General features: G+C 60.6%; 46 protein-coding genes, 2 tRNA genes and 1 riboswitch (2 of these 49 cut by a window edge). Of the genes, 17 read left to right on the top strand and 31 right to left on the bottom strand.

Annotated elements, in window-relative coordinates; translation table 11 throughout:
• The 5 genes from A6A03_RS00950 to A6A03_RS00930 all read left to right on the top strand — a co-directional run.
• Positions 1-133, top strand: partial view of a DUF6992 family protein gene (locus A6A03_RS00950; RefSeq protein ID WP_245668745.1) — the end only. The gene continues 335 nt to the left of window position 1, outside the view; only the last 133 of its 468 coding nucleotides appear in the window; its start codon lies beyond the left edge, outside the window; its stop codon occupies positions 131-133.
• Positions 130-1,197 carry a class I SAM-dependent methyltransferase gene (locus A6A03_RS00945; protein ID WP_066782696.1) on the top strand — a complete coding sequence of 356 codons (1,068 nt, stop codon included), beginning with the start codon at positions 130-132 and terminating at the stop codon, positions 1,195-1,197. The genes A6A03_RS00950 and A6A03_RS00945 overlap by 4 nt, the downstream gene beginning before the upstream one ends.
• 446 nt (positions 1,198-1,643) lie before the next feature.
• The gene (locus A6A03_RS00940) at positions 1,644-2,816 is read left to right on the top strand and encodes a GNAT family N-acetyltransferase (RefSeq protein ID WP_066782680.1); all 1,173 of its coding nucleotides are present in this window, start codon (positions 1,644-1,646) and stop codon (positions 2,814-2,816) included.
• A gap of 736 nt (positions 2,817-3,552) precedes the next feature.
• Positions 3,553-3,637: riboswitch (cyclic di-GMP riboswitch) on the top strand.
• A gap of 360 nt (positions 3,638-3,997) precedes the next feature.
• Complete coding sequence (locus A6A03_RS00935; RefSeq protein WP_066782678.1) at positions 3,998-6,043, top strand: S8 family serine peptidase; 2,046 nt, start codon at positions 3,998-4,000, stop codon at positions 6,041-6,043.
• Between the two features lie 246 nt (positions 6,044-6,289).
• The gene (locus A6A03_RS00930; RefSeq protein ID WP_483772861.1) at positions 6,290-7,441 is read left to right on the top strand and encodes a glycosyltransferase family 4 protein; all 1,152 of its coding nucleotides are present in this window, start codon (positions 6,290-6,292) and stop codon (positions 7,439-7,441) included.
• A 140-nt stretch (positions 7,442-7,581) separates the two neighbouring features.
• Here A6A03_RS00930 and lgt read toward each other — a convergent pair whose 3' ends face one another.
• The 3 genes from lgt to A6A03_RS00915 all read right to left on the bottom strand — a co-directional run bounded on the left by lgt (position 7,582) and on the right by A6A03_RS00915 (position 10,658).
• Positions 7,582-8,469 (bottom strand): prolipoprotein diacylglyceryl transferase, encoded by an 888-nt coding sequence (gene lgt, locus A6A03_RS00925; protein WP_066782674.1) that lies wholly within the window; start codon positions 8,467-8,469, stop codon positions 7,582-7,584.
• 72 nt (positions 8,470-8,541) lie between these two features.
• Positions 8,542-9,306: a phosphoribosylformylglycinamidine synthase I gene (purQ, locus tag A6A03_RS00920; RefSeq protein WP_066782672.1), complete on the bottom strand. Its 765-nt coding sequence runs from the start codon at positions 9,304-9,306 to the stop codon at positions 8,542-8,544.
• Positions 9,297-10,658, bottom strand: a complete 1,362-nt coding sequence (locus A6A03_RS00915) for a protein kinase domain-containing protein (RefSeq protein WP_066782670.1) — start codon at positions 10,656-10,658, stop codon at positions 9,297-9,299. Before A6A03_RS00915 ends, purQ begins: the two co-directional genes overlap by 10 nt.
• 135 nt (positions 10,659-10,793) lie before the next feature.
• Between A6A03_RS00915 and A6A03_RS00910 the strand changes: the two genes are divergently transcribed.
• The 4 genes from A6A03_RS00910 to cysS all read left to right on the top strand — a co-directional run bounded on the left by A6A03_RS00910 (position 10,794) and on the right by cysS (position 13,602).
• Positions 10,794-10,881, top strand: a tRNA-Leu gene (locus A6A03_RS00910).
• Positions 10,882-10,894: 13 nt separating this feature from the next.
• Positions 10,895-10,971: transfer RNA gene (locus A6A03_RS00905), tRNA-Pro, on the top strand.
• A gap of 837 nt (positions 10,972-11,808) precedes the next feature.
• Complete coding sequence (locus tag A6A03_RS00900; RefSeq protein WP_066782668.1) at positions 11,809-12,252, top strand: SH3 domain-containing protein; 444 nt, start codon at positions 11,809-11,811, stop codon at positions 12,250-12,252.
• Between the two features lie 147 nt (positions 12,253-12,399).
• Positions 12,400-13,602, top strand: a complete 1,203-nt coding sequence (gene cysS, locus A6A03_RS00895; protein ID WP_066782667.1) for a cysteine--tRNA ligase — start codon at positions 12,400-12,402, stop codon at positions 13,600-13,602.
• Between the two features lie 576 nt (positions 13,603-14,178).
• Here cysS and ftsZ read toward each other — a convergent pair.
• From ftsZ to mraZ, 17 genes are all read right to left on the bottom strand, one after another.
• A complete protein-coding gene (gene ftsZ, locus A6A03_RS00890) occupies positions 14,179-15,363 on the bottom strand; it encodes a cell division protein FtsZ (RefSeq protein WP_066782663.1) in 1,185 nt (394 codons plus the stop codon).
• 22 nt (positions 15,364-15,385) lie between these two features.
• A complete protein-coding gene (ftsA, locus tag A6A03_RS00885) occupies positions 15,386-16,633 on the bottom strand; it encodes a cell division protein FtsA (RefSeq protein WP_066782661.1) in 1,248 nt (415 codons plus the stop codon).
• A 30-nt stretch (positions 16,634-16,663) separates the two neighbouring features.
• On the bottom strand, positions 16,664-17,482 hold the full coding sequence (locus A6A03_RS00880) for a cell division protein FtsQ/DivIB (RefSeq protein WP_066782659.1): 819 nt from the start codon (positions 17,480-17,482) through the stop codon (positions 16,664-16,666).
• A gap of 45 nt (positions 17,483-17,527) precedes the next feature.
• Entirely contained in the window at positions 17,528-18,604 is a 1,077-nt protein-coding gene (locus tag A6A03_RS00875; protein ID WP_066782657.1) for a D-alanine--D-alanine ligase family protein, read from the bottom strand.
• A 498-nt stretch (positions 18,605-19,102) separates the two neighbouring features.
• On the bottom strand, positions 19,103-19,996 hold the full coding sequence (murB, locus tag A6A03_RS00870; protein WP_066782655.1) for a UDP-N-acetylmuramate dehydrogenase: 894 nt from the start codon (positions 19,994-19,996) through the stop codon (positions 19,103-19,105).
• Positions 19,989-21,422 carry a UDP-N-acetylmuramate--L-alanine ligase gene (gene murC / locus A6A03_RS00865; protein ID WP_076798193.1) on the bottom strand — a complete coding sequence of 478 codons (1,434 nt, stop codon included), beginning with the start codon at positions 21,420-21,422 and terminating at the stop codon, positions 19,989-19,991. The genes murB and murC overlap by 8 nt, the downstream gene beginning before the upstream one ends.
• Entirely contained in the window at positions 21,419-22,063 is a 645-nt protein-coding gene (locus tag A6A03_RS00860; RefSeq protein WP_066782654.1) for a hypothetical protein, read from the bottom strand. The genes murC and A6A03_RS00860 overlap by 4 nt, the downstream gene beginning before the upstream one ends.
• Positions 22,060-23,160, bottom strand: a complete 1,101-nt coding sequence (locus A6A03_RS00855; RefSeq protein WP_245668744.1) for a UDP-N-acetylglucosamine--N-acetylmuramyl-(pentapeptide) pyrophosphoryl-undecaprenol N-acetylglucosamine transferase — start codon at positions 23,158-23,160, stop codon at positions 22,060-22,062. The genes A6A03_RS00860 and A6A03_RS00855 overlap by 4 nt, the downstream gene beginning before the upstream one ends.
• Positions 23,123-24,394: a putative lipid II flippase FtsW gene (gene ftsW / locus A6A03_RS20785; RefSeq protein WP_066782652.1), complete on the bottom strand. Its 1,272-nt coding sequence runs from the start codon at positions 24,392-24,394 to the stop codon at positions 23,123-23,125. The genes A6A03_RS00855 and ftsW overlap by 38 nt, the downstream gene beginning before the upstream one ends.
• Positions 24,395-24,627: 233 nt before the next feature.
• Complete coding sequence (locus tag A6A03_RS00845) at positions 24,628-25,443, bottom strand: rhomboid family intramembrane serine protease (protein WP_066782650.1); 816 nt, start codon at positions 25,441-25,443, stop codon at positions 24,628-24,630.
• Positions 25,424-26,842 (bottom strand): UDP-N-acetylmuramoyl-L-alanine--D-glutamate ligase, encoded by a 1,419-nt coding sequence (gene murD / locus A6A03_RS00840; protein ID WP_066782648.1) that lies wholly within the window; start codon positions 26,840-26,842, stop codon positions 25,424-25,426. The genes A6A03_RS00845 and murD overlap by 20 nt, the downstream gene beginning before the upstream one ends.
• Positions 26,842-27,945 (bottom strand): phospho-N-acetylmuramoyl-pentapeptide-transferase, encoded by a 1,104-nt coding sequence (gene mraY, locus A6A03_RS00835; RefSeq protein WP_076798191.1) that lies wholly within the window; start codon positions 27,943-27,945, stop codon positions 26,842-26,844. Before mraY ends, murD begins: the two co-directional genes overlap by 1 nt.
• 30 nt (positions 27,946-27,975) lie before the next feature.
• On the bottom strand, positions 27,976-29,439 hold the full coding sequence (locus A6A03_RS00830; protein ID WP_066782647.1) for a UDP-N-acetylmuramoyl-tripeptide--D-alanyl-D-alanine ligase: 1,464 nt from the start codon (positions 29,437-29,439) through the stop codon (positions 27,976-27,978).
• A 135-nt stretch (positions 29,440-29,574) separates the two neighbouring features.
• Positions 29,575-31,383 carry a peptidoglycan D,D-transpeptidase FtsI family protein gene (locus A6A03_RS00825; protein WP_066782645.1) on the bottom strand — a complete coding sequence of 603 codons (1,809 nt, stop codon included), beginning with the start codon at positions 31,381-31,383 and terminating at the stop codon, positions 29,575-29,577.
• A gap of 7 nt (positions 31,384-31,390) precedes the next feature.
• A complete protein-coding gene (locus tag A6A03_RS00820) occupies positions 31,391-31,759 on the bottom strand; it encodes a hypothetical protein (RefSeq protein WP_066782644.1) in 369 nt (122 codons plus the stop codon).
• A 26-nt stretch (positions 31,760-31,785) separates the two neighbouring features.
• Positions 31,786-32,691, bottom strand: coding sequence for a 16S rRNA (cytosine(1402)-N(4))-methyltransferase RsmH (gene rsmH, locus A6A03_RS00815; protein WP_066782642.1), 906 nt, complete (start codon positions 32,689-32,691; stop codon positions 31,786-31,788).
• Positions 32,691-33,122: a division/cell wall cluster transcriptional repressor MraZ gene (mraZ, locus tag A6A03_RS00810; RefSeq protein WP_066782690.1), complete on the bottom strand. Its 432-nt coding sequence runs from the start codon at positions 33,120-33,122 to the stop codon at positions 32,691-32,693. The genes rsmH and mraZ overlap by 1 nt, the downstream gene beginning before the upstream one ends.
• Positions 33,123-33,339: 217 nt before the next feature.
• On the opposite strand from mraZ, the gene moaC reads away from it, so the two are divergent.
• The 3 genes from moaC to A6A03_RS00795 all read left to right on the top strand — a co-directional run bounded on the left by moaC (position 33,340) and on the right by A6A03_RS00795 (position 34,769).
• Entirely contained in the window at positions 33,340-33,837 is a 498-nt protein-coding gene (moaC, locus tag A6A03_RS00805; protein ID WP_066782640.1) for a cyclic pyranopterin monophosphate synthase MoaC, read from the top strand.
• A 61-nt stretch (positions 33,838-33,898) separates the two neighbouring features.
• Positions 33,899-34,210 (top strand): hypothetical protein, encoded by a 312-nt coding sequence (locus A6A03_RS00800; protein ID WP_066782638.1) that lies wholly within the window; start codon positions 33,899-33,901, stop codon positions 34,208-34,210.
• Between the two features lie 238 nt (positions 34,211-34,448).
• A complete protein-coding gene (locus A6A03_RS00795; protein WP_066782636.1) occupies positions 34,449-34,769 on the top strand; it encodes a hypothetical protein in 321 nt (106 codons plus the stop codon).
• A gap of 1,049 nt (positions 34,770-35,818) precedes the next feature.
• Here A6A03_RS00795 and A6A03_RS00790 read toward each other — a convergent pair.
• The 5 genes from A6A03_RS00790 to A6A03_RS00770 all read right to left on the bottom strand — a co-directional run bounded on the left by A6A03_RS00790 (position 35,819) and on the right by A6A03_RS00770 (position 40,877).
• Positions 35,819-36,079, bottom strand: coding sequence for a hypothetical protein (locus tag A6A03_RS00790; RefSeq protein ID WP_066782634.1), 261 nt, complete (start codon positions 36,077-36,079; stop codon positions 35,819-35,821).
• Positions 36,080-36,205: 126 nt separating this feature from the next.
• A complete protein-coding gene (locus A6A03_RS00785; protein WP_066782632.1) occupies positions 36,206-36,928 on the bottom strand; it encodes an XdhC family protein in 723 nt (240 codons plus the stop codon).
• A gap of 340 nt (positions 36,929-37,268) precedes the next feature.
• Positions 37,269-37,580 (bottom strand): XdhC family protein, encoded by a 312-nt coding sequence (locus A6A03_RS00780; RefSeq protein ID WP_066782631.1) that lies wholly within the window; start codon positions 37,578-37,580, stop codon positions 37,269-37,271.
• Positions 37,581-37,601: 21 nt separating this feature from the next.
• Positions 37,602-39,749: a TRAP transporter permease gene (locus tag A6A03_RS00775; protein WP_066782630.1), complete on the bottom strand. Its 2,148-nt coding sequence runs from the start codon at positions 39,747-39,749 to the stop codon at positions 37,602-37,604.
• An 87-nt stretch (positions 39,750-39,836) separates the two neighbouring features.
• Positions 39,837-40,877, bottom strand: coding sequence for a TAXI family TRAP transporter solute-binding subunit (locus tag A6A03_RS00770; RefSeq protein WP_066782628.1), 1,041 nt, complete (start codon positions 40,875-40,877; stop codon positions 39,837-39,839).
• A gap of 116 nt (positions 40,878-40,993) precedes the next feature.
• Between A6A03_RS00770 and A6A03_RS00765 the strand changes: the two genes are divergently transcribed.
• On the top strand, positions 40,994-41,875 hold the full coding sequence (locus tag A6A03_RS00765; RefSeq protein WP_066782626.1) for an alpha/beta fold hydrolase: 882 nt from the start codon (positions 40,994-40,996) through the stop codon (positions 41,873-41,875).
• Positions 41,876-42,564: 689 nt separating this feature from the next.
• On the opposite strand, the gene A6A03_RS00760 is transcribed toward A6A03_RS00765, so the two are convergent.
• The 3 genes from A6A03_RS00760 to A6A03_RS00750 all read right to left on the bottom strand — a co-directional run bounded on the left by A6A03_RS00760 (position 42,565) and on the right by A6A03_RS00750 (position 45,580).
• The gene (locus tag A6A03_RS00760; RefSeq protein ID WP_066782624.1) at positions 42,565-43,287 is read right to left on the bottom strand and encodes a hypothetical protein; all 723 of its coding nucleotides are present in this window, start codon (positions 43,285-43,287) and stop codon (positions 42,565-42,567) included.
• Positions 43,284-44,492 (bottom strand): vWA domain-containing protein, encoded by a 1,209-nt coding sequence (locus A6A03_RS00755; RefSeq protein ID WP_066782622.1) that lies wholly within the window; start codon positions 44,490-44,492, stop codon positions 43,284-43,286. Before A6A03_RS00755 ends, A6A03_RS00760 begins: the two co-directional genes overlap by 4 nt.
• A 215-nt stretch (positions 44,493-44,707) precedes the next feature.
• On the bottom strand, positions 44,708-45,580 hold the full coding sequence (locus A6A03_RS00750; protein ID WP_066782620.1) for a DMT family transporter: 873 nt from the start codon (positions 45,578-45,580) through the stop codon (positions 44,708-44,710).
• Positions 45,581-45,791: 211 nt separating this feature from the next.
• Here A6A03_RS00750 and A6A03_RS00745 point away from each other — a divergent pair, with 211 nt between their 5' ends.
• From A6A03_RS00745 to A6A03_RS00730, 4 genes are all read left to right on the top strand, one after another.
• Positions 45,792-49,223: an AfsR/SARP family transcriptional regulator gene (locus A6A03_RS00745; RefSeq protein ID WP_066782618.1), complete on the top strand. Its 3,432-nt coding sequence runs from the start codon at positions 45,792-45,794 to the stop codon at positions 49,221-49,223.
• A gap of 78 nt (positions 49,224-49,301) precedes the next feature.
• Positions 49,302-49,724 carry a MarR family winged helix-turn-helix transcriptional regulator gene (locus A6A03_RS00740; protein ID WP_066782616.1) on the top strand — a complete coding sequence of 141 codons (423 nt, stop codon included), beginning with the start codon at positions 49,302-49,304 and terminating at the stop codon, positions 49,722-49,724.
• 434 nt (positions 49,725-50,158) lie between these two features.
• Positions 50,159-50,578, top strand: coding sequence for a DUF6069 family protein (locus tag A6A03_RS00735; RefSeq protein WP_066782613.1), 420 nt, complete (start codon positions 50,159-50,161; stop codon positions 50,576-50,578).
• 58 nt (positions 50,579-50,636) lie between these two features.
• Positions 50,637-51,788: an ATP-binding protein gene (locus A6A03_RS00730; protein ID WP_066782611.1), complete on the top strand. Its 1,152-nt coding sequence runs from the start codon at positions 50,637-50,639 to the stop codon at positions 51,786-51,788.
• A gap of 9 nt (positions 51,789-51,797) precedes the next feature.
• On the opposite strand, the gene A6A03_RS00725 is transcribed toward A6A03_RS00730, so the two are convergent.
• The 3 genes from A6A03_RS00725 to A6A03_RS20225 all read right to left on the bottom strand — a co-directional run.
• Positions 51,798-53,327, bottom strand: a complete 1,530-nt coding sequence (locus A6A03_RS00725; protein WP_066782607.1) for an FAD-binding domain-containing protein — start codon at positions 53,325-53,327, stop codon at positions 51,798-51,800.
• Between the two features lie 1,270 nt (positions 53,328-54,597).
• Positions 54,598-55,626, bottom strand: a complete 1,029-nt coding sequence (locus A6A03_RS00720) for an endonuclease/exonuclease/phosphatase family protein (RefSeq protein WP_066782605.1) — start codon at positions 55,624-55,626, stop codon at positions 54,598-54,600.
• A gap of 81 nt (positions 55,627-55,707) precedes the next feature.
• Positions 55,708-57,671 carry the 3' portion of a hypothetical protein gene (locus tag A6A03_RS20225; RefSeq protein ID WP_156525232.1) on the bottom strand. The gene runs 1,771 nt beyond the window's last position, so only the last 1,964 of its 3,735 coding nucleotides appear in the window; its start codon lies off the right edge, out of view — the gene reads right to left on this strand; its stop codon occupies positions 55,708-55,710.

Here is a 57,671-nt window from a genome sequence, read left to right as displayed (position 1 = left end):
GCGCGCGGCAGGCGATCGCGCCGACCGGCGCGGCATGGGAGCCGGCATCCTCGTCCAAGGTCTCTTTCTCTTGCTCTTTGATAGTATCCTCGCCGCTGAAATCAACCGGCGTTGGATCCCGCCATCGCCATGATCAACCAACGCATCTTTCCACTGTTGCAATGCCCGACCTGCCGGGTACGTCCGCTCATTGTCGAAGCCGGCGGCGTGCGTTGCCCGCGCTGCCAGACGCTCTACCCCTTCGGCGATGGCTATCTCGACCTGATGCCGCGCGGGGCCGAGTTTGATTACGTTTCTAAGTACGTCACCGACGAAGAGCAGTTGGCCGCCGAGCTTGACTACCGCGAACTTGCGCCGCCGCTGTTAGCCGCCGGCGTGCGCGACCGCACCTTGCGCCGCTTGATGCGCTGGCGCAAGAGCGATGTGGTGCTTGATAACGGCTGCGGTACCGCCAAGCATGCCGTCTGGAACGCGAAGTATGTCGGGTTGATGGTAGGTTCCGACCCGGCGACGCTCTTTGCCGATGAAGCGGTACGCACGGTGACGCTGGCCAAGGCCGATTCGCGCATGTTGCCCTTCGTTGATGGCAGCTTTGATAAGGTCTTCGCAATCGACATCCTCGAACACTTTCCGCTGCCGGTGATCGATGCCTATCTGGCCGAAACGGCCCGCGTGCTGCGCCCCGGCGGGCGCATGCTGGCCTTCTCGAACACCCGCGAACGCTCGCCGATCCAACCGGTGATCGACATTAGCCGCCATATTGGCCGCCTGTTCGTCAAAGCCGGCGTCTACGACTTCGAGCGCGAAAAGCTGCGCAAGTCCGATCACATCAAAGCGCTAGAGACGTGGGAAGACGTGCTGGCCGCCTTTGAGCGGGCCGGTCTGCGCCCGGTAAAGGTCGTCTTCTGGAACAGCCTATTTACGACCTTTGTGGAACATGTGCTCATGAAACTCGGCGAAGCGATCATCGGGCGGGTACGCGGGCGCAAGGCGGCCACCAATCTCCCGGCAAGAGTAAGCGCCGGCACAGCTCGCGAGATCCGCGCGCGCCAGCGCATGCGCGGCTATCTGCGCAAAAAAGGGCCGGTCTACTATGCCCTGATGGCCGTGACGCTGCTGATGGAGCTTGACCTCTGGCTGTTCGGCTGGATGCGCTGCGGCAGCTACTTCATTCTGGTCGAAAAGCCGCGGGGATGAGGTTAACCGCTGAGGTCTTGGAAGAATAGCCACAAAAAGACGCAAAAGACACAACAATTTTTTGTGTGTCTTGTGTCTCTTCGTGGCTATTCATCTCTCCTTCCCCAGCGGGGCCGATGACCAAGGCGCTAGGGGTGTAGGAGCATAGCCACAAAAAGACGCAAAAGACACAACAATTTTTTGTGTGTCTTGTGTCTCTTCGTGGCTATTCATCTCCCCTTCCCCAGCGGGGCCGATGACCAAGGCGCTAGGGGTGTAGGAGCATAGCCACAAAAAGACGCAAAAGACACAAGAATCTTTTTGTGTATCTTGCGTCTCTTCGTGGCTATCCGGCTCTCCTCAACTCCGATAGAGGTGGAGCTGAAAACAAAAAGCCCCAAAAGACATACAATACTTTTCGTGCCTTTTGCGTCTCTTCGCGGCTATTCAAACCATGGAGCGATCTGATGATCAGCTACCGGCAACTCACCCCAACCGATTTCGAGCAATTCTGGGCGCTTGACAGCTACGCCTTCGCCCGCCAGTACCACCGTGGCCGCTACACGCCAGACGTCATCGCCCAACTGCGCGGGTTGTTTGTCAATGGCGAGCACGTGGCCCAATTGCAAATCATGCCGTTTCAGATGCAGGCAGGCAACGGTGAATTGCCGGTTGGCGCGATCGGCAGCGTCGCGACATGGCCGCAGCACCGCCGGCGCGGCTATGCCGAGCAGCTCTTGCGCCACGCCTGCAATGAATTGCGCGAGCAAGGCGCGGTGCTGGCTCTCCTCCACCCCTTCCGCCATGACTTCTACCACCGGCTGGGTTGGGCGCTGGCCGGCGAACGGCGCTTGGTGCAGCCGGCCCCATTCCATCTGCGCGCCTTTCAGCCCGCCCCCGGCGCGTATATCCCCGCCGGCCTCACCCACATCGCCGAACTCGACGCCATCTATCGCGGCGCGTTGCGCGGACGCTACGGCCCGCTCGTGCGCCCGCCCGAATGGTGGCAGGTAGATGTCTTGCAAACGTGGGGCGGCGAACCCTACCACGCCTTCATCTGGCGCGACGAGCAAGGCAAGGGACGTTCGTACCTGATCTACCGCCTTGAACGCAGCGACAACGGCGACCGGCTAGTCTGCCGTGATATTGTCGCCCTCGACCCGTTGGCCCGCGCCCAACTCTTCGTCTTCATCGCCCGCCACGCCGATCAAATCATCGCCGCCGAGATTCCCACCCCGATTGACGCCCCGCTCAATGCGCTGCTGCCCGCGCCGGCGCCAACCACGGTGGTGCCGCTCTTTATGCAGCGCGTGCTCGATGTGAAACACCTGCTCAGTCTTTACCCCTTCGCCCCGGCTACTGGCCAGCTCACGATACAGATCGCCGACGATTGGATGCCAGATAACGCCGGACGCTACCAGCTCGCGTGGCACGATGGCCGCACCACCGTCACCCGCCTTGGCCCCGGCGAAGCGGATCTAGCCAGCACCAGCGCCACCCTCAGCCAACTCCTCAGCCGCTACCTCCGTCCACGCACTGCTGCCGCCTTCGGCGTGCTCAGCGTCAGCGACCGGCGCGCGCTGGCCCTGCTCGAACAGGCGCTGGCCGGCTTACCGCCATTCTGCGGCGATTATTGGTAATGCTATAAGCTAACAGCTTCGCCCATTTCTAGACGAGATCTAGTTACCACCACAGATCAATTTACATCTGAAATCTGAGCAAAAATTCTTTGTACTTTCATTATCGTTTCAGGATTCATTGGCACATATCGCTTCAGCCTGCTGTGGATCGGTGGCATTGGCGATCTTTTATGAATGGACATGGCAGCCCGAGCGGTGGATGTTTGCCAAGTTGTACCCTGAATATAATTAAAGACTGGCCCTCGATGATCGCTGAGGGTATCGCTTGGCAGGCTTGCCAACGTGGGTCACAATGACACAGTTCGTTCAGGTCTGAATGCTTGATGTTAGATTCAGAACACCTGCCCTGCGTACCATACCGGTTTATCACCGCAGTTGCTGCACTTGCCGGAACATGGCAACTTTCTACCGCTGTTTATTCCCCACACCTTACCCCTATTGCCCCGCCGCCTCGACATTGTGCAGGATCATTCGCAGGCATCATTTCATATTTTATACCAATTTTTAATTATTACAGTTTCGTCATCTTGCAACATAACAATACTGCAAACCTAACATCATTGACAATAACATCATGAATGTGCTAATGTACCAATGTAATCCATAACATAATTTTCTAATACGATTAAGTTCTTTAAAAATCGTATAAAACATCTCTCGCCTGCTTACTTGCTCAGAAGTAAGCTGTGAGCAAAACATAGTAAAATTTTCCGCTCACATAGGTAAGAGACGTCTTGAGATGAAATGGCAAACCCATCGTAAGGTGGGGACGCAAAGCCACAGGTCCAGTGATGCGTACACTGGACGGCTGGGATACCAAGCTCAAGCACGCACCTCCCCTTGTTGTCAGGAGAGGTATGTCGCTTTGCCCCAGCTTTGTCTACGCTGGGGTTTTCTGTTTTCTCGCGTCACCGCAGCGCTGCGGTGCATCACGTAGCCCGGCATACCACAGCTCGATGCACTTTCTGAAGGTGCCTAGCTAAGGAGGCAACCAAGAGCATCATCCAAACCTAAACCAAACTCGGCAGTCTTGAAAGGCTAACCCTATCAGCCACCAATTACTCTCGCGGCACTCGGTCTACGCCACTGCAACGGTTACGACGAGAACTTCCAGAACCCACCTCTCTCTTATTCTGGGTATGCCGCAGCAGTTTGACGGTACATCGTAGGAGCTCTCATCTATGCAAGCAACGCTCATCCAACCCTCTCGTCACAACGCTGCGATCCGCATCGGCTACCTCATCGCAGTGTTCGCCCTCCTCATCGCACTAACCCCGCGTTTGACGCTTTCATTCAATGCGGTAGCGGAAACGCGCCTGCATCCGGCCCTCGTGAATCTCGCCGCCGAACAGCCCGATCTGCCGATTCGGGTGATCGTGCAGCGCAACGCCGCTAATGCCGATCTTGAATTGTTCATTACGCAGCTCGGCGGGCAGATCGTGCGCGATTTGCACATCATCAACGCGCTGGTTGTGGAACTACCGGCGGCCAAGACCCTTGAACTGGCCAAGGCTAACGGCGTGGCTTGGATCTCGCCCGACGCGCCGGTCTGGTCGAGTTCGAGCCAACCGCACACGTTTGTGACGTGGGCCAACGCCACGACATTGAGCACTGCGGCCAACAGTGTCGACTCGCTGCTCGGGCCCAACGGCACGTTTGCCACTATTGGCCGGCAGAATGTAACCTTCTCGGACTTCAGCGCCGAGCATACCCCCGGTCACATCATTATTCGGGTTGAGGTTTTACTGCACGCGTTCGTCCCAGCCCGGCTTGGCTCCGGCAATGATCCGAAGCTCAGCATTGGCGTCGGCAACGGCACGACCAAAGCCATTACGCTGAGCCATAAGCAGTTCAATCAATTCACCGACGCTAACAACACCGGCCCGCTCGTGATCGATATTACGAAAGAGCGTGTCTGGAATTGGAGCGACTTTGATAACAATCTGCGCCTGATCCTTGATCAGAGCGGATTTAATTCATCGAGCGCAATTAATTACGATGCTATCGGCTTGCGTATTACCAGTGCGGCTGGCAGCAGCAATACCAGTGATAGCGGCGGTGACACCTCAGCGCTCGCAACCATCGATCCTAGCCAGCAGCAGAATGTATACAACGATGCTATCCGCGCAACGCAACTCTGGAACAGCAGCGCCCGCCTGCAAGGTCGTGGCGTCAGCGTCGCCGTGGTTGATAGCGGCGTGTTGAAGACCAAGGATCTAGGCAAGCGCGTGCGGGTTAACGTGAATTTTAACGCCGGCTTCCACAATGGCGCTGACCGCTACGGGCACGGCACGTTTGTCGCCGGTCTCATTGCCGGCAACGGCAACCAGTCGAATGGCAGGTATATCGGCGTGGCGCCGCGGGCCGACATCATTAACGTGCGGGTCAGTGACGATAACGGCATGTCAACCGAAGGTGATGTTGTCGCGGCCCTCCAGTGGATCAACACCAACCGGGCACGCTATAACATCCGCGTAGTCAACCTGTCGCTGAACGCCAGTATGCCGCAGTCGTATCACACGAGCGCACTGGCCGCCGCCTGCGAAATTCTGTGGTTTAACGGCATTGTGGTTGTGGTTTCGGCGGGCAATAATGGCACGGCTACCCTCTACCCGCCAGCCAACGATCCGTTCGTGATTACCGTTGGCGCGGCTGATGATCGGGGCACTGCCTCCATTCAAGATGACGTGGTTGCTTCATTCTCAGCCTACGGCGTCACCGAAGCGGGCACGGCCAAACCGGAATTGGTTGCTCCGGGACGCAATATCGTTGGCTTGCTGCCCGAAAACGATCTCCTCACGATCAGCCGCGATCGACCCAACAACCGGATCAACCGCCACTACTTCCGGATGTCCGGCACCTCGATGGCAGCTCCTATTGTCAGCGGCGCCATTGCGCTCTTACTCCAAGACGAACCAAACTTGACCCCGGATCAGGTCAAGTTCCGGCTGATGGCGACGGCGAACCGCAACTGGCCCGGCTACTCGCCTGAAACGGCTGGTGCGGGGTATCTGGATGCCTTCGCCGCGGTGAACGGTACGACAACTGAGAGTGCGAATACCGGCCTGCCCGCAAGCCAAATCCTTGTCGCCAGCGGTGCAACCCAGACGTGGGGCTCGGTCAACTGGGGCTCGGTCAACTGGGGCTCGGTCAACTGGGGTTCAGTCAACTGGGGCTCGGTCAACTGGGGTTCGGTCAACTGGGGCTCAGATTACTGGGAGGAATAACGATGGGTTCGCACACTCACGCAGCTATCACGCCGGTAGATACAAGCGTTAACTGGTCGGTCAACTGGTCGGTCAACTGGTCGGTTAACTGGTCGGTTAACTGGTCGGTTAACTGGTAATCGCTCCACGGTTGCCAGATAAGCAGAAACCGGCGGGTAAGCGGTGCAGATACGATGCTGGTCGCTTACTCGCCGGTTCTGATGTTTGCGCCATCGCTTATCAATCTCAATGATGGTCATGGACTGAATGCCATTGACACGCTCGCCAATCTGTGCCAAGATCGAGCGGTTGCGTGAAGGTTGGCCGCTGGTATGGAGTTTCATCGCTATGCTGCGCCCGCTCTATATCTCGCCGCTCGGTCGTGGCGGCGTCGATTTTGGCATTCAGAATATCACTCGCGCTGTGCAGCGCGCCGGTTTAGCGCCGCAATTGCTGCGCTTGCCAGAGTTGTACAACTTTTTACCCGTGCTCATTCCCAAGACGTTGCCCGCCGATGTGGCCCGCCGCTTCGATATTGTGCAGGGTCGCTCACGGGTCGCGTTCAGCCTGCGCGGGTATGGCCTGCCGGTGGTGACGACGGTACACCATCTCACCACCGACCCGGCCTTGCAACCCTATAGCTCGTTGGCCCAACGCCTCTTCTACCGGCTGGTCGAGTCGCGCTACGATGGCCTGTCGATCGCCTATGCCGACGCAGTGGTCTGCGTCAGCCGCTACACCCAGCGCATGGTGGAGATGACCTACGGACGTCGCGACACGGTGCTGATCTACGACGGCATTGATACTGATGTGTTCGTGCCGCCGCCGGGGATGGCCCGCCGCGACGATGGCCTGCCGCCGAGCAATGGCCGCATCCGCCTGCTCTTTGTCGGCAATCGCACCCGCCGTAAAGGGTTCGATCTGCTGCCCCGGATTATGGATCGGCTGCCAGATGACTACGTGCTCTACTATACCGGCGGTTTTCAAGGGCGCGACGCCGGCCCGCCCCATCCGCGCATGATCCCGATCGGTTCGCCTGACCGGGCCGGCTTGGTGGCGGCCTACCAAAGCTGCGACATCTTGCTCTTTCCCTCGCGGCTGGAAGGGTTTGGGATTGCCCCCGCTGAAGCGTTGGCCTGTGGCCGTCCGGTGGTGACGACCAACGTCGCCGCGTTGCCCGAAGTGGTTGACGACGGCCAGAATGGCTTTTTGGTCGCTCGCGACGATGTGGCTGGCTACGCCGAAAAAGTGCGCGTCCTCGGTGAAGACGCGGCGCTGCGCCGCCGTTTCGGCGAGCATGGGAGAGAGAAGGTTGTCGCCAATTTCGGCTACGGCCCGCTCGGCGAGGGGTTCAAGCGCCTGTACACCCGCTTGCTGAATCGTGAAGGCGCACAGGGAGCAGAGACGCAGAGGGGGTGAACGCAGAGACGCAGAGGAACGCAAAGGACGCGAAGGTTGGTGATGGGGGAGGCACAAGTACGCTTCGACCCCCAATCTCAAAATACCTCTGCGCCCTCTGCGTTCTTCGCGTCTTTGCGTTTTATGATCTCTGCGCCTTGCTATCGCGGCTCAGCCGCCATCGTGCCGGCAAATGGCCGCCGGTGGTTGAGGAAGAGCAAGATCGCGCACAGCACAATCGCGAGCACGCTCACCAACTGCGCCACCCGGATGCTGCCCTCGCACGAACCACCGACCCCGCTCGCGCACAAGCTATCGATCCGTAACCCTTCAATCCAAAACCGTCCGCTCGAATAGATAATCCCGTACAAAAACAGTAGATCACCCGGATTAAGCCGGCGCCGTTCGGGTGGCGCTAGCCGGCCAAACCGGTGGTCAAGCCAGAGAAGCACACCGACCCCGGCCAGATTCCACACCGACTCGTAGAGGAAGGTCGGGTGAAAGAGCGTGGTAATGGGATAGGTGGCGAGATCGTTATAGGGCGGTACCCGGTATTCAGGATCGATCCGCAACCCGAAGGGCAAATCAGTCGGGCGGCCATAGGCCTCTTGGTTAAAGAAGTTGCCCCATCGCCCGATGCTCTGCGCCAGCAAGAAACCGGGCACACAGACATCGAGCCAATCCCAATAGGGCAGTTTCGCGTAGCGCGTATAGATCACGGTCGAGAGCAGCGCACCGATAATCGCGCCGTGGATCGCGATCCCGCCGGTGGTGAGGTTGAACGCGCTCAGCGGGTTAGGCGCAAACCGTTCCCATTCAAAGGCAACGTAATAGATCCGCGCGCCGGCAATGCCGAGGATCAACCCTAACATCAACTGGTTCCAGACGTGATCGGGATGATAGCCGCGCGCGACGGCCCGCCGCGACGCCAGCAGGGCCGCAATCAATGCGCCGGTCATAATAATCGCGCCGTACCAGCGCACTACGATCGGGAAGCCAAACAAGGTAAAGCTAATCAAAAATGGATCGTCAGGCGGATAGAGAACCATACTTTCTCCAACATTACACGTCATCGTAGGGGCATAGCATGCTATGCCCGTAGGCATAGCGTCGCAATGCCCCTACAACGACGCTGCATAGCGCACCGCGTTGCGGAAGATTTGCAAACCGTCACCTTCGCGTCGGGAGGGTTCGCGCGTCCAGCGGGGATGCTGGTGCGGCAACACCGCATTTTCCGGGTGCGGCATGAGGCCCAACACATTGCCCTGCGCATTACACAAACCGGCGATGTTGTGCGGCGAGCCGTTGGGATTGGCTGGATAACCCTCACCCACATAGCGCAGCGCCACCAAGCCAGCAGCTTCCAATTCGTCTAACGTTGCCTGATCACGCACCGCGATCCGGCCCTCGCCGTGAGCAACCGGCACTTCGATCGGGTGTTCAATGCCACGGGTAAACAAGCAGCGGCTATTGCTTACCGCTTCCAACTGCACCCAGCGGCATTCAAACTGGCACGACTCATTCGTCGTGAGCGTGACCCGTGGCGGTTGGCGGGTTGGGCCGGGCAACAAACCGGCTTTGACCAACACCTGAAACCCGTTGCAAATCCCGATCACTGGGCGGCCATCAGCCACAAATCGCTCCAGCTCTTCGCCAAGGCGATGAATCAGATCAACCGCCAACAACCGTCCAGCGCCAAGATGATCGCCATACGAAAAGCCGCCGGGGATCACCAACAGCGCATAATCGGCCAACTTCACCGAACCTTCGGCAACCCGATTGACATGCACCCGTTCCGGGCGTGCACCGGCCAACTCACAGGCCAGCGCCGCGTCGGCATCGCGATTGATGCCGGGAGCGCGCAAAATGAGAGCTTTCAGTTCCACCGAAACTCCATCTCCACCTCACCGATCTGGATCAGATCACCCGATTTCAACCGTTGCGGCACATTCGGCGGGATCAACACCCCGTTAATCCGGGTGCCGTTGGTGCTCTTCTGATCGGTGAGGGTATAGTGATCGCCGCGCCGCTCGATAATGGCGTGCAGACGCGATGCGATCCCGCGGTCATGTTCAGCCAAATCCAATTCAGGGAAGTGAGCGCGGCGCGGATCGCGCCGGCCAATCCGCACCGGCGAGTGGTCGAGCACCATCTCCCAGTGGCGGTAAGGCGAACGGACAATCAAGCGAGCCGGCGGCACGACCGGCGCAGGCGCAGCAACCGGCCCGCCGTGCTGTAAGGCGGTACCGCAACCGGCGCAAAACCGGGCCTGCGGTTTGTTGACCCTCCCGCACTTTTCACACACCACCCCAGCCGCTGGCGCCGGCGCGACCGGCGGCGGGGCAGCCACCGGCGGTTTGACCGGCGGCGCCGGCGCCATCCGCACCGTCGGATCGACATACGGCGTCTTGAGCCGCTGATGCAGTGCCTGCTCAAGCTCGGCGCAACTGGCAAACCGCTGCTCGCGTTCAAGGCTCATCGCCCGAATAATGATCGCCTCGGTTTCCGGGGCCACCGAGCGGTTCATTCGTATGATCTCGCCGCGGCGCGGCGGCTGCAACGGGATCGGCGGCATCGCTGTCAGCAAGTGCAGCATGGTCGCCCCAAGCGCATAAATATCCGAGCGGGCATCGGTCTGCCCTTTGCCGTACTGTTCGGGTGGCGCATACCCGGCTGATCCCATCGCGATCGTGTCTTTCGACTTGCCGATCTTGTGCTTGCGAGCCACGCCAAAGTCGATCAACTTGAGCACGCCATCCGGGGTCAGAATCACATTTGGCGGTTTGAGGTCGCGGTAGATGATCGGCGGTTGGCGGGTGTGCAGATAGTGCAACACCCGGCAGAGCTGAATCCCATACCCGATTACCTGTTGTTCGAGCATCGGTGCATTCGCCTCGCGGATCATGGCTTCGAGCGTCTTGCCCGGCACAAACTCCATGATCATCGTTGGGCGACCTTCGTACTCGAACAGATCGATCACCACCGGCAGGTTCGGGAACGAGAGCGACCGCAGCAATTCAGCCTCTTGCAAAAAGAGCTGGCGCGCTTCAGCCAACTCTTCGGCAGTGACCTCACCGGCGGGCCGCATCTCTTTCAGCGCCCAAATACTGCCATCACTAGCCCGCCGCACCCGATAGACCGCACCCATCCCGCCTCGCCCAATCAGGTTGAGGATGGTGTAGGCGTCGTCAGTGCCGCGGATCGTGAGATTGTCTGCCAGCCGGTCGAGCATGAACATGGTACGTGCCGTTTGCCGATGTGCTAGGCCAATTATACCACTGTAGCCAGCGCGCTGTGTGTTAGGGGATGCTGCACCTGTGCCTCTCGTCACCTTGACGAACCGGGCAATGGCTGCTATAATCTGCGTTGTCGCGCCGAAGTGGCGGAATGGCAGACGCGGCGGTCTCAAAAACCGCTGGGGATCAACCCCCGTGTGGGTTCAAGTCCCACCTTCGGCACCACAACAAGGCATATCGGGGCGTGGCTCAGCCTGGTAGAGCGCCGCGTTCGGGTCGCGGAGGTCGGTGGTTCAAATCCACTCGCCCCGACCAGATACCAAAAGCGTCTGTGCGATGGCACAGACGCTTTTGGTTTATGCTCGGCCCTCAATAACATCACTCCTGCCCCTACCGCAAAGCGAGCCAAGACGCAGAGTATTTACACGCAAAGGCGCTAAGGGCGCAGAGATTTTTTGGGGAAGCGTCACTCCCCGCTGGTTAGTACGCTCTGCACGACAACGCCATTTCCCACGCGGGCGGAATGGATACGCTCAGGCAGGTGATGCGCTAAAGCGGGAGATTGCTTCGGGCGCGCAGTGCCCTCGCAATGACAAAGGCCCCCGCTGGTCAGTACGCTCTGCACGACAACGCCATCTCCCACGCGGGCGGAATGGATCTGCGCAGGCATGTCATTCGCTGAAGCGGGAGATTGCTTCGGGCGCGCAGCGCCCTCGCAATGACAAAGGCCCCCGCTGGTCAGTACGCTCTGCACGACAACGCCATCTCCCACGCGGGCAGAATGGATACGCTCAGGCATGTCATTCGCTGAAACGGGAGATTGCTTCGGGCGCGCAGCGCCCTCGCAATGACAAAGGCCCCTCTTATAAGTGCGCGCTGTGCGGCGAAGCCATTTCCCACGCGGGCGGAATGGATCTGCGCAGGCATGTCATTCGCTGAAGCGGGAGATTGCTTCGGGCGCGCAGTGCCCTCGCAATGACATCATGCCTCTTCAGCCAGCTATCACCCGCTCCACCCGGCTGTCGCTATCGCGGGTTAGTCGTAAAGATTCCGGTCGATCTTACACCTTTGCGTTCGATATTGGTAGACTGTTACTAGAGAATATTTGCTATCATTCTCAGATACGTGATCGCACGTACAACAGGAACTCCTATGAACCGAAGACTCGCTGCTTGGTGGTGGTGTATTTGGTTGAGCGGCGCGTTGCTGCTCACTGCCTGCGTTGATCTGGCGGCGGCACTGCCGCCGACTCCCAGCCCCTTCCCCACCTTAGCCCGCTTGCCAACCGTCACGCCAGTGACGCCGCAACCAACCCGCTCTCCGGTAACGATTGTGCTCGTTCCGCCGAGCACGGTCACACCCACTGCTGAACGCTTTGTCGGGCGCGTCAATGTGGAAGCGAATTTGCGCGGTGGCCCCGGTACGTCGTTTCGGATTATCACGGTTGTGCCGGCTAACACCGAAGTGCTGCTCGAAGGCCAGCGCGCCAACTGGTACGTGGTACGCCTGCCCGATGGCCAGACTGGCTGGATGTCGGCAGCCGTGCTTGAGGTGGCGCCTGATATCGCGGCGCGGGTACCAGTAGCCACACCATAAAACTGGCCCATAGGTGGATGACGGAAGAGCCGGCCCTAAGGGCCGGCTCGTTTGGGATCATGGCAACGCAGCGATGCCAATTAGTGCTACCATAGTAGAGAGTAGCAAAACCGCTATGCCTGATGGCTTCAGCAAAGGACACTCTCCATGCAGCTTTTTAATACGTTGTCCCGTATTCGCGAACCATTTACCATCCCCACCGATCGCCCGGTAACGCTCTATGTCTGTGGGGTGACACCTTACGACACGACTCACATGGGGCACGCGCGCACCTTTATCGTCTTTGACGTGTTGGTACGCTATCTGCGATGGCACGGCGCGACGGTGCGCTACTGCCAGAACGTGACCGATGTTGATGATCCGCTCTTCGAGCGCGCCCGCCGCGACGGAGTGGATTGGTACGAGCTGGCCGAACGCCAAATTGCCCAGTTGCGCGCCGATTGCGCCGGCCTCAACATTCTGCCGCCGACCTTCTTCCCGCGGGTGAGCGAGGAAATCGGCACGATGATTCCGATCATCGAGCGCCTGATCGAACTCGGCCACGCTTACGTCGCCGATGGCAACGTCTATTTCAGCATTCAAACCGACCCCGATTTCGGGCGGATGGCGCGCATGGGGTATGCCGAGTTGCTGGCAATTGCCAATCAGCGCGGAAATAATCCCAATGACCCCTGTAAGCGCGATCCGCTCGATTTTGTGCTTTGGCAACGCGGCAATCCTGATGAACCAAAGTGGGAGAGCCCGTGGGGTATGGGCCGTCCGGGTTGGCATATCGAGTGCAGCGCGATGTCGAAACGTTACTTAGGCGATCAGCTCGATATTCACGGCGGAGGAGCCGATCTGATCTTCCCGCATCACTCGTGCGAAATCGCGCAGAGCGAATCAGCCACCGGCAAAAAGCCCTTTGTGCGCTACTGGATGCACGTCGGCTTGGTCTGGCTCGATGGCGAGAAGATGAGCAAGTCGTTGGGGAATTTGGTCTTCGCCCGTGATGCGTTGCGCCTGCACCATCCCGACGCTATCCGCTGGTATCTGCTCAGCGAACACTACCGCGAGGAGTTTGACTACCGGCGCGATGCCGTGGCGCGCTACGAGCAGTACGCTGCCGACCTGCGCCGGGCCGTGACCGTCAACGGCGGCGACCATAGTCCGCTCGATGTGAGCCGTGGCCGCGCCGATGTGATTGCGGCGATAGACGATGATCTGGATACGCCGGCTGCATTGGCGACACTGCACACGATGGCCGGCATGATCATCGATGCCGCCGCCGAGGGGCGCGACGTAAGCGCCGCGCAGGCGATTTTGCGCGATCTGGCTACGATGATCGGTTTCACGCTGCGCGAACCGTAGCGGTGGATGCGGCATCGCAGCGGGTTTGCGGTTGTCTGTGGCTGACGCAGCCGCTGGAGTGCGGCGGGATGGCACGTCCACACCACCCGGCGGCGCGTGGGATAATATCGTGTTTTTAGTCTATGGAGTGCGGCAGTTAAACTGCCGCATTCCATATTGCAGCGTTGCCACCGTCTTCAGCAAACGACACCTTAACGGCATTAGCGCCGCAGAGGCAGCAAACGCCTTGGCCCACCGTCTGGCTGATGCGCAGTGTTCGCTTGCACAAACGATAACGTGCGGCAATCGTACTGCCGCACGTTCACACCCGCCCGGTGGCGCGTGGGATAATATCGTGTTTTTAGTCTATGGAGTGCGGCAGTTAAACTGCCACACTCCACAGCGTTGCCACCGTCTTCAGCAAACAACACCTTAACGGCATTAGCGCCGCAGAGGCAGCAAACGCCTTGGCCCACCGGCTGGATGATGTGCAGTGTTCGCTGGCACAAACGATAAAGTGCGGCAGTAGAACTGCCGCACTCCATCAATTGCTGCTCAAGCGGTAGCCTGTTGTACGATCTGGAACCGGCCTTCATCTCACCGCTGGCGATTGCGATCGCGCCCGCGCAAGAAGGGCGGGATGTCGAGATCATCGTTGGGCATCGCCGGACGCACCGGTTGCACCGGTGGCTGCACCGGCGCCGGCGTCGTCTGCTTGGGGCGCTGGGCCGGCTGCCCGCCGATCTGCCCGGTCGCTTGGCCAGTGCTAGTCGCCGCTGTCGGATACGAACGGGTGCGTTGCACGTTGGAGTTGCGGTTCATATCGAAACCGGTCGCGATCAACGTGATCTTGATCTCACCGGGCGGGAAGTTCGGATCGATCACGGCGCCGATAATGATGTTGGCATCGGGATCAACCTGCTTGGCGACAATATCAGCGGCTTCGTACACCTCCATAATGCCGAGATCTTCGCCGCCGGTGATGTTAAAGAGCACACCCTTCGCCCCGTCGATACTGACCTCGAGCAAGGGGCTGGCAATCGCCTGATTGACGGCATCAAGCGCGCGAGCATCGCCCTTGCCATAGCCGACCGCCATCAACGCCGAACCTTGCTGGGCCATGATCGTCTTGACGTCGGCGAAGTCGACATTAATCAGACCACGCTGGGTAATCAGGTCAGAAATACCCTGAATGCCTTGGCGCAGCACATCATCAGCCATCAAAAACGCCTGCTGGAAGGTGGTATTCTTGCTGGCCGTCTGCAACAGGCGGTCATTGGGAATGACGATCAAGGTATCAACCACCGGGCGCAACTGTTCGATCCCGGCTTCGGCCACTTTGCGGCGGTGATTGCCTTCAAAAGTGAAGGGGCGGGTGACGACTCCAACCGTCAGCGCGCCGAGGTCATGGGCAATCCCGGCGATGATCGGCGACGCGCCGGTGCCGGTGCCGCCACCCATGCCGGCAGCGACGAAGACCATATCAGCGCCCTTCAATTGCTCGTAGATATCTTCCTGATTCTCCTCCGCCGCCTTCTGCCCGATCACCGGATTACCGCCGCTGCCCAGACCGCGGGTGAGCTTATCACCAATGCGAATCCGCACTGGCGCCAGCGAGTGCATCAAGGCCTGCACATCGGTATTGACGGTAATAAACTCGACCCCCTGTACGCCAGCGGCAATCATGCGATCCACTGCATTGCTGCCGCCGCCGCCAACGCCAACCACCTTGATCTGGGCGAAGTCTTCCAGAGAGAAGCCATTGCTGCTTCGATCAACCATGTGCGAACCTCCTTGGGTAGTGTTATGGCAATAATTCGCGCAACCAGCGGCGGAAGCGCTCGTATAGCGAACTCGTATCATCAGACGAAGACTGCTCAGGCGGCCGCCCGCCGTACCGCATTCCCCATCGTAAAAGCCCCACAGCCGTTGCATACGCCGGCGAGTCTAGTGCGTCATGTAAACCGCCTAACCCGCTGGGAATGCCGATCCGTACTGGTAACCGCAAATCGTCACGCAACAAGTCGTCGAACTGGCTGAGCTGCGCGCCACCGCCGGTCAAGACGATGCCCGCCGGCAACATGCTCTCGTAACCACTGCGCCGCGCTTCGTCCACGATCAACTCGATCAGTTCTTCGGCGCGCGCCTGCAAGACCTGTTTCAGCAGATAGGCGCTAATCTGCTGCTTTTCCCCTACCGTCAACGTCTCGGCGTCGATCAGGTCACTTTCGTCACCCGGCGCCGGCGGGTTACCGGCGATGGCGCTGCCGTAGCGCAGTTTGAGGTATTCGGCAGTGTTGGGCGGCGTGTGCAGCACGTAGACAATATCGTTGGTAAAGTGCTGGCCGCCGACCGGGATCACACCGGTGTGCCACACCCCGCCTTGGGCAAAGATCGCGAGGTCGGTCGTCGCACCGCCAATATTGATCAGCATCACCCCGCGCTCTTTGTCGTCATCGCTAAGCACTGCTTCCGCGGCGGCCAACGGTTGCAAGACCAGATCGTTGATCTGCACCCCGGCCCGCTCGACGCTGCGAATCAGGTTTTGGATCGCCATGGCTTCGCCGGTGATGATGTGGGTCTCCACTTCCAGCCGTAGGCCGCTCATCCCGATCGGATCGCGAATGCCATCGTTGCCGTCAATCACATAGGCGCGGGGAATAATGTGAATAATCTCGCGCTGGGTCGGCAAGGCCACTGCCTGCGCCGCTTCGATGGCCCGTGCCACATCTTGGCGCGAAATCCCATCGGGATCCTGCACCGCCACCACCCCCCGGCTATTGAGTGAGGAAATATGGCGTCCGGCAATCCCGACAAAGGCCTGATTGATACTCAAACCGCTGGCCCGCTCGGCCTTTTCAATACTGGCTTCAATGGCTGAAGCCGCATCGTCGATATTGACGACCACCCCTTTATCAATCCCACGGCTGGGCACCATTCCCACGCCAAGAATATTCAGCCGCCGGCCATCGCCAATTTGGCCGACGATAGTACAGATTTTGCTTGTGCCAACATCTATCCCGACAATGGTGCGTGCCATGGTTCGTGCCATAGTATCCTCGCTGCCTACCGCAGACGGCGCTCACGGCCTGCCGTCGGTGCGGTTTTGGTAATATGGGTTGATCGGTCGTAAATCGAGATAGGTAAACGGTGTGCCATCGGCAAGCATATACGCCAATATTGTTAGTTTGCGTTCGAGCCGTTCGCTGCGGCCAAACACAATCATCTGATCTTGCGCAGTGCGCACAAAGACGCCTAAACCGAAATCCCAGCCGATCTGGGCCGGTTGCAGTCCCACTTCATTTGGCAACAGGAGAGCCAGTTCGCGCGCTAGGGCTAAAGCATCGGTATCGAGCCGCATGTTCGGTTTGACCGGCAAATTAGAAGTATCCACGATGACGAGCGCATCGTCGGGCGGCGGCGCCGGCGCCGGCTCAATCACATAGCCTTGCCGGTCAACCAGATAATCAACCCCGCCGGTGCGCCAATAGACCGCCGGCTGGCGCTCGACAATCACGATCCGCGCCCGATCGGGCAGGATCAGGCTCAGCCGGGCATGCTCGACAAAGGGACTCGCCAGCAACGGCGCGATTGTCTGCTCTTCATCGATCAACCAGATCGGCTGCCCACGCAGCGGGATAGCGTCGACAATCCGCTCAGGGCTAAGAAACTCTACCCCCACCACTTCGACGGTCTGCACGCGGAACTGGCTGCTGAAGAGCGCATACAAGAGGGCCAAACAGCTCACGGCAAAGATCGCGCCGCTGGCAATCCGCCCGCTGTGCCAGCTATCGAGCAAGCGCCGGCGCCAACCCGGCGCCGCCGGTTCATCGGTAGGCCGGCGCGCTCGCTGCCGGCGCGCGGCCACTCGTTCGCGTGTATTCGGCGGATTGTATTCCATAGGTTTGTGCGCCCTTCACCTCACCCCTGATGACTCGCTCACCGCTTACGCCCCATGCCCGGCCCGCGCTAACGCCAATGCCACTAGCCGGTCGAGCAGCCGGGGATAGGGCAGGCCGCTCGCGGCCCACATCTTGGCGTACATGCTGATCGGGGTAAAACCGGGCATGGTATTCACCTCATTGAGCCAGAGCGTGCCCTGCTCGCGGTCGAGCAGAAAATCGACCCGCGCCAAGCCCGCGCCATCGATCGCTTGAAAGGCTTGTATTGCCAGCGTCTGCACCTGCGCGATCTGGGCCGGTGCGAGCGCCGCCGGCACAATCGTTTGCGAGCCGCCGTCGATATACTTGGCGTGGTAGTCGTACCACTCACCGGCGGGGATGATCTCGCCGGGAAGGCTGGCTTCAATCTGATCGTTCCCCAACACCGAAATTTCGATTTCGCGCGCCGGGATGCCTTGCTCAACCACGATCCGGCGATCGTAGCGGGCGGCTTCGTGCAGGGCAGCGATCAATTCCGCCCGATCACGCGCTTTGCTAACGCCAACGCTACTGCCGAGGTTGGCCGGCTTGACAAAGATCGGGAAGCGCAACGCCGCTTCGATCCGGTCACATACCACCTCGATAGCCGCCAATTCAGCCCGCCGCACCAGCAACCACGGCAGCACCGGCAAGCCAGCAGCGGCAAAGGCCGCTTTCATCAAGCCTTTATCCATACCGACGGCACTGGCCGCCACGCCGCAACCGACATACGGCTTGCCGGCCAGTTCCAGCAATCCTTGGATGGTACCGTCTTCGCCATACGGGCCGTGCAATACGGGAAAGTAAACATCAGCCGCGGGTAAGGCCCATCCCGGCGCGCCGACTCGACCTAATTCACGCACCGGGCCGGGAGCAGCCATTGTGGCACTGGCCGGCAAGCGAGCCGGATCGGCGGCTGCCATCAACGCCGCCAATGCGCCGGGGCCGTGCCACCAGCAGCCGTCTTTGCCGATCCCAATCGTTTCGATGTGGTATCGTTCTAGATCGAGGTTATTGATGACGGCATGCGCTGAAACCAGCGATACCTCGTGTTCACCGCTCTGCCCGCCGAAGATGACGGCAATCGTGATCGGTGTGCTCATTGGCCGCCTCCCGGAACCGGTTCAGCGATCGCTGAACCGATCGTTTTTTGAATAAACGAGGTGGTTAGGAAAATTTTGCGCATGATTTCGTTCATGTCGATCTTGAATTTGATTTGAGCTAGGTATTTGCAATGCTAACAGACTCAGCAACGTATCAAGAAGGTTTTTCAATGCGTGACGTTTTGATCCGTCTGCAGGCCAGCGGCCCGCTCCCCTTGCCTGCGCCGGCGGGCCAGCGGCCCGCGCCCCTTGTCCATCCCCGGAGCGCGGGCGGCTCGCCCGCTCCCTTTGCCCGCGCCGGCGGGCCAGCGGCCCGCACCCCTTTCCCATCCCCGGAGCGCGGGCGGCTCGCCCGCTCCCTTTGCCTGCGCCGGCGGGCCAGCGGCCCGCACCCCTTTCCCATCCCCGGAGCGCGGGCGGCTCGCCCGCTCCCCTTGCCTGCGCCGGCGGGCCAGCGGCCCGCGCCCCTATCTCCCTATCTCCCTATCTCCCTACTCCCTAAATCACCCGTACCTCAAGCTGCAACGTGATCCCAAACCGTTCGGCGACGGTAGCACGCGCCAGTTCGATCAAAGCCAGAATGTCGGCAGCGCGCGCTTGGCCGCGATTGACGATGTAGTTGGCGTGGATCGGGCTGATCTCGGCGTCGCCGATCTGCACGCCTTTGAGACCAGCCGCCTCGATCAAGCGTCCAGCGCTCTCGCCGGGTGGATTTTTAAATACGCTGCCACACGAACTGCCTGCCGGCGTTTTGCGTTTTCGCTCGGCGGCAATCGCTGCCATCCGCGCCGCCAAGACTGCCGGATCGGCCCGCCGTAGACGGAAGCGTCCGGCCAACACCAGCGGCGGGATCCCTTCCGCCACCGGATGCTTGAGCGCGCTCTCGCGGTAGGCATACGCTAACGCGCCCACCGGCCACTCCACCCGTTCGCGCCCGTTGAGCAACAGCTCGGCGGCAATCAGCACGCTCGCGGTATCGCCGCCATAACAACCGGCATTACCGACAATCGCGCCGCCGATCGCGCCGGGCAACCCTTCGGCCCATTCCAAGCCAGCCCACCCCATTGCTGCCAACCGGCGAGCCGTGCCGGCCATCGGCGCACCTGCCTCGATCCACAACTCGGCCTCATCACCCGCTTCGCGCAATGCCCAACGCTGGCCGCGGTACGACGCGATCACACCGGCAAAGCCTTCGTCGCGCACCAGCAAGTTGGTGCCACGGCCTACCCAGATCAGTGGCAAGCCCTGAGCGGTTGCCCACGCAGCCAATGCGATCGCCTCATCAGGGGTCGCCGGTTCGGCGTAGTAGCGCGCTGGCCCTCCCACCCGCCACGAAGTATGGCGGGCCATTGGCTCATCGGTGCGGAGCGTGATTGGCAGCGTCTCATTCATGGATGGCCTCCGTCTGCGCGGCGCGTAACCGTTCCAACGCCAGCGCCGCCACCCGATCGCTATCGCCGGCGCCGAGGGTCAAGACCACATCGCCGGGACGGGCCACGGTGGCAATCAGCGCCGCCGCCGCAGTTGGAGCGCCGGCATAGTGCGCATCAATCCCGTGCGCTGCCAGATGCGCCGCTAGCTCAGCCGCCAGCGCCGCCGGATCACCCTGTTCGCGGGCCGGATAGATATCACCTACCAACACCGTCGCTGCCGCGCGGCAAGCGTCGGGCCACTGTTCCCACAGACTGCGCGTGCGGCTGAAGGTGTGCGGTTGCAGGTAGACGATCACGCGCTGGCCGGGGTAACGCTGCTGCGCCGCCGCGATCGTGGCCTGCACTTCGGTCGGGTGATGGGCATAATCGTCAATCACCGTCACCCCTACCGCTTCGCCGCGCCATTCAAACCGCCGGCTACTGCCGCGATAGGTTGCCAGCGCCGCTGCTGCCGCGTTCAGATCGGCCCCCCACAATGCCGCCGCCGCCAACGCCGCCGTGGCATTGCGCACGTTGTGCAGACCGGGCACCGCCAACGTCACCAGCGCCGCCAACCGGCGGGCAAACGTCCGCCGGTCGTAATACCAGAGATCAAACTGCTGGCCGGCAGCGGTAGCCTCTACCCGGCTCGCCGTCCAATCGAGCGGGGCCAACCGGCACGAGACCGGATCACACGCGATCTGCTCGTCGATCCCGTAGAGGCGAGCTTGGCCATCGTTATCCAGCACCGCCGCACCGGGATCATCAGCGCAGAGCAGCAACCGGCGCCGATCGCGCACCTGCCGGGCAAAGGTCGCAAACGCTGCGGCATACTCCTCAGCAGAGGGGTAGATATCAGGATGATCCCACTCGACATTGGTAACAATCGCCAGCGCCGGTGTCAGGGCCAAAAATACTCGATCATACTCATCGGCCTCGATCACCAACGGCGCTGCCGGATCACCCCACTGCGCGCTCCCGCCGAGATCAGGCACCTCGGCGCCAATCAAAAAACCACACTCCACCCCGCCCCCCCGCAGAGCGAGCGCCGTCATCGCGCTGGTGGTCGTCTTGCCGTGGGTACCGGCCACTGCGATAACCGGACGCTGGGCCGACCATTCTCGCCACAGATCGGCCCGGCTCAGGCGGGGAATACCGAGCGCGGCGGCGGCTTCGAGTTCAGGATGCGGGCCGCGGATGGCGGCAGTGGCCAGCACCACATCGGCGCCACGCACATGCGCCGCGTCGTGGCCTTGCCAAATCTGCGCCCCCCGCGCCGCCAGCGCCGCCGTCGCCCGATTCGCAGCCAGATCAGACCCGCTCACCGTATGGCCTTGGTCGAGCAACAGATGGGCAATGGCACTCATGCCGGCCCCGGCAATGCCGATAATGTGATAGTGACTCACGGCTTCCAGACCTTTGGAAAGTTGAACAAAATCAGCAAACCCAAAATCATAAAGAAGATCGCAATCAGCGACGGCAACAAGATGCTGACATCGGGCAACACGTTGAGTAAAGTAGCAATTGGGCCCTCAAATGTGCCGCCACCGGCAACAAACTCGCGCCAGAACACAACCGCCGCGTTCGACCAGAGGAGCGCAATCAGCGCACCCACAAACAGGCCCAACGGGCGTGCCAGCTTCTCCTTCGGCGGCCCCTTCCAAGCAGCCTTGCTATCAAAAAACATCCCTAGCAAGATCAGCGCAATAAACGCCATGGTGCGAAAGAACAGCGGCACCTGAAACCCCGGCGTGATCAGCGGGTCGAGCGGCGGGGCCAATGTTGGGTCATTTCCGATCAGAAACGCCACAAATCGCGGCGCATTAACCCACAACCGATTGATGACCTCAACCACAAACGTACCGCCTTGCACACACAAGACATAAGCGATAATCGTCCAGATTGTGACCGTCAACAGGTTGCGCAAGCCCTGCTGATACCCGGCATACCCACCCAACGCCATCAGAATGAGCAAAATCGCCACGCCGTTGAGATTAACAGTAATAGCTGTCTGCCCAAGGGGGAGCACCATCCACTGCTCAATCATGCCGAACTCCTCTGCGCGAGGCCAATCAGCGCCATAGCCAAAGCGTGGGCCGCATCAGGGCGAGCCAGCGCGCGGCTACGAGCTGCCATCTGCTTCCGCATCCCCCCATCCGTCAGTAACCGCCGCACCGCTTGCGCGAGCGGCCCTTCGGCTGGATCACCATCGCCCAACATCGCCTGATCAGCGACCTTCAGCGCCGCGCCGCGTTGCACCAGATAATCAGCATTTTCATCTTGATGCACATACGGATAGGGCACCAACACTGCCGGCAACCCCACTGCCGGCAATTCGGCCAACGTCGAAGCGCCACTGCGGCAAACGGTCACATCTGCCGCGGCCAGCGCCGCTGCCATACTCTGTGCGCTACCGCTTTCGAGATAGGGAAAGAGCAGGTAGCGCGCGCGCAAGGCCGGATCAAGGCGCGCCGCCGCTTCTTCCAACCACGCCTGATCGCCTTCGCGCCCACAAACGTGAATAATGGTACAGAGCGGCAGCAACGTTGGCAAGAGCGCGGCAATCGCTCGATTCACGTTGCGCGCCCCCCGGCTGCCGCCATAGACGAGCAAGACCATCTGGTCAGGCGCAATCCCAAATGCGGCCCGCGCCGCCGCCCGATCAATCGTAAACAGTTCGGGCCGCACTGGATAACCGGTAACAATTGCCCGGCGGTGGCCTTCGTGCAACCCCAGCCGCGGCAAGGCATCGCTCACGTTCACCGCTGTCAGATCGGCGATCCGGCTCAGCAACCGCACCGCCAAACCGGGCACCACGTCGGGCAGGTAGATCATTGTGGGAATACGCCGGAGTTTAGCGGCAACGAATAGCGGCACACAGACATAGCCGCCGGTGCCGAGAATGGCGTCCGGCCGTTCACGACCAAGCAACTGCATCGCCGCCGCCACCCCGCGCAGCAGGATGAGCAGCGACCGCACCATCTGCACCGGCCCGCGCCCGCGAATGGCCGCTGCCGGCAATGCGCGAAACGGCAACGCGCTCTCGCGCGCGACGATCCGCTCTTCCATCCCACCCACACTGCCGACATACACCACCTGCGCCTGTTCAGCGAGCGCGCTGGCGACGGCTAAGGCCGGATACACGTGACCGCCAGTTCCGCCACCCGACAAGATCAGACGTAGCGGGTTCGGTGTGGTGGTAACGTTTGGCTGTTGTACTGACTGGTTCTGACCGATCGACATGGCGTGAAATATTCAACAAGATGCCCACCGCCATCAGACAACTGATCAGCGATGAGCTGCCATACGACAGAAACGGCAACGTCAAACCGGTAAACGGAATGAGCGCGACCGTGACCGCAATGTTAATAAATGCCTGAAACACCAACCACGAGGTAATCCCAACCGCCACCAGCGCGGCGAACGGCGACGGCGCGCGCGCCGCAATCCGGTAGCCGCGAGCGGCGATGATGACAAATGCGATCAAGATGCCAATCGTTCCGAGCAAGCCCCATTCTTCGCCGATAATCGCGTAGATGGTATCGGTATGCGGCTGCGGCAACCAGAGATATTTCTGCCGGCTCATCCCCACACCTTGGCCAAAAATCCCGCCGCTGCCCAGCGCGTAGAGTGAATGAATGATCTGATACCCCTCGGCGCTCGCCCGCGACCACGGATCGAGAAACGCTTCCCACCGCCCGCTCCGAAAGGTCACGATCAGCGCCCAAAAGGCCATTGCTCCTAACAGCGCCGCACCGCCGACGTGCAAGAGATTCGCGCCCGCAGCAAAAAAGATTGCGCCGCCGATCAAGACCATCACGATAGTGGTGCCCAAATCGGGTTGCAGCATAATCAGACCGCAGATGAACCCCAGCATCACTGCAAACGGCGCTAACCCATACGTTACATTGCCGAGCCGGTGGCTGCGCCGCGAGAGCCAATGGGCAAAGTAGATGATCATCGCCAGTTTGGCAAATTCTGACGGCTGAATGCTGAAAATGCCGAGCCACCCTTCGCCGAAGCGGATCCACGACCGCGAGCCGTTGACCTCGGTCATACTGGCCGGCAAGATCAACACGGCTGCCAACAAGAGCAGCGCCCCAGCCATCAGATGGATCGAATAGCGTTGCCAGATCCGGTGATCGATCCGTTGCATGGCGAACATCATCCCAAAACCAATCAGCGCACCAGTCATCTGCCGCAAGGCATAGTAGAACGGATTGCTTTTGAACACCGCCGCCTCGACAAAGCTGGCGCTATAGACCATCACCAGCCCGAACGCGGTGAGGCCAATCACGGTCGCCAGTAAGACCCGATCGGGCGGGTGTGTGGCGCGATCGAATAGCGTTGGAGCGGGTGATGTGTCAGGGTTGGCCATACTGTCCTCTTTCATCGTGCTCGCAACTGTGGGCCGAATGTGATACCTCCGTCATGGCTGCACGGCGCCGAGCGAGTGTTCATCTGCCGAGCGTGCGAGCCAACGACCGGCGCCCCTTTCGCCCGCCCGAAACGCGGGTAGCGTGATCGTAGCAATTCCTGCCCCAAAGCGAGCAATACCTAATCTGAACCATACGGCACATCACGACTAGCAGCGGCCGGCGGCACCCACCGTTACGCCGGGGTCACTAGCCGCACCAGCACCATCATCACCAGCGCAATCGCCATTGCCCACAGCCAACCCTGCGCCGGAAAGCGCCGGATGAGCAACGGCGGAAAGAAGCGCATATCAATCGTCAACCGCGGTGACAGCGCCATTCCGATCAGCACCCCGCTGACTAACCCGCCCAAATGTCCCCAATTATCAATGACCCCCTGCGCAGCAAACCCGATTAGCAGGTTGATAAAGGCGATCGCTGCGATGCCGCGCACCTGATTGCGGCCAAACTCACCCAACGCTTGCCGGTTGAGGTAGTAAAAGATACCGAGACCGCCGATCAAGCCGAAGATCGCGCCGCTCGCGCCAACCGCCGGCGCCGGCGAGAGCGCATACGACGCGATGCTGCCGCCGAGCCCGCTGAGCAGATAGAGCGCCAGAAACCGTCCGTGCCCGTAGAAGCGTTCCGCTTCCGGCCCCAACACCGAGAGCGCATATCCGTTGAAGAAGATATGGATCAGATTGGCATGCAGAAAGACCGCCGTCAGCAACCGCCACACTTCGCCGTTGGCGATCCGATCATTCACCTTCGCCCCTAGCGCCACCAGCACCGGAAACGCTGGTTGAAAGAAGGAGCCGCTGAGGACACTGGTTAACACATACACAATCCCAATCACCCAGAGCAGGCTATACGTCACGACCGGGCGTGGCGGTGGCGGCGGCGCAGGCCGCGGCGGCGGCTCTTCAGGCAGATCGGGCCGGCGGCCAAATTCCCGTTCGGCCCGGCGCAAAAACTCTTCGATCTCGTCAGGTTCATTGGGCTGGCGTGCCATGAGCTTGCTCCCCGGCGCGAACGGCAGCCAACTCGCGCACAATCTGGCGAAACGCTTCGCCGCGATGAAATTCATTCCGAAACATGCCGAAACTCGCGCATCCGGGTGAGAGCAAGACAGCGCCGCCGGGTTGGGCGAGCATGCGAGCCTGCGCCACAGCGATTCGCAAATCATCGAAGGGGCCAACCACCGGCAACGACGGCGCTTGCGCTTGTACCAACGCCTGCAAGGTTGGCGTGGCACTGCCGGCCAAGAGCACCACTGCCGCTGCACCTTGCGCAATGGTGCCGGCTAATGCCGCTAAATCCAGATTCTTGTCGGCCCCGCCGGCCAGCAACACGATCGGCCCCGGCACCGTTGCCAGCGCCACTGCGGTAGCTGCCGGATTCGTCGCAGTGGTGTCATTAATATAGCGCACGCCATCGATCGTCGCCACCAGTTCGAGCCGGTGTTCAACCCCGCTCACGGTGTGCAGCGCCGCCACAATGGCGGCAGGGTCAATCCCAAACCGGTAGGCCAGCGTTGCCGCCGCCAACGCATTGGCCGCGTTGTGTTCTCCCGGCAACCGCAGATCCGACCGGTGAAACAGGATCACATCGCGATAGCGAAAGGCGCCATCAGCCGTGACTGTCGCGTCAGCAGCCGGGTCGGTCAGGCTATAGCTGATCACCCCTTGCCTCCCGCCACCCCACTCCCGCGCCTGTTCCGGCGGCAAGACTGCCACGCCGTCCGGCCCTTGATGGGCCATAATCTGCCGTTTGGCGTTGGCATAGGCGGCGAGTGAACCATGCCAGTTGAGGTGATCGTTCCCCAGATTGGTGAGCAGCGCATACGCTGGGCTCAGCCGCGCTTCACCCAGCCGTTCGAGCTGAAAGCTGCTCAACTCCAGCACCACCGGCGTCTGCGGCCCGATCTGATCGAGCGCCTCGAGCGCCGAGACGCGCAGATTGCCTGCCGCCACCGTATCGGGATAGCGTTGCCGGATCATTGCCGCCAGCAGCAAGGTGGTGGTCGTCTTGCCTTTAGTGCCGGTCACGCCGAGAATCGGGCCGGGGCAGGCGCGAAAGAAGAGGGTCATCTCGGTTTCGATCGGCACCCCGCCCGAGCGGGCCAGCGCCAGCCACGGCGAGTCGGGCCGCACTGCCGGATTAACCACCAGCATCTCGGCGGCGCGAATATCTTCGGCGCGATGTTCGCCTAACGTATAACGCACGTGCGTGCCAAGCTCGGCGGCGAAGGCGTCAAGGCGGGCAATCGGTTCGGCCAGCGCTTCTGCCGGAGCAAGGTCGGTCACTGTCACCTCAGCGCCGTGACGCAACAGCCAGCGGGCCACGCCTAACCCGCCGCCATGCACGCCCAAGCCCATTACCAACACTCGTTTTCCGGCCACCACAACCATCACCGGCTCCCATCACGCTCTTGCATAACGGCAGGCGTCTGATCCACCTGCGACTCGACCCGTGGCGTCCCAAAGATCAGCGCCAGCGAAATCCCCACCATCGCCGCCACCGTTCCGATCAAGACAAACCGTTGCGTCACCTGCGGCTGGCTCCAGCCGAGCAATTCAAAATGGTGGTGGAGCGGAGCCATCTTAAACACCCGCCGGCCCTCACCGTAGCGCCACTTTGTCCACTTAAAGTAACCGGTCTGGATCATCGTTGAAAGCGCCTCAACCACAAACACAATCCCGATCACCGGCAAGAGCAGCCATTGCTGCGACTGCAAGGCCACCACGGCGAGAGTGGCCCCCAGCGCCAATGCCCCCAGATCACCCATAAAGACCTGCGCCGGATAGGCGTTGTACCATAGGAAGGCGGCACACGCGCCGACCACGGTAAAGCAGAACGCCGTCAGGTTGGTGAGGCGCGGCTCGGCGAGGAAGGTGATCACGCCATACGCGCCAAAGGCGAGGGTCAAATTCCAGCCGGCCAGACTATCGAGACCATCGGTAATATTCACCGCATTCGAGATGAACACAATGATCAGCACCGCAATCGGGATAAACCACAGCCCGATATTGACCTCGCCGACGAAGGGGATCTGCACCAAGCCTTCGTGCTCTAGCCCGTATGGCTGCGGCAAGTAGAGCGCAAGACTAGCGACGAAAGCCACCGCCATCATGATCCAAAACTTAAACTTGGCCGTGAAGCCATGCGTCTTGGAACGCGAGCCGGTCAGCGACAACCAATCGTCGATCCCGCCTAAGACGGCGAAACTCACCATCACACCAAGCGGCAACAACATTGACCAGCGATCAACCAGATTGAAGAGCGCGGTCAACACCACCACGGTGCTGACGATCATAATCCCACCCATCGTCGGCGTACCCACCTTGACCAGATGGCTCTGCGGGCCATCGGGCCGGATGCGCTTGCCCAGCTTGTGTTTGCGGGCGAACTGCACCCACCATGCCCCGACGATCAGGGTCAATACAAATGCCGCAGCAGCGAGCAACAGAGCCCGCGCCATATCTTGAACCAACACTGCACGCAGGACGCCCACGCAACTTCTCCTGTTGTCATGCGGTAGCGCTCAGGCTTGGAGCGCGGCAACGATTGTTTCCATCTGCACACCGCGCGATCCTTTGATAAGCAGGCAATCACCAGAGCGGATCATCTGATTGAGCAGGTCAATCGCCGATTCGTTATCAGGGCAGATTGCCACCCGATCGGGCGGCATACCAGCCGCTAACGCCGCTTCAGCCATTGTCTGCGCTTGCCGGCCCACCGCCACCAACCAATCAGCCGTCTGGGCAGCGGCAGCACCCACTTGCCGGTGCCCCTCTTCGGTTGCCGCCCCCAATTCGAGCATCTCACCCAACACGGCGATCCGGCGGCCCGGCGTTTCGGCCAACACGTTCAGCGCAGCGATCGTTGACAGCGGCGCCGCATTGTAGGTGTCGTCAATAATCGTCACCCCGGTCTGGCTCTGCACCACCCGCAGGCGCAACTGCTCGCCGGGTGCGCGCAAACCGGCCGCAATCGCTTCCCAATCCAAACCGAGCACCAAACCTGCCGCGATTGCCGCCAGCGCCGTATAAGCGTGGTGCTTCCCGATCAAGGGGGTGCGCAAACGATGCTGCGCGCCTTGATAGACGACCGTGAGCTCAATCCCGTACAGGCCATAGCTGATCACATCGGTCACGCGCACATCGGCGTGCGGCGCGTAGCCATACGTCAGCACCCGCGCTGGGGTGCGCGTCGCCATCGCCGCCACCCGCGGATCATCGGCGTTGAGGATGCACCAGCCCTCAGCCGGCAACGACTCAGGCAATTCCGCTTTCGCATTGGCAATCGCCTCGATACTGCCGAGCCGTTCGAGGTGCGACGGGCCGACATTGGTCACAATTCCGATGTGGGGACGAGCGAGCGCCGCCAAGAAGCGGATCTCGCCCGCCGCCCACATCCCCATCTCGAGCACTGCCACTTGATGGTCGGCAGTCAGCCCGAGCAAGGTAGCCGGCAATGTCACATCACTGTTAAAGCTACGTTGGCTTTTTAAGGTTCGCAATCGCTGGCTGACCACAGCCGCGACGACCTCTTTAGTCGAGGTCTTGCCCACGCTGCCGGTGATCCCAATCACCGTCGGCGTGAACATCCGCCGATGGTAGACAGCCGCACGCTGCAACGCTTGCAGCGGGTCGTCTACAGCGATGAGGAGGCACGCTTCAGGCGGAACGTTCGCCAACAACGCGCTTTCAGTTGGCTCGATCAACCGCCATGGCCGGGCTGCCGCCGCCAGATCGGGAGCCAACGCCGCGAGCGTCACCGGCGACACCAACGCCGCCGCCGCGCCGCGCGCCACCACATCGGGTAAAAAACGATGCCCATCGGTGCGTTCGCCGGCCAGCGCCACAAAGAGCGATCCCGGCGTCACCTCGCGCGAATCGGTCACCACTGGGCCGATTAGCCGGCCATCCCACGGCGGCGGCACTACCACCGCCTGCCGCGTCGCGCGCGGTTGCACCCCATACAATAAATTGTCGAGCCTGATCAAATCGCCCTCCCAACGTCACCTTGCGCGCCAAGCGCCTCGCGGAGGCCATTATAGCATCTCCCTTCCGCTCATTTCGATTGAGCGGCGGCGGCGGCGGCTGATACCAAGCTGAGAGAGCGAACGCCATACCAACACCTACGGTTGTCCCGGACTGACAAGCGACCGATCCGGCGGCACATGCGCGTACCGCAACAATTGATCGACCACGTTGTAGTAAACCGGAATCGCGGTTAACACACCGAGCGTATCTTTTTTCGGGCGATCGATCTTGACCAACACCACAAAGCGCGGCTCATCAACCGGCGCAATCCCCAACACCGAACCAATGGTATAGGTGGGATCATAGCCGCCGCCGGGCAACGGGATCGATGCGGTGCCAGTCTTGGCCCCGACCCGGTAGCCGGGCACGAGCCATTGGTCACGCCAATTACCGGTGCGCGGCCCCCAGATGACCGGGGCATAGTGGTTGGCCGCCTCGACTAGCATCTCGCGCACCGCGCGGGCCACCTCCGGCTCGATTGGCTTCCCCGCCACTTGCGGTTGGGTTTGCACACACCCGTCGTTGCGACAGATCTGTTGCACAACGTAGGGCTGCATCATCACCCCATCGTTGGCGATAGCCGCTGCCGCCTGCACCAATTGCAACGGCGTCACCGAAATCGCTTGGCCGTAGGCATTGATCAAGAAGGTCAGCGGATTGTAGCCTGCGCCGCCGTAGAAATTGACAATCCCGCTCTCTTCGCCGGCTAGATCAACCCCGGTCGGTTGGCCGAAGCCGAAGCGGGTCAGCGTGCGGTAAAACGCTTCCGGGCCGGTCAGCTCGTTAAACTGCAACGCCGCCACATTGCTCGAATAGTAGAGCATGCCGGCCAGTGTTAACGCCCCGCGCGGCGCGCCGTCAAAATTGCGCAACGTGCGGCCATAGCGCACCACCCACCCCGGATCATCAACGGTGGTGCTCGTCGTGACGGCTCCTGAACTGAGCGCAGCGCTGGCGGTAAACATCTTGAAGGTACTGCCCGGCTCATAGACCACGCCAATCGCCGGATTGCGCCCGTACACCTCCGGCGGGTACTCCTGCCAACGGTTAGGGTCAAAGAACGGCCAGCTCGCCATCGCGAGGATCGCGCCGGTGCGCGGATCGAGCACAATCACCGACCCGCCGTCGGCATTCTGCTCATCAATCGCCTGCTTCAACTCACGCTCGGCCACCTGCTGGATGAACGGATCAATCGTCAATTGCAGGTTGGCGCCGTCTTGCGGCGGCAGGGTGCGCGAGAGGCTGGTGGCAATTGGGTTGCGGGCCGGATCGAACTCACCCTCCACCCGGCCTTCCGTCCCCCGTAAGAGCTGATCGTAGTACGCCTCAATCCCGCTAATCCCCTCACCGTTCAGATTCAGCGCCCCAACCACCTGCGCCGCCGTGATCCCTTGCGGGTAGAAGCGCATCGGCTCGTAGACCAGCCGGAGACCGGGCAGCTTGAGTTCGGCCACTTGCGCCGCCACTTCTGGTTCGAGCCAGCGGGCCAAGCGCACCCACTGCCGATCAGAGCGAAGCGCCGACAGGATCGGCTCGGCGGGAGCGCCGGTCAGACCGGCAACCAACAAGGCAATCTCAGCTTTGCGGTCAGCCGGTACCTGCGGCGGAATAGCAAACAGACTTTGCCGTTCGACGTCCATCGCCAGTACCGTGCCGTTGGCATCGGTAATTTGGCCCCGGCGCGGGGCCAGCAACACCGGCGTTTCAATCTCGAGCCGCGCTTTGCTAGCCAACTCTTGGCTGCGCACTACTTGCAAATCGACCAACCGCACGGTCACGATCAACATGATCACCATGCAACCAATCAACAACGCTTGCAACCGCCAGCGGGCAAGACGCCCGACCGGCGGTGTGACAGCGGTGGTGGAAGCGTTTGAATGGGTGCGGCGAGTGGTGGCAGCCATAGTATCGTTACTCGTCTAGATTCGGGAGATTTGGAATGCGCACATAGCGCAACTGATCAGGCGTTGGTTGGCGGAACCCCAATTCGGCAGCCCGTTTGAGGCGCGCCTCGACCGACTGCACCCGCGCCAACTGCTCTTGCAACTGCGAATACTCGCGGGTCAGTTGCACCTGCTGTTGGCGCAGCTCCACCAGCTCGTAGTTCATCCGCGCCACCAATCCGCTCTGCAAGAGGGTTAACACGCTCAACAGGCAGCAGATCAGCGCCAGCAACAGCATATAGCGCGCGCCATCAAGTTTGAGATACCGTGAGAGATCGATCCGGCGCAGCCGCACTCGCCCCAACAAAGCTGGAATCTGTTCGCTTCTGACTGCCATCGCGTTTCCTCTTCTAGCCGCCCTCGTTACGCAATCCGAACGGCAACTCGCAATTTGGCGCTCCGCGCCCGCGGATTGGCGGCAACTTCCGCAGCGCTGGCCACCACCGGCTTCTTGGTGATGATGGCTAAACGCGGCGCTTCACCAGCGGCCTCAGCGCGCAGAAACTGCTTGACGATCCGATCTTCGAGTGAATGAAAGCTAATCACCGCCAACTTGCCGCCAAGGGCGAGCAGCGCGACCGCCTGCGGCAACGCCGCCGCCAACCGGTCAAGCTCGTGATTGACCGCGATTCGCAACGCTTGAAACGTGCGGGTTGCCGGATGGATCCGCCCGTGACGGCCACCCACGGCGCGGGCCACTACCGCCGCCAGATCGGCAGTAGCATGAAATGGCTGCAAGCGCCGGCGTTCGACAATCGCACGCGCAATCCGGCGGGCCGCGTGCTCTTCGCCATACTGAAAGATAATATCGGCCAGCTCGCGCTCACTCAAGCGATTCACCAGATCAGCCGCCGTCGGGCCTTGAGTCGGGTCAAGCCGCATATCGAGCGGGCCATCGGCGGCAAACGAAAAACCGCGTTCTGGCGTATCGAGCTGGTACGACGACACCCCCAGATCGAACAGAATGCCATCGACGGCGGTAAAACCGGCCTCTGTGGCCAATACAGCCAGATCGGCGAACGATCCGTGGCGCAAGACGGCCTGCTGGCCGAGACCGGCCTCAGCCAGCCGCTCGGCAGTAGCAGCCAGCGCCGCCGGATCGGCATCGATCCCCAACAACACCCCGCCGGGTTGGGCGGCTTGCAACACCGCCAGCGCGTGCCCGCCGCCGCCAACAGTCGCATCGAGATAGCGACCACCGGGCCGCGGGGCCAGCGCCGCGATGACCTCAGCCAGCAACACCGGCGTATGTTGGAACGTCACCACCATCAAATCCCCAACTTTCGCATCTGTTCGTCAAAGCGCGGGCCTTGGCTGGCAAGCCGCTCTTCGATCTCGCGCCAGCGATCAGGCGCCCACACCTCGATAAAGGTATCAAGGCCCACCACCACCGCCTGATCGGCCAAATCGACGTTTTCCCGCAAGCTCTGGGGCAGCAAAATCCGCCCCTGCCGATCCATTTCTTGCTCGGAAGCGTTAGCAAACAGCAACCGGCGCAACATGCGCGCATCTTCATCGGTCAACGACAGCGCGCTCACCCGGCGAGTCAAATCACTCCAGAACGGCAAGGGGAAAATCAGCAGACAACGGTCAAAACCGCGGGTCACGACCATCCCACCGGCCAGCTCGGCGCGAAAGCGGGCCGGAATTGCTAGCCGGCCCTTTTCGTCGATGGTATGTTCGTGCGTCCCCAGAAACACGCCCGTTACCCCCGTGTAGATGGGAAAGTCGCCCACTTTTCCCCACTTTTCCCCACCTGCCGCCACATTATAGCCGACCTAGCACCCAGTTTCAAGCGGCCAAAGCATCTAAAAACATAACAATTTGGTTGCAATGCGCGCGATAGCAGAGATCGAGTAGAATATTTGAGCGAATGGACGGGTAAAGGTTATCAAATCTATATTCAGAGAGGAACACATGAGCGAATCGGGGAACGAACTGAGCCACCTCGATGCTGCCGGGCATGCGCGGATGGTTGATGTCGGCGACAAGGCGATCACCGCACGAGAAGCGATTGCGCGCGGGAGGGTGATCATGCAGCCGGCGACGCTCAGTCTGATTATGAGCGGGGGGATGCCGAAGGGTGACGTGCTAGCGGTGGCGCGGGTGGCGGGGATCATGGCGGCCAAACGCACGTCCGAACTGATTCCGCTCTGCCATCTGCTCAACCTCAGCCACGCCAGCGTCACGTTTACCCCTGACCCCGCCGGCAACGCGCTGGAGATTGAAGCAACAGTGCGTTGCACTGGCCAGACCGGGGTCGAGATGGAGGCACTCACGGCGGTGAGCATTGCGGCGCTAACGATCTATGACATGTGCAAGGCGGTTGACAAGCTGATGCAGATTGATGGGATTCGCCTGATCGCCAAGCGGGGCGGGCGCAGCGGCGATTGGGAACGCCCCGATCCAGCTTGACATTGAACAAATGTTCTGATATACTTCAGCTCAGCAGCCATGCCAACACCGGGGGAATGCGATGCTGAGCTGGAAAACGTTACAAAAGGCGGCCTATCGACCGGCGCCGCAACGGATGCGTTGCCCGCCACGCAGCGAACCTATCGAACTGCTTGCCTTACGGTTTGGCTTTCTGCCAGCCGCCTTCCGCCACAATGATCGCGTGCATCGGGTCAGCAGCATTGCCGGGATCCGTGATGTCTGCCGTCACGACGGCGATTTGCGCTACTACCGGGTACGTTGTACCGACGGCGGCGAGCAGACCTTGATCCACGATCTGGCAACGGGCCGGTGGTATCGGCAACACGAGCGAGGGCACTGGTCGCGCTGGTAATCAGACGCTCGCGCACGTACCACATTGCCCCCACCTAAGCGCGCCCTTGGGGTGAGGATAACAGCGCGTTGCGATGCGCTTGATCGCTAGTCACTGCGAGGGCGCAAGTGCAGCCGCCACAACCGCTAGGGTCTGAGCAGCAATCTCCTGCGGTAACGTAAGCGACGCTGGGAGAAGGATCATAGCTCACGCCGTTGCGGATGCTCGTTTCTGCAACCTGAGAGAAAGAGGATCGGTTATGGCTCGTAAATCATCAGCGCCAGCCAGCGCAACCGTCACGACACTGGCACCCGTACCTGCTGCTCCCGCATCGGGCAGTGACACCCTCGTGCGCCGGCAGCCGCCCTTCTTGATGTGGTACGACGACAACCCGAAAACACCGGTAGCGCAAAAGATCGCCGCGGCGATTGCCGCCTACAAGATGCGCTTCCCCGGCGTCGAACCTACCCTCGTCTTGGTCAATGAAGCGGAAGTCACTCCGGTCGAGGGCATTGCTGTGCGCGGGATGGTGACGGTCAGCCGGCATACGTATTGGGTTGGGCAGGCGATGGCGGGGTAAGCGGGTGCGGCGTATCACCGAATGCTGCCCGATAGCATGCACGTTGCGCACGGTCGTGCGTGTCGCCGGGGGCGGTAGATACCCATCCTACACCTGCACGAGAGCGATTCATTATGGCGTGTGGCAGTATGACTGCCGCACGCCATAGCCGCACCGGGTTCCATAACCACACTACCCTCGCATGCTCAAGGGCGGACAAAACGCATGCGTGCAGATACGATTGATGGCTTTGCGATCCGCTGGTTCGCCCTCACCCCTAGCCCCTCTCCCCTGGCGCGCGTTCAAGGGCGGACAGATGTTCTGTCCGCAACCCGGCCCTAAAGGGCCGGGCTTGGGGTACGAAGCCCGCTGCGCGGGCTGCTGGCCCTCACCCCCAGCCCCGCTCCCACTGCTGCGCGTTCAAGGGCGGACAGATGTTCTGTCCGCAACCCGGCCCTAAAGGGCCGGGCTTGGGGTACGAAGCCCGCTGCGCGGGCTGCTGGCCCTCACCCCCAGCCCCGCTCCCACTGCTGCGCGTTCAAGGGCGGACAGATGTTCTGTCCGCAACCCGGCCCTAAAGGGCCGGGCTTGGGGTACGAAGCCCGCTGCGCGGGCTGCTGGCCCTCACCTCTAGCCCCGCTCCCACTGGTGCACGTTTAAGGGCGGACAGATGTTCTGTCCGCAACCCGGCCCTAAAGGGCCGGGCTTGGGGTACGAAGCCCGCTGCGCGGGCTGCTGGCCCTCACCCCCAGCCCCGCTCCCACTGGCGCGGGAGAGAGGAGCCGAGCTCAACGGTGAGGCATCGCACCGCGATCAACGGTTGTCCGCAACCACATTGCTGTCCGCCCCTCAACACCTGCACGAGAGCGATTCATTATGGAGTGCGGCAGTCAAACTGCCGCACTCCATAAGTAACCTATTGCGGTATACGATAGCCGCGCCGCACCGGTTTCCATAACCACAATACACCCGCACGAGGGCAATTCATTATGGAATGCGGCAGTGATACTGCCGCATTCCATAGAAGGCTTGGTTCGCTGACCCGGTTATCTGTGCCTCAAGCTATGCGTTCACCCCTGCGCATCAAGGTACGCCAAGCCTTCTTGGGCATAAGGATTGTCAGGGTCAAGCGCCAGCACATTTTCCAGCGCCACTCGCTGATCGGCGGGATCATCAACCGCACCACTCAGCCAAAGCCACGCTTCCGGGATTTGTTCATTTAATTCCACCAGTTCCAGCAGCAACTCGCGCGCGCGTTCCTTATCCCCGCGCACCAGCGCCTGCGCGCCTTCGTAGAGCAATTCGGCTTGACGGCGATCAAGCGGCGGCATAGTCAGGTCTCCTCGCTAGCACCAAGCGCATATTCAACGTAGACAATGGCAGCTTCCAGCAATAATGCCATCGGACTGCATCCATTGCCCCATCCGGGTATATCCGTATCTCATGTGCGTTGCCAATTATGCCGGCCTGCCCCGCCGGGCCACCTGCACTACCTGCGCCAAAATGCTCAGCGCGATCTCTTCTGGTGTCTTCGCGCCAATCGGCAGACCGATCGGGCCGTGGATGCGGGCCAATTCCTCGGCAGTAAACCCTTCGGCGGCCAGCCGCTCAAGGCGGCGGGCATGGGTCTTGGGACTGCCCAGTGCGCCAATGTAACGTGCTGGTGAACGCAGCGCCACCCGCAAGGCTGGGTCGTCGAGCTTGGGATCGTGGGTCAGCACAGCTACGCTGCTGCGCGCATCGAGCCGGCCTGCCAGCGCCTCATCAGGCCACGCGACGACAAGTTCATCAACATGCGCAAACCGCTCACCAGTGGCAAACGCCTCACGCGCGTCGATCACGACGGTGCGGAAGCCAACGACTTTGGCCAGCGCCGCCAAGGCGATGCTGATATGCACCCCGCCGACCATAAAGAGGGTTGGCGGCGGCACAAAACTCTCGATAAAGACGGTTGCACCAGAGGCCAGCGTGATCGCTTGGGTGTCGCCTTGGGCCAGCAAGGGCAGCGCCGCCTGCACTGCTTGCGCCGTTAGATTGCCATCCCCCAAATCGCCAAAGGTTTGGCCATCGGGTGTCACGGCCAGCTTAGCCCCGACCGGCCCGCCGGCGAGCACCGTTACCGTCGCCAATGGCCGGCCATTGCGCACGGCGTCGCGCACCAGTTCATAGATTGCGCTCATACGACATTGCACCCTCATCCAGCCGCCCCTTCTCGCCTGTTGTCAAAGAAGGGGAGCTACAGTTTACTGAAACATAGTTCCGCTATTCCCACATAAGGAGCGCGGGCGGCTCGCCCGCTGCGCCCTAGCACGCCATAGGAGCGCGGGCGGCTCGCCCGTTGCCCCCCTAGCACGCCATGGGAGTGCGGGCGGCTCGCCCGTTGCGCCCCAGCCCGCCATGGGAGTGCGGGCCAGCGGCCCGCACCCCAGCCCGCCATGGGAGCGCGGGCGGCTCGCCCGCTGCCCCCCAGCCCGCCATGGGAGCGCGGGCCGCTCACCCGTTGCGCCCTAGCCCCCACGTTTACCGCAGCGGCTCAACCAGCACATCAATCGTACCGCCGCAAGCCAACCCCACTTCCCACGCCGTCTCATCGGCGACGCCAAAATGGAGCAGGCGAGCTTGGCCGGTGGCAATCGCTTCTTGGCAGGCTTCAAACACCGCGCCCTCAATGCAACCGCCGCTGACCGAGCCAATCATTGCGCCGCCCGACGACACCGCCATCTTGGCCCCCACCTGCCGCGGCGACGACCCCATTGTGCGCACTACTGTCGCAATCGCCACCTGCTCGCCACGGGCCAACCAGCGGTCGATCGCGTCAAGAATGTCGTGCATTGCCTTCACTCCTCTTACCACTTAATCAGCCATGCTCGACTGCATCTTGGCTTGCCGTTGCCGGCGCACATCGTACCATTGCCATAGCCAGACGCCGCCAACGATCGCCACCCCCAACAGATCAGTGAGCAGACTGGGCCAGAAGCAGAAGAAGGTGCCAATCGCCGCGATAATCCATTCCCACCACGTCGTCTTGCGCACGAGGTAGAACATCGATACCGCCGAGAACGCGATCGTGCCAAGCGTGGCCGAGAACCACGACATCGCGACTTTACTCCATTCTACATCGACTAACGGCTGGCCGCTTGCGCCGATCATTAGGATTTCCGGCGTAAAGGCAAAGAGCAACGGCATCACATAGAGCAGCTTCGCAAACTTGAACGATGTCCAGCCGGTCTTCCACGGGTCAGCGCCGGCAATGGCTGCGCCGGCATACGCCGCCACACACACCGGCGGGGTGATATTGCTGTCTTGGCTAAACCAGTAGACGATCATGTGCGCCGCCAACAACGCCACGCCAAGGCTGGTCAACGCCGGCACCGCGATCACGGCAGTGATCAGATACGCTGCCGTCACCGGCACACCCATGCCGAGCAGGAGCGAGGCTATTCCAATCAGCGCCACCGCCGCCAGAATATCACCGCCGCTCAGGCTCACGATAATGTTGGCGAAGCGTTGGCCGACACCGGTGGCGTAGATCGTACCGACGATCATCCCGATCACACCCACCGTCGCGCCTATCACCAGCGTATCGCGCACGCCCTTCTGCAACGCTTCATTGATCGTCTTGATCACGCGCACGGTACTACGCGCAAAGGCGTGCAGCAACGTTCCGCCGCGCGCCGCCGGATTCTTCAAGTCGGCCACGTTTTCCGGCAGCATATACATCAGCGGAATGCAGGAGAGGATCGACCAAAACGCGGCATAGCCGGGGGAGTAACCGCGGACTAGCATAAAAATCACTACGAGTAACGGCAGCGATAAGTACCATTCATTGCGAATGATCTGCCACGCCGTATGCTCGGTCTTGATCCCGCTGAGGCCAAACTTCTTGGCCTCGAAATGCACCATCGTCAACACTGATAAAAAGTAGAGAATCGCCGGCACGATCGAAACAGCGACAATCACCGAATACGGGGTATTGGTCAATTCCGACATCAAGAACGCACCGGCCCCCATCACCGGCGGCATAAAGGCGCCGCCGATTGAGGCCGACGGCTCGATCGCGCCGGCCACATGCGGACGGAAGCCGGCCCGTTTCATCAAGGGGATGGTAAAGGTGCCGGTGCTGACCGTATTGGCGATGGCGCTGCCGGAAATCGAACCAAACAGAGCCGATGATAACACCGCGACTTTGGCCGGCCCGCCGGTGCTCCTGCCGGCCAGTGCGAGCGGCAAGTCGATGAAGAAGCGGCTGGCTCCGGCTTTGTTGAGAAACGCGCCAAAGAAGATAAAGAGAATGACGTAGCTGACCAGCACGTTGGCCATCACGCCAAACACACCCTCTTGGTCGAGGAACAAGACAGTTGCCACCCGTTGCCAAGGTTGGCCGCGATGGGCGAAGGTGTCGAGAATCGGTATATCGTAGAGAACAAACCCAAACCGCAAGTAGAGGATGAAGAAGAGACCGATTAAGGTCATCGACCAACCTAGCACGCGGCGCGCAATCTCGAGCGAGACGATCAAACCGATCACGCTGACGAGAAAATCGGTCTGATTATAAGCGCCGGCCCGCCGTTGCAGCGAAGGGTAGTTCAGGATAAAGTACCCCACTACCACTACCACGACGGCAATCAAGATCACATCGATGATCGTCGGCCCGCCGCGCGGCATCACGATTGCCCGTACTGGCCCCGGCAATCGATCGGCAAACCGCTCTAACCATGGCTTGGCCGGACTCTTCTTGCCCACCGCCGGATAGAGCAGCAACACCAGAATGTAGGTCAGCATGACATAGATGCCGCGCTGCCACTGCACCGGCGCCGGCAACGTGCCGGCAGTATAAATATAAAACCCGGCCATGCCGACCGCGATCAGGGCTACAATTGCCCCCCAAAAGCGGCCTAGCGAGCGGGTTGGTTTCTCTTCTTGTTCGAGGTATTGGCGAACCTTTTCCTGATCGATCTCGTCGCTGGTTGGCATCCCGCCAGATGGTTTTAGCTCAGCCATAACGACCCCTTCATGCAGTAGCGCCGGAGGGAGTCATCACTCCCTCCGGTTCCGTTTCAGCGACACCGTTGCCACTCGCCATCACGCTTACTTCAGTTCGTCAGGAATCTGCACACCCTGCTCAGTCCAGAACTTGACCGCACCGGGGTGCAATTTGTTCGCGATACCGGTAATGCCCACTTCCAACCCCATCTCTTTGGCTGATGGATGGGCCTCGCGCAGCCGATCAAGACCACCCTCAAGATACACCGCCTTCAGGGCCTGATAGACAATATCAGCCGGCACATCGGCGTTAGCCACCCACAGCGCCGTATCTTGGAAGCTCATCACATCGGTGGGCATCCCATCATACGCACCGCCGGTCAACGCTCGCGGCGAGTAGAAGGGGTATTGCTCGAAGAAGCCGCCCTCAAGACCCGGCGTGTAAATATCGATCAGGCGGATCTTGGTCGCCGTCGCGGCCTCGCGCACCGAGGCGTTGGGGAAGCCGGCCAGCACCCAGAAGCCGTCGAGTTGGCCGTCGGCCATCGCTGCCGCTGCTTGTGAATAGCCCAGATATTCGATTTGGATTTTATCAAACAGGTTCAGCGCCTTGAAGTAACGCTCAGCGCTCAGGGCAGCGCCGGAACCGGCGTTCCCCAGCGCAATCCGTTTGCCGACCAGATCGCTCACCGAGGTAATCCCACTGCGCTCAGAGACGACCAAGTGAGCAACGCCGCCGTACAACGGCGCAACCGGCATCACTTTGTTGTAAATCGTCGGATCATCGGGCAATTGGCCCAATGCGCCTAACGCCACATCACCAGAATAGACAATGCCAAACTGGCGATCGCCAGATTGCACCGAGCGCAGATTCTCGGCCGAACCGCCGGTGCCCTCAGCCGTAATATCAACACCGGGCACCTTCTCTTTGATAATGAGCGAGAGCACATCGGCGTACACCTGAAAGACGCCGCCTACCGGCCCGCCGCCAAAGGCGTAACGGAGAGTCTGTGCGGGGGCAGGGGCAGGCGCCGCGCCACCACCGGCCGGTGCGGCCGTAGGCGCGGTCGTAGGTGTTGTCGTACCGCAAGCGCTCACCAGCAAAGCCACCAGCAGCAGCCCGATCACACGCATGCGAGAAACCACGTCGTTTCCTCCTTCGCTTGTGGTCAACGGTTATGCTGAACTCGGATAGAATGGATTATACTCGAAGTAACTATCTAAATGGGAAAGAATTTCACAACTAACCATGAGGTTCGAGCGTGACGATTCTTAACGGATTTCTACCGTTTCGGCAACGGGTCGGCGGGGTGAAGATTGCCGGCGCGATCGGTGGTAGCGGGCCGCCGCTGCTGTTGCTGCACGGCTACCCGCAGACGCATGCGATGTGGCATGCGATTGCGCCGTCATTGGCGGCATCGTTTACGGTGGTGGCCGCTGATTTGCGTGGCTACGGCGATAGCGACAAGCCGGCTGACGATGCCGAGCACGCAACCTATAGCAAACGGACAATGGCCGCCGATATGGTGGGGTTGATGGAACAGTTGGGCTTTACCCGCTTTGCCGTCGCCGGGCACGATCGTGGGGCGCGGGTGACGCATCGCATGTGCCTCGACCATCCTGATCGGGTAACACGCGCTGCCGTGCTCGACATTGCGCCGACCCATCACATGTACCGCACCGCTGACCGCGCTTTTGCCACGGCGTACTACCACTGGTTCTTTCTCATCCAACCGGCGCCGTTGCCCGAACGGCTGATCGGGTCTGACCCTGAGTTCTGGGTGCGCAGCAAGCTGGCGCATTGGGGGCGGACACCCACCGCCTTCACCGAGCAGGCGATAGCCGAGTATGTGCGCTGTTTTCGCGATCCCGCCGCGATTGCTGCCAGTTGCGCCGATTACCGGGCAGCGGCCAGCATCGATCTCGTACACGATGACGAAGATGTCCGCGCCGGGCGCAAGGTGCTGTGCCCGCTGCTGGTGTTGTGGGGCAGCGCCGGTTTTGTCGGCAAGCGCTACGATGTGTTGCAGGTTTGGCGCGAGTATGCGGTCGATGTGCAAGGCCATAGCGTCCCCGGCGGCCATTTCTTGCCCGAAGAGGCGCCAGCCGAGACGCTAGCGGCGTTGCAACAGTTTTTTGGCTAACTAACTCGCACTCCAACCCCGGCGTTTCGCTACCGCAAAGGCGCAAAGCGAGCAAAGGCGCAGAGGACGCAAAGACTCTTAACGCAAAGGCACGAAGAACGCAGAGGACGCAAAGGGGGTTTGATATGAGTCGCATTCTCCACGCCCTCGGCGTCCACTACAGTGTTCCGCCACCGCAAAGCCGCAGAGATTGTAACGCAAAGGCGCAGGAGAGCCGGATGGCTATCCGGCTCCGCAGAGGGCGCAAAGGGGTTGTGGGAGAAGGGCCACCGTTCTGGTTGTCATTGCGAGCCGAGCGGTCGGGGCCGAGCGGAGCTCGGCTCGCCGCGAGGCGAAGCAATCTCCTGCGCGAGCGGGATTCTGTCACTCACAGCATAAAAACATAATATACCATCTTGGGTGTCGTTTCTTGGCGCTTCCCCTTCCACGCCCTCGGCGTCCACTACAGTGTTCCGCTACCGCAAAGCCGCAAAGCAAGCCAAGGCGCAGAGGACGCAAAGGGGTTTTGGGGGAAGAGCCATAACGAGACACAAGCGTTTACCATACAATGTTTTTGTGCCTCTTGTGTCTTTTCGTGGCGATTTATGGCCTCGACCTCCAGCCCCTCAACCCTGCCGGGAGAGGGAAAGAACCCGTCAGCGGTTATGCCTTTTGCGCCTTTTTGTGGCTATTCCTTTTACGGCTCTTCCTCACGCCAGCAGATCAAGGATGCGATTGACGATCGCGGTGTCAACCTCATCGAGACCGTAGGTGAGGCGCTGGCGGCGGCGCTCGCCTTGCCAGATTTGGCGCACCGCTTTGCGGATGCGCCAACCCTTGCGTTCAAGGTCATCCAACGCGCGCTCGACATCGGCTCGCTCGCTCTCATCACCGCGCGCGACAGCGGCAATCGCCTGCAACAATGGCTCGAATTGCTGCACGGCATGCGAGGCATCTTCTTCGCTCTCAGCGATGCTGATCAGGCCAATCGCGGCCAAGCGGTCGATGACCTGCTGCTGTTCAGCCGGCGGCAAGCCATTGATCGCAAATTGCAACGCCGCGCCATCGCCTTGCTCGATCGCCTGCCGCACTGCTGGCGGCAAGCTGGCGAGAAATTCGGGCGTCAAATCGGCAGCGATGTCTTCGGCAGCGGCGCGATGGCGCTCGGCGAAATCGGCGAGACCGAGATCAGCGAAGATCTCGGCGGCGCGGGCCAAGTAGGGCCGGGCCAGATCGGGCCGGCCCATACGGCGCAACGCCCACCCGTAGTTGCCGGTTTGCGCTGCGGCGCTGTAGTAGTCGCCCGCCGCCCAATACAATTTGACCGCCTGATTGAGCAGGTCGGTCGCTTGCGGCAGATCGGCGGCAATCAACGCTTTGCCGCGCGCAATCAACGCATCGGCTTCCGCCTTCAACTGAGCAGGATGTGTCATCGCGTCCCTCGCATCGTCGTCATGCGCTGGCGGCGCGGCGGGCGCTGCGCGCTGAGCGAGGCCAGTTTCGCGCCGAGTTGCTCTAAACTTACGAGATTATGCACCGGTAAAAAGTCATCAACGAACGGCAGCGCCGCTTGCATCCCGACCGTCAGCGGCTCGTAGCCGGGCGTGCCGAGCAGCGGGTTTAACCAGATCAAGCGATGGCACGAGCGTTGCAGCCGATCCATCTCGCGCGATAACAATTCAGGCTCGCCGCGATCCCAACCGTCGCTGATCACCATCACCACCGGACTGCGCCCAAGCACGCGCCGGCCCCAGCGGAAGTTGAACTCCTTGATCGCCTCGCCGATGCGGGTGCCGCCGCTCCAATCCACCACATGCTTGCTGACCGCATCGATCGCCTCGTCAATGTCTTTGTGGCGCAACTGGCGGGTGATGCGGGTCAGGCGCGTGCCGAACACAAAGGTTTCGACATCACCCAAGCCAGCCGAGATCGCATGGGCAAACTGGAGCAAAATGCGCGAATAGCGCTCCATACTGCCGGAAATATCGCAAATCAGCACCAGCGGGCGCGGCTCGGTGCGAATGTCGCGCCACGCCAGTTCGACCGGCTCGCCGCCAAACCGCCAGCTTTGGCGCAGGGTGCGGCGCATATCGAGCAGACGACCGGCGCGGGCCGGACGGCGGCGGCGGGTGCGGCGCGGCGGGATGCGCCATTCCATGCGCCGGATCAGCTCTTTGCAGGCTTGCACCTCTTCCCATGTACACTGGGCGAAATCTTTGTTGCGCAGCGCTTCATCACGGCTAAAGGTGAGCTGGATATCGATCTCTTCCCGCTCTTGCTCTTCAGCCGAATCGGCATCGTCAGCGACGGGCTGGCGGCGCGGCAACCGCAACTGGCGGCGCGGAATCTTGACCTGCGGCAGCAGCATCTGCATCATCTCGCGTTCGAGATCGACACCTAGCGCCTTCTTCCAAAAGAATTCAAAGGCCAGCTCGAACAACGGCAGGTCTTCGCGGCGCAAGACCAGCATACACCGCATGGTGGCCCGCAAATCCTCGCGGCGGAGCAAACCGACGTGCTCGATCGCTTCGATCAGCTCGACGATCTGGCCGGGACTGACGGCGATGCCCATTTCGCGCAGCAGATAGCCGAAACTGACAATGTGAGAGAGGATGTTACCGCTGGTGGGAGAGGTCATAACAATAGGACACGGCTATTCACGGATGTGACGGATTGGGCGCAGCCCTACCGTCATTGTAGCATAGGGAAGGTTGGGTGCGGCAGGTTAGCGTTGGTGAGATGGTCGATTACGATTAGGCATTGCTCACGCTCGCGCGGGAGATTGCTTCGGGCGGCCGGCCCCGGCGACACTGAGGCCGGCGCACCATCGCAATGACAACGTGAGGGGCTGGATCAGCGCCGCTCGGCGCGCAGATTGACCACAATCCCGGCAAGGATGAGGGCCGAGCCAAGCGCCAGCGGCCACGTGACCGTCTCGCCGTAGAAGAGTGCGCCGATGAGCGCAATCAGCGGCAAGCGGAGAAAATCGAGCGGCACGACCACGGTGGCATCAGCCAATCGCAACGCGCGCGCCATGCAGTAGTGCGCAGTCAACGCCGAGATACCGACCGCGAGCACCCACGGCCATCGCTCCGGCGAGGGCAGTGTCCAATCCGGCAATGACGGGATGAGACCGAGCGGCAGTTGGATCAGGGTCATATAGAACAGGATCGCCAGCGGCGTCTCGGTGCTGACCAGCTTTTTGGTCAGAGTATGGGCAGTGGCGTAACCAAACGCAGCCAGCAGCACAGCCAAGGCAGCCGGATGCACCAACCCCATGCCGGGGCGTAAGATGACCAGCGTCCCGGCCACCCCCAGCGCCACCGCCGCCAACCGGGCGCGGGTTAACCGTTCGCGTAACAACAACGCCGCGAGCAGCGCCGTCCACAGCGGCACGGTAAACTCAATTGCAAAGACCTCGGCCAGCGGGATGAAGGCCAAGCCGTAGAACCAGCCGTACTGGCCGCCGAAGTGGGACACATTGCGGGCCAGATGCAACGGCAGGCGGCGGGTGCGCAACTGGGTCGCGCCGCCGTAGCGTAGCGCAACCAGCGCAACCAGCGGCAGACCGATCAGGCTACGGAAGAAGAGGATCTGAAACGTGGACAGCTCGGCGGCGAGTTCGCGCCCGCCGACGGCCATGGCGCTGAACGAGAGCAACGCGCCGGCCATCCAGAGCGCAGCGCGCAGGGCGGGGTGCAGGTGTTGGACGGAAATGGCTGTCATGCCAATCATTGTAACAGGTTTCCGAACATTGGAGAGCCGGACGGCTGTCCGGCTCCCCATGGCGCAAAGGAGACCAAGGCGCGAAGTAGAGCCGGACGGCTGTCCGGCTCCTACCACGACGCAGATGTAGATACACGTGCGCGGTTGGCAATCACCGCCGGCAAGTTGTATAATCCGATCATGTCGCCAAGCCATCACCCAACGCACCATCATGACTGAATGGCACATTCAACTCTTAGGCGGTTTTGACGTTCGCCGTGACGGCGTCTCGCTAAGCGGGGCGTTTCAAACCGACAGCGCGCGCTTGCTCTTCGCGTGGCTATGCTTTCACCAACGGCAAGCCGTGCGGCGCGAGACACTGGCCAATTTGCTCTGGCCAGATCGACCGCAGAGCGCCGCGCAAAATACGCTGCGTGTCACACTTAGCCGTATCCGGCAAGCGTTAGGCAATGATCACCACGTACTACGCACCGAACCAGCTACCGTCACCCTCGACCTGCCCGGCTCGTGGCAGGTCGATGCATTAGATTTCACGCAAGCAGTTGCAGCGGTACGCAACCACTCTCACCGCTCTGCCGCCGGTTGCCCTAGTTGCCAAGCGCATGTGCGCGAGGCCGCTGCGCTGTACCGCGGGGCATTTCTGGCCGGCATCACCCCGGAAAGCGAACCGTTCCTCGAATGGTCAACCCATCAAGGTGAAGCAATGCACCGGGCCGCGATCGAGGTTTTTGGCCATCTCGCCGAGCGGGCGCTGCGCGAAGGCGACTGGCCGGCAGCGCAAAGCTATGCCGGCAAACAATTGCATCTCGAACTATGGCACGAAGCGGCCCATCGCCAATTGATGCTGGCGCTGGCCCAGCAGGGGCAACGCGCGGCGGCGCTAGCGCACTACCAGACCTGTTGTGATATATTGCAGCGCGAGTTTGGGATTGAGCCGGAAGCCGAGACGCAACATCTGGCATCAACGATTCGCGCTGGCCATCTGGCCAACGCAACAAGCTTGCCCTCACAACGCCAAGCCGCTGCGATCGACCAGTTGCCGCTCATCGGGCGGGCAAGCGAAGTGGAGACACTAGCCGGCTGGCTCAATCAGCCCAATATGCAACTGATCAGTGTGGTCGGGGCCGGCGGGATTGGCAAAACCCGGCTAGCAATGCGCGCCGCGCACCTGATGCAGTATGCGTTCCGGGATGGGGTGCGGTATATCTTCTTGCACCCCGAAGATGGCGCTGCGATAGCCAATGAAGATGCCGCCGAACATGTGGCCCGCGCCATTGCTGCAGCTTGCCACATCGAATTGAATGCTCGCCAGTCCGTGCCGGCGCAAGTCATAGCCGCTTTGCAAGCGCGTGCGTACCTATTGGTCTTCGATAGTTTCGAGCACGTCGCCGCTGCGAACCTGTTGGTCAACGAACTGCTGGCAGCCGCACCCGATTGTGTCGCCTTGGTCACAACCCGCCAGCCCCTCCAGTTGCGCCGCGAGCATGTGCTGAAGATCAGACCGCTCTCGACTACTATCACTGCTGGAGGGCTTAGTCCCAGCGCGCAGATGTTTATCGAACTTGCCGAGCGTAGTGGCATTACGCTCAGCGGCAGTATGGCGTTGGACGATATTGAACACATTTGCGCCGATCTTGATGGATTGCCGCTTGGGATCGAACTAGCCGCAGCCTCGCTGCACAGTATGAGTTTACCGGCCTTGCGCCAGACGGTCGAGCAGAGCATCAAAACGTTGCGCAGTCCGCTGGCCGACACGCCGGCTCGCCACCGCAGCTTGGCTGCCATCTTTGCCTCGACGTGGCAAACGTTGGCGGAACGCAGCCGGCAAGCGCTGGCAATGCTGAGCATTGTGCGAGCGCCATGCCCGATCGAGGCGGCACAGGCCATTACCGGCAATGCCCAAGCGCTGGACGAGTTATTTGATCTGGCGTTAGCCCGCCGGCTTGACGATCGTACCGTGTGGCTCCACGAGCATATCCGCCAGCTCGCCGGCGAGAAGCTGGCTGGCGATTTTGGTCATGAGCTGGCTAACGAAGCCGCTCGCCGCCATACCCGCTGGTTTTTGGGCTGGCTGGCCGGCTCGTACCACGCTATGCAAGGAGCGGAGAGCTTCGCCGTCCGCGAGCGATTGATCGCGAGTCTGAACGATATCGAAGCCGCGTGGCGCTGGGCGCTGGCTCATAGGGAGTGGGACTTGGCCAGCGCTGCGGCGCCTGCCTACGAAGATCTCTTCTACCTGAGCGGGCGATTGGTCGATGGGCTCGAGCGGATCCAGCAGAGTCTGGCTTACGTGAGCCACCCCAACCAACCGGCCAGCCAACGACTACGAGTGCATTTGCTGCTTGCCCAAGGGATGTTGCAGCGCTATCGTAGCGGCGGGCCAGCAATTGAGGAGATGCTCCACGAAGCGGTCAGGCTAGCCGAACAGGTGGCCGATCCGCTGTTGCTTGCCCAAGCGCTCTTGCGGCTGGGCATCATCGAGAACGCAGGAAGTTACAAAGCAACCGGTCGGGCAACGCTGGATCGGCTGCGTGCGGTGCTTGATCAATCCGTTCCAGCAGACTCGCTCGATCTCCTCGCGATCGAAAGTACCTACTGGCGTCTGCTGAGTTGGTGTGAACTCCATGCGGGCCACAACGAGCTGGCAAGGGAGTACGCGCAAAAAGCTCTCGATCTCGCCGGCCAAGCTGATCATTACCTGATGTTGGCTCGCTGCAACGAAACGCTCAGCAATGTGGTCAATGCGCAAGGAGATTTCGCCGGCTCAGAATATTATCTGCAACAGGCGCTCGCGATCTACCAGCGCCTCCGCTTGACCTATCACCAAACCAACGTGCTCGACCTGCTGGCGCAGAATGCCGATGCGTGCGGCGATTACGGGCAGGCGCAACGCTACTACTGGCAAGAATTGGCGCTGGCCCGTGAGTGCGGCAACCGGGATGCCGAGTTGGTGGCCCATATTAATCTCGGTATCTCGTATGACCAGATGGGGCACTACGAACGCGCGTTAGCGCACACCCAGATCGCGCTCGCGCTCTGCGATAAAGTGGGCAATTCCAAACATCACACGGTGGTACTGGCCAATTTGAGCCTGCACGCTCACCACAACCAACGCCACGAACTGGCGCTCGACTATGCCCGCGCCGCGACCCAGCAGGCTGGTCATCTGCTCGATCTCCAAGCCTACGGCTACGACTTCCAAGGCCATGCCTTGCTGGCGCTGGGCCGGATCGATGAAGCCGAGCAGGCATATACCCAAGCGAAAGCGCTGCGCCAACGCCTCAACTACCACCCGCTCATCCTTGAATCGCAGGCCGGCCTGACCCGCGTGGCGTTAGCGCGCAACGATCTGCCCGAAGCCTTGCGCCGGGTCGCACCGATTGTTGAGCATCTGCTCGCCGGCGGCAACCTCTACGGCGCGGAAGAGACGCTGCGGATCTATTGGACGGCTTATCAGGCGTTGGAAGCCAATCATGACCCGCGGGCACAGGCTATTCTTGACCTAGGCCGCGCCTTGGTGCAAGAGCGAGCCAGCCGGTTGAGCGATCCTGCCAGCCGCGCAATCTATCTGAACGCTGACGTGAACCGGCTGATCATGGCTGCCGGCCAACCAAATTCGTTGCGCCAGCCAACCGCCGCCTAAGAGCACGCGCACCCTTGACAAACAAACAATGCATGGCACAATATTCTTAGCCAGCTTATTATTTGCCAGCCAATAATGATGGAAGACGATCTGAGCTTCTTGCTCGCCAATCTCTGCAAAGCCTATCGCAACCAGCTCGACATTGCCCTCAGCCAGCACGGGTTGTACGTCGGGCAAGAGATGATCTTGCGCGCGTTGTGGGCAGAGGATGGCCAAAGCCAAGCCCGGCTGGCCGCTCGCCTGCGCATCGAGCCGCCGACGGTCAGCAAGATGGTGCGCCGGCTGGCCCGCATCGGTCTCGTGACCCAACGCACCGCTACTGGCGATGCCCGCGCTCGCCACGTCTGGCTGACCGAACGTGGGCGCGCGATCAGGCCGGCGGTCGAAGCGGCCTGCCAAGCGGTAGCCCGGCAGGCGTTTGCAGGGTTAACGGCGGCAGAAACCGCCGCGCTGGTTGCCGCAATGCAACGGGTGTATCGCAATTTGGCTGATCAGGCGTGAAAACGATGACCGCGGAGGACGGGGAGAATCGGCATGCTTCTCCGCCCTCTAAGATTAGAGGGTCTATCCCGCCTCGCCAGCTCTCTGCCTTACCCGTAGGGAGTTGAATATCTGGTCGCGTACAACTGTGGATCGCTGTGCGATGCTCAACGTTCGACTCTCCGCTCCCGCGCCATTGGGAGCGGAACTGGGGATAAGGGCCAGCAGCCCGCACAGCGGGCTTCGTACCCCTAGCCCGGCCCTGAAGGGCCGGGTTCCGGATCAGATCGTCTGTCCATCCCTGAACCAGTGGGAGCGACGCTGAGGGTGAGGGTGAAACGACGCATCGCAACGCCATCAACTCCATTCTATACTCATACGTTCTGTTTGCTCACGAACCGCAGGGAGCAGGGATCTCAGGTTTTGGATGGTGATTTCCAACCGAGGATATGATGATGAATTGGCTTAACCAACCGCTCGACGTGCGCCGTCTACCGCTCGCTACGCTCATCGGCGCTCTTATCGGCGTGATCGCTAACCTGATCGTCTATTTCGCCGCGCGCACCGCCGGGTTTGAGTTTTTGGCCCCAGCACCACCCACGAACGAGCCAATGCCCTTACCGGCGGTGGCGGTGATCGTTTCAACCGTTATTCCGGCGATCGGCGCGGCGATTGTCTTAGCGTTGCTCAACCGCTTCGCCGCCCGCCCGCTGCGTGTCTTTCTGCTCATCGCAGCCGTGGTGCTAGTCATTTCATTCGCCGGCCCCTTCACCCTGCCGATCAGCTTGATTGAACAGATGATCCTCAACGTGATGCACATCATCGCTGCGGGAGCGATCATCTGGGCGCTGGTGCGGTTTACGGCAGCGAAGTGAGGTTCTTCCTTGAAAATCCGCACTTGACATGAGGATTTTCAAGGAATACAATCGAGCTATGCTTATCCCGCGACCAGCGATTATTGACCAAATTAAACGGCTGTTTACGATTCATCCGGTTGTGGCGCTGTTGGGGCCACGGCAATGCGGCAAGACGACCGTGGCCCGCATGCTCAGCACTGCTCAGAACGCAACCTATTTCGACCTCGAGCATCCGGTCGATGCACGGCGCTTGACTGCGCCGCTTACCGTGCTTGAGACGCTTTCCGGTCTCGTCATTATCGATGAAATTCAACGCCAACCGGCCTTGTTCGAGTTGCTGCGCGTCCTCGTCGATCGGCCGCACAGTACTGCGCAATTTCTCTTACTTGGCTCAGCCTCGCCTCATCTTGTGCGCGGCGCTTCTGAGACGTTGGCTGGACGGATTGGGTTTGTGGATATGGCTGGCTTCAATCTCGCTGAAGCCGGCGTCGATAACCTGTACCAGCTCTGGCTGCGCGGCGGTTTTCCACGCTCTTTTCTCGCCGTTGATGACGAACGTAGCATGCTCTGGCGCGAGGCGTTTATCCGCACATTCCTCGAACGTGATATTCCCCAATTGGGCATTACTGTTCCAGCCGAGACCCTCCGCCGGTTTTGGACGATGGTTGCTCATTTCCACGGTCAGCAGTGGAATGCTGCTGAATTTGCTCGCTCATTAGGTTCGAGCGAAGCGACCGCTCGACGCTACCTCGACATTTTGGCCGGTGCATATATGGTGCGCATCCTGCCGCCTTGGTTTGAAAATATGAGCAAACGGCAGGTCAAATCACCTAAGATCTATATTCGTGATAGCGGCATGTTGCATGGTCTGTTGCATCTGACAACATTGGCCGATGTTCAGGGCCATCCTAAACTTGGCGCTTCGTGGGAAGGATTCGCTATCGAACAAATTATCACGCTGCTCCAAGCGCAGGAAGCCTACTTTTGGGCAACGCATTCTGGAGCTGAACTTGATTTGCTCGTTCATATCCGCGGCAAACGCTACGGTTTCGAGATCAAGTTTGCCGATGCTCCCGGTGTGACCCGATCGATGCGGATTGCCCTGAACGATCTTGCCCTTGATCATCTCTGGGTGATCTATCCCGGTCGCCAAGCATATCCTCTTGACACTCAGATCACGGTGTTGCCGTTGGCCGATGTGCCGCAATTAGCCACGACGCTCCGATGATGTGATTCCTCACAAATCCAACCGCAGTTGGCGCGCCGATCCGCGTTCGGTGCGGCGTGGCCGTGGCGGCGGCGCCCGGCGTGAGCCGTGTTTCTGATGCACAGCGGCAACCTCAATCGCCGTTTCGGGACGAGCGCGCACGGCAGCGATGGCGGCCCGCGCCCGCCGGTAGGCGGCGTCGTGATCGACGATTGGCAGCGGGTAGTCGCGCCCGATCCGGCAGCCGGCCCGCTCTTGGCCGGCGCGGTCGAGCAGCCACGGGGTATGGATGTAGGCCGTGGGCACGTGGGCGAGTTCCGGCACCCAACGCCGGATGAAGATGCCTTCGGGGTCGTGGTCGATCCCTTGCTTGATCGGGTTGTAGATGCGGATGGTGCGATTGCCCGACGTGCCGGCTTGCATTTGGAGCTGGCAATAGTGAATCCCCGGCTCGTAGTCGATCCAACGCCGGGCCAAGATCAACCCCGGCTCGCGCCAGTGTTGCCAGAGGTCGTAGGCGACAAAGCTGACCAGCATCGCTCGCATGCGAAAATTGAGCCAGCCGGTGGCGGTGAGCGCGCGCATACAGGCATCGACGAACGGGTAGCCGGTGCGGCCAGCGGCCCACGCCGCAATCAGGTCGGGCCGGTGGTTCTCTTCGCGCATGCCGTCATACGCCCGCACCAGATTGCGTACCTCGATCTCCGGCTCGTCCTCTAGCTTTTGAATGAAATGGCAATGCCAGTGCAAGCGCGACTCGAACGCCGCCAGCGCCCGCAGCCAACCCGCTTCAGCCGGATCAGGTTGCTGGCTCAGCTCGGCGATCCGCGCTCGCGTCGCTTGCACCACCGTGCGCAACGACAGCGCTCCCCACGCGAGATAGGCGCTCAGACGCGAACAGCCTTCCCACGCGGTGAGCGGGCTCGACAGGGCGCGGTGGTAGTGGCGGCTACGCCGGGAGAGAAAATCGGTGAGCGTCGCTAACGCCGCTGTCTCGCCGGGAGGTTGGCGTTCGAGCAAGGTGTCAGGCGGTAACTCAAGTTCGGCGGCAGATGGGATCGGGCCGGGGTCGATCGGCAGCGGCGGCAAGGCGGCAGGTGGTTGGGCTTGCGGCATCGCCATGCGCTCTTCCCAGCGCGCCTGCCACTCATCACGTGACGGCAACCGGCGCACGACGCCGTTTTGCGGCAGTTCGTGGAAGGAAATGCCGCGCGCCCGCGCCCACCGCCGCACCGCCCGATCCCGCGCATAACTGAGCAGATTACCAGTCTCTTCGTGGGCCCAGATCGCCTCGATCGGCCACTCGCTCGCCAACCGGTCGAGCACCTCTACCGCTTCACCCACCCGCACCACCAGCGGCTGGCCGAGGCGGGCCAATGCCGTGCGCAGCTCGCACAAACAGCCGCTGATGAACGTCCAATGGCGTGGCGCAAAATCTGGGGCATGGATCAGCGACGGCTCGACGATATAGAGCGGCAGCACCGGCCCGCGCCGGGCAGCGGCGCTCAGCGGCGCGTGATCGTGCAAGCGCAAATCGCGTTTAAACCAAACAAGCTGCATACCATACCGTGCTGAACCCTATCTCTTATGTATGGTACCACTATTTCACTGCTGATACCGGTGTGCTGGGGAAGTGTGTTGATCGCGTCTGCTGTGAAAACCCAAATCTACCACAGAGAACGCAGAGAACGCAGGGGGAAGGCGATCTATTACCGCCCCCCTCTACGTCCTCCGCATCCTCGGCGGTAAAAAAACCGCCGCGCCCGCTGCGCGGGTTGATGCCCCCACCTCGTGCCCCTCCCCCGCTGGGGGAGGGGTGAGGGGGTGCGCAAAACTAAGCGTTCAGGCAGCGCCTCCTGTCATTGCGAGGGGCAAAGCCCCGAAGCAATCTCCCGCTTTGGCGGGATGGGTGCCTGAGAACACCGCTCCCGTGCGCGCGTTCAAGGGCGGACAGCCCATCTGATCCGGCACCCGGTCCTGAAGGGCCGGGCTAGGGGTACGAAGCCCGCTGCGCGGGTGATGCCCCCACCCCGTGCCCCTCTCCCACTGGGGGAGGGGTGAGGGGGTGCGCCGCAGGGGGCTTTACGGCATCGCCCAGCGATCAATGGTTGTGATCAACCACAGGTTCTGTCCGCCTCTCCGGCTTCCCCTGCGGTAAAATCCTCTGCGTCCCCTGCGCCCTCTGCGGTAAAAAACCTCTGTGTCCGCTGTGCGGGTTGCTGCCCCCACCCCGTGCCCCTCCCCCGCCGGGGGAGAGGTGATGGGGAGCGCAAAGCTCAGCGTTCAGGCAGCACCTCCTGTCATTGCGAGGGGCGAAGCCCCGAAGCAATCTCCCGCTTTGGCGGGATGGGTGTCTGAGAACACCGCTCTCGTACGCGCGTTCAAGGACGGACAGCACATCTAATCCGGCACCCGGCCCTGAAGGGCCGGGCTACTATTACGAAGCCCGCTGTGCGGGCTGATGCCCCCACCCCGTGCCCCTCCCCCGCTGGGGGAGGGGTGATGAGGAGCCAGCAGGGGCTTTACGGCATCGCACAGCGATCAACGGTTGTGATCAACCACCGGTTCTGTCCGCCCCGCCAGCGTCCCCTGCGGTAAAAAACCTCCGCGTCCGCTGCGCGAGTTATTGGCCCCCACCCCGTGCCCCTCCCCCGCTGGGGGAGGGGTGATGAGGAGCCAGCAGGGGGCTTTACGGCATCGCACAGCGATCAACGGTTGTGATCAACCACCGGTTCTGTCCGCCCCGCCAGCGTCCCCTGCGGTAAAAAACCTCCGCGTCCCCTGCGCCCTCTGCGGTAAAAAACCTCTGTGTCCCCTGCGGTAAACACCCTCATTGCGCCACCAGCCGCGCCACCACCGGACGGTGATCCGAGAACCCATCCCACTGGCCAACCGCCGCCTCGGTACACATCAACGCCGGCGAGGTCAGAATATAGTCAATCCGCACCAACCACGCCGGCAGCGGCACGCCGCGCACCGCTTGCCCGGCGCTTGGCCACGTAAACCCGGCATCAAGCCCACACTGCGGCCAAACATCAACCAGATCGCCATCGCGGAGGAGACGGTAGGCGCGGTTGTACGGCGTCGCATTCAGATCACCGGCCACAATCACCGGCTGGCGCTGCTCGCGGGCCACGGCAACGATCGCCGCCGCCTGCCGCTCGCGCTCGCTAATCGCCCACGTCATCCACCCCGGCGAACCAACCGGCGGAATGGTATGGACATTGAACAAAACCACGTCGCCCAACGGCGCCGCAATCTGCATCAATTGCGGCGTCCCCACCCAATGCTCGCCGGGCAAGCTGGTCGCCAGCGGTTGCAACGGCCAACGGCTGATCACCCCCATCCCGGTCACGCCGGCGCGCGGATCGAGGAGCTGGAAGGGATACTCGCCCGCCAGCTCGCGCTGGAGCGCAGCGGCAATCGCGGGATTAAGCTCTTGCAGCGCCACGACATCGGCCTTGGCCGCGCGGATCGCCGCGATCACCGGCCCGGCTTGATCATTGCCGCCGTAGAGATTGTAGGTCATCACCGTGATCGCCGGTTTACTGTACTCCAGATCATCGCTGAAGCTCGGCATCCACACATCGAGCAAGATCGGCGCTCCCGGCGCGAGCAGGGCCACGCTGAGCGCCACGCTCAGCCAGCGCCGCAGCGCCAGCGCGATCAGCAGCACCAGCGGCAACGGCAACCACAGGTACGGCGTGGCGACGTTGAGCAAAAAGAGCCACCACCAGCGATCGCCGAGCAGCGTGCGCGCCGCTAGCCAGCCAACGAGAAAGAGCAGGTAAAGCGCGAGGGGAACGATCAGGATGAGCGGCCAGCGCAGACGGCGGCGGGGAGGGTGATTGAGCATCATAGTTGTGGTGGTGAATACAAGGACATTCTACTGCCAGCTAGTAATGATTGAGTATCATAATGCTCAGCATTATTTAGAAACCTACTTCTCTTCAGCGAATCGCAAAACAACCCATTCCGATTCCAAATCGTATATATCAGCTAGTTGTCGCAGAGTATCCGCCAAACGGCTGTATCCAGCCTCTTCGACAGCATCAGCCTGCGCGCGATATTTAGCTGCCAAATCTCGTTCCGATTGACCAGTAGAGTCAACAAAATGCGCACCACGTGAATTGTAAATAGCAATTCTAAAACTACAACGGATCGCATTGGCATCCTTGCCATTAAGAATCTCGGCAGCAACGCGATGGATCCACAAACCATCTGGATCGGGCGGTGAATGTATAAGCGCTTGCCCTAGAATGTTCATTGCGTCTTCTAAATAACCTATGCGCTTGCACTCTTCTTTGACGACGTCTAACCATTGTGCTAACGCATCGCGATCGAATACTCCATCACGGCGTAAGCCGGGAGGGATAGACCACCGATGCAACAGATAAAACGCTCGCTCAGCAATAGGTTTAGGTATATCACCAATAGTTTCTGATTTTACAGAATTTATTAGTCGAGAAGCCCATTGAATGACTTGACAAAAAAACAATGGATCATTAGCAAGCCTTTGCCAAAGAGTTTTTGGGCTAGATCCATAAATCAACTGGGGAAGGTATACCCATTCCACGATACAGAGATCTTCTTGGTTCACTTCTGAATATTCCTGTAACCATGAGATTAATTCTTCAATAATGAAACGGTCAGTCGCGTGAGCTTGTTCAGGTGCTTTGTACGCTTCTAGCAATGCAGAGATTACAAAATTTGGAGGAGGCTCCTGCCCTTGATGCAGCATTTTTGCAAGTAAGTATAAGGCTGCGCATGGCCTACCATAACGTAGTAATTTCGCTGCTGGATATAGTAAATCTCCTTGGGCACGATAAGCATTATTGATCGAGAGATGCTGCCAATAGGCAGACTGTTCTTCACCTAGTAATCGCTCTAGCCGGTGCCACGTTTCGGTTTGGCAAGGTAAGCTGGACAGAAATCGGCTAATCTGTTCTTCCGTCCATGAGGAAATATCAATAGAATCAACCCATTCCCAACCCTTCTGCTCGAATCTACCTCGCACAAAGCCTTCAACGAAACAAGTAAGTTTAGGACGATCAACTGTGAGGAGACTTGGCAAAACTTCAGCATCAATGGCAGTTTGTGCAACACTACCACAAGTAAGACCGACTTTGTAAGGCGACTCAACGACCTCGGCAAAGGCAATTACTGCCGCTACCCCGCCATCGGACAGAACCGCTTCAACCGCAAGCTGCCGTTTCATCTGTAGAAGCCGTTGCTGCGCTTCATAGTCAGTTCGCTTCTCGTGAAGATCGAAATCATTTTCCACAAAGAGCCGCTTATAACGCCACAAGAGTGACTTTGGAGCTATTTGATCTGCAACTATCTCGACTTGAACGAGCCGTTCAGCAGGTATTGCCCAATCTGATCCAGCAAAGCGTGAGTGTTTCACGAGAATATCAACTAGCTTTTCCCACAGTGGCAATCGCTCTTCATCAGATAATACTTTGATTTCTTCGGAGTTTAGATGTTTAGTAAATTGCTCAAATACTGATAATGGTAATACTTTCAAGTAATCAATAAGTTTAATTAAATAAGAAATGTTATTTTTTGCGATACTAATAGCCAGATCAGCGTAAATTACGATCTTTCCCCAATATAATTGGTTGGATACACTGAAGTTCCAAGTGTCTGGAATTATTTCTCGCCAAGTTGGTCGCGATGTGTAAAATGCTCTTTCACTAGAAAGTAAGCGAATTAAGAGATCCAATCCAACGTCTGGATGTTCTGCAAGCAACGCTTTAATTGCGCTTACCTGCTTATTCATTGACGCAAGAGTTTGTTGCAACCAAGGTAATAGAATATAAGTTAACGAGTTGATCGGCCTGTTTGTCAATCTACCGCCGGGATCGCGTGCAGCAAGTTCACCGAGGCAAAGTATCACTCTAA

This window comes from Chloroflexus islandicus, assembly GCF_001650695.1.
In the GTDB taxonomy this organism is placed as follows: domain Bacteria; phylum Chloroflexota; class Chloroflexia; order Chloroflexales; family Chloroflexaceae; genus Chloroflexus; species Chloroflexus islandicus.
This window is presented reverse-complemented; position numbering and strand designations above follow the sequence as displayed.

Excerpts from the sequence above, each read along its gene's own strand:
- A6A03_RS00945 (WP_066782696.1), top strand. The coding sequence starts at position 130 with ATGATCAACCAACGCATCTTTCCACTGTTGCAATGCCCGACCTGCCGG.
- A6A03_RS00940 (WP_066782680.1), top strand. The coding sequence starts at position 1,644 with ATGATCAGCTACCGGCAACTCACCCCAACCGATTTCGAGCAATTCTGG.
- A6A03_RS00935 (WP_066782678.1), top strand. The coding sequence starts at position 3,998 with ATGCAAGCAACGCTCATCCAACCCTCTCGTCACAACGCTGCGATCCGC.
- A6A03_RS00930 (WP_483772861.1), top strand. The coding sequence starts at position 6,290 with ATGCCATTGACACGCTCGCCAATCTGTGCCAAGATCGAGCGGTTGCGT.
- lgt (WP_066782674.1), bottom strand. The coding sequence starts at position 8,469 with ATGGTTCTCTATCCGCCTGACGATCCATTTTTGATTAGCTTTACCTTG.
- A6A03_RS00915 (WP_066782670.1), bottom strand. The coding sequence starts at position 10,658 with ATGTTCATGCTCGACCGGCTGGCAGACAATCTCACGATCCGCGGCACT.
- A6A03_RS00900 (WP_066782668.1), top strand. The coding sequence starts at position 11,809 with ATGAACCGAAGACTCGCTGCTTGGTGGTGGTGTATTTGGTTGAGCGGC.
- cysS (WP_066782667.1), top strand. The coding sequence starts at position 12,400 with ATGCAGCTTTTTAATACGTTGTCCCGTATTCGCGAACCATTTACCATC.
- ftsZ (WP_066782663.1), bottom strand. The coding sequence starts at position 15,363 with ATGGTTGATCGAAGCAGCAATGGCTTCTCTCTGGAAGACTTCGCCCAG.
- ftsA (WP_066782661.1), bottom strand. The coding sequence starts at position 16,633 with ATGGCACGAACCATGGCACGCACCATTGTCGGGATAGATGTTGGCACA.
- A6A03_RS00880 (WP_066782659.1), bottom strand. The coding sequence starts at position 17,482 with ATGGAATACAATCCGCCGAATACACGCGAACGAGTGGCCGCGCGCCGG.
- A6A03_RS00875 (WP_066782657.1), bottom strand. The coding sequence starts at position 18,604 with ATGAGCACACCGATCACGATTGCCGTCATCTTCGGCGGGCAGAGCGGT.
- murB (WP_066782655.1), bottom strand. The coding sequence starts at position 19,996 with ATGAATGAGACGCTGCCAATCACGCTCCGCACCGATGAGCCAATGGCC.
- A6A03_RS00860 (WP_066782654.1), bottom strand. The coding sequence starts at position 22,063 with ATGATTGAGCAGTGGATGGTGCTCCCCCTTGGGCAGACAGCTATTACT.
- ftsW (WP_066782652.1), bottom strand. The coding sequence starts at position 24,394 with ATGGCCAACCCTGACACATCACCCGCTCCAACGCTATTCGATCGCGCC.
- A6A03_RS00845 (WP_066782650.1), bottom strand. The coding sequence starts at position 25,443 with ATGGCACGCCAGCCCAATGAACCTGACGAGATCGAAGAGTTTTTGCGC.
- murD (WP_066782648.1), bottom strand. The coding sequence starts at position 26,842 with ATGGTTGTGGTGGCCGGAAAACGAGTGTTGGTAATGGGCTTGGGCGTG.
- A6A03_RS00825 (WP_066782645.1), bottom strand. The coding sequence starts at position 31,383 with ATGGCTGCCACCACTCGCCGCACCCATTCAAACGCTTCCACCACCGCT.
- A6A03_RS00820 (WP_066782644.1), bottom strand. The coding sequence starts at position 31,759 with ATGGCAGTCAGAAGCGAACAGATTCCAGCTTTGTTGGGGCGAGTGCGG.
- rsmH (WP_066782642.1), bottom strand. The coding sequence starts at position 32,691 with ATGGTGGTGACGTTCCAACATACGCCGGTGTTGCTGGCTGAGGTCATC.
- moaC (WP_066782640.1), top strand. The coding sequence starts at position 33,340 with ATGAGCGAATCGGGGAACGAACTGAGCCACCTCGATGCTGCCGGGCAT.
- A6A03_RS00800 (WP_066782638.1), top strand. The coding sequence starts at position 33,899 with ATGCTGAGCTGGAAAACGTTACAAAAGGCGGCCTATCGACCGGCGCCG.
- A6A03_RS00795 (WP_066782636.1), top strand. The coding sequence starts at position 34,449 with ATGGCTCGTAAATCATCAGCGCCAGCCAGCGCAACCGTCACGACACTG.
- A6A03_RS00790 (WP_066782634.1), bottom strand. The coding sequence starts at position 36,079 with ATGCCGCCGCTTGATCGCCGTCAAGCCGAATTGCTCTACGAAGGCGCG.
- A6A03_RS00785 (WP_066782632.1), bottom strand. The coding sequence starts at position 36,928 with ATGAGCGCAATCTATGAACTGGTGCGCGACGCCGTGCGCAATGGCCGG.
- A6A03_RS00780 (WP_066782631.1), bottom strand. The coding sequence starts at position 37,580 with ATGCACGACATTCTTGACGCGATCGACCGCTGGTTGGCCCGTGGCGAG.
- A6A03_RS00775 (WP_066782630.1), bottom strand. The coding sequence starts at position 39,749 with ATGGCTGAGCTAAAACCATCTGGCGGGATGCCAACCAGCGACGAGATC.
- A6A03_RS00760 (WP_066782624.1), bottom strand. The coding sequence starts at position 43,287 with ATGACACATCCTGCTCAGTTGAAGGCGGAAGCCGATGCGTTGATTGCG.
- A6A03_RS00755 (WP_066782622.1), bottom strand. The coding sequence starts at position 44,492 with ATGACCTCTCCCACCAGCGGTAACATCCTCTCTCACATTGTCAGTTTC.
- A6A03_RS00750 (WP_066782620.1), bottom strand. The coding sequence starts at position 45,580 with ATGACAGCCATTTCCGTCCAACACCTGCACCCCGCCCTGCGCGCTGCG.
- A6A03_RS00745 (WP_066782618.1), top strand. The coding sequence starts at position 45,792 with ATGACTGAATGGCACATTCAACTCTTAGGCGGTTTTGACGTTCGCCGT.
- A6A03_RS00740 (WP_066782616.1), top strand. The coding sequence starts at position 49,302 with ATGGAAGACGATCTGAGCTTCTTGCTCGCCAATCTCTGCAAAGCCTAT.
- A6A03_RS00735 (WP_066782613.1), top strand. The coding sequence starts at position 50,159 with ATGAATTGGCTTAACCAACCGCTCGACGTGCGCCGTCTACCGCTCGCT.
- A6A03_RS00730 (WP_066782611.1), top strand. The coding sequence starts at position 50,637 with ATGCTTATCCCGCGACCAGCGATTATTGACCAAATTAAACGGCTGTTT.
- A6A03_RS00725 (WP_066782607.1), bottom strand. The coding sequence starts at position 53,327 with ATGCAGCTTGTTTGGTTTAAACGCGATTTGCGCTTGCACGATCACGCG.
- A6A03_RS00720 (WP_066782605.1), bottom strand. The coding sequence starts at position 55,626 with ATGATGCTCAATCACCCTCCCCGCCGCCGTCTGCGCTGGCCGCTCATC.